45 protein-coding genes and 1 pseudogene are annotated in these 49,119 nt (G+C 71.9%); 31 read left to right on the plus strand and 15 right to left on the minus strand.

Annotated features, from left to right (window positions below):
* The 4 genes from BZZ08_RS27360 to BZZ08_RS27375 form a co-directional block, all read left to right on the plus strand.
* Positions 1-998, plus strand: a 998-nt coding sequence (locus BZZ08_RS27360; RefSeq protein WP_133169227.1) for an FUSC family protein, incomplete at its 5' end; no start/stop codon positions are given.
* Positions 998-2,359, plus strand: a complete 1,362-nt coding sequence (locus BZZ08_RS27365; protein WP_104634895.1) for an amidohydrolase — start codon at positions 998-1,000, stop codon at positions 2,357-2,359. The genes BZZ08_RS27360 and BZZ08_RS27365, both read left to right, overlap by 1 nt.
* Before the next feature lie 161 nt (positions 2,360-2,520).
* Positions 2,521-3,210: a DUF899 domain-containing protein gene (locus BZZ08_RS27370; RefSeq protein WP_104634896.1), complete on the plus strand. Its 690-nt coding sequence runs from the start codon at positions 2,521-2,523 to the stop codon at positions 3,208-3,210.
* 155 nt (positions 3,211-3,365) lie between these two features.
* On the plus strand, positions 3,366-3,551 hold the full coding sequence (locus BZZ08_RS27375) for a hypothetical protein (protein WP_052841564.1): 186 nt from the start codon (positions 3,366-3,368) through the stop codon (positions 3,549-3,551).
* Between the two features lie 40 nt (positions 3,552-3,591).
* Here the strand turns inward: BZZ08_RS27375 and BZZ08_RS27380 are convergent, their stop codons facing one another.
* Together BZZ08_RS27380 and BZZ08_RS27385 are read right to left on the minus strand one after the other, a co-directional pair.
* Positions 3,592-4,032 (minus strand): hypothetical protein, encoded by a 441-nt coding sequence (locus tag BZZ08_RS27380; protein ID WP_446750274.1) that lies wholly within the window; start codon positions 4,030-4,032, stop codon positions 3,592-3,594.
* The gene (locus BZZ08_RS27385; RefSeq protein WP_104634898.1) at positions 4,023-4,682 is read right to left on the minus strand and encodes an ATP-binding protein; all 660 of its coding nucleotides are present in this window, start codon (positions 4,680-4,682) and stop codon (positions 4,023-4,025) included. The genes BZZ08_RS27380 and BZZ08_RS27385 overlap by 10 nt, the downstream gene beginning before the upstream one ends.
* A gap of 267 nt (positions 4,683-4,949) precedes the next feature.
* Between BZZ08_RS27385 and BZZ08_RS27390 the strand changes: the two genes are divergently transcribed.
* From BZZ08_RS27390 to BZZ08_RS27400, 3 genes are all read left to right on the plus strand, one after another.
* Complete coding sequence (locus BZZ08_RS27390) at positions 4,950-5,810, plus strand: helix-turn-helix domain-containing protein (protein ID WP_104634899.1); 861 nt, start codon at positions 4,950-4,952, stop codon at positions 5,808-5,810.
* A complete protein-coding gene (locus BZZ08_RS27395) occupies positions 5,811-6,086 on the plus strand; it encodes a DUF397 domain-containing protein (protein WP_104634900.1) in 276 nt (91 codons plus the stop codon).
* A 92-nt stretch (positions 6,087-6,178) separates the two neighbouring features.
* Positions 6,179-6,985 (plus strand): SAM-dependent methyltransferase, encoded by an 807-nt coding sequence (locus BZZ08_RS27400; protein ID WP_104634901.1) that lies wholly within the window; start codon positions 6,179-6,181, stop codon positions 6,983-6,985.
* A gap of 26 nt (positions 6,986-7,011) precedes the next feature.
* Here the strand turns inward: BZZ08_RS27400 and BZZ08_RS27405 are convergent, their stop codons facing one another.
* Together BZZ08_RS27405 and BZZ08_RS27410 are read right to left on the minus strand one after the other, a co-directional pair.
* Positions 7,012-8,502 (minus strand): glutamate synthase subunit beta, encoded by a 1,491-nt coding sequence (locus BZZ08_RS27405; protein WP_104634902.1) that lies wholly within the window; start codon positions 8,500-8,502, stop codon positions 7,012-7,014.
* 181 nt (positions 8,503-8,683) lie between these two features.
* A complete protein-coding gene (locus BZZ08_RS27410; protein WP_104634903.1) occupies positions 8,684-9,163 on the minus strand; it encodes an anthrone oxygenase family protein in 480 nt (159 codons plus the stop codon).
* A 262-nt stretch (positions 9,164-9,425) separates the two neighbouring features.
* On the opposite strand from BZZ08_RS27410, the gene BZZ08_RS27415 reads away from it, so the two are divergent.
* Positions 9,426-10,073, plus strand: a complete 648-nt coding sequence (locus tag BZZ08_RS27415) for a uridine kinase (RefSeq protein ID WP_104634904.1) — start codon at positions 9,426-9,428, stop codon at positions 10,071-10,073.
* A 9-nt stretch (positions 10,074-10,082) separates the two neighbouring features.
* On the opposite strand, the gene BZZ08_RS27420 is transcribed toward BZZ08_RS27415, so the two are convergent.
* The gene (locus BZZ08_RS27420; RefSeq protein WP_104634905.1) at positions 10,083-11,210 is read right to left on the minus strand and encodes a magnesium and cobalt transport protein CorA; all 1,128 of its coding nucleotides are present in this window, start codon (positions 11,208-11,210) and stop codon (positions 10,083-10,085) included.
* Positions 11,211-11,455: 245 nt separating this feature from the next.
* On the opposite strand from BZZ08_RS27420, the gene BZZ08_RS27425 reads away from it, so the two are divergent.
* Positions 11,456-12,250, plus strand: a complete 795-nt coding sequence (locus BZZ08_RS27425) for a methyltransferase domain-containing protein (RefSeq protein WP_104634906.1) — start codon at positions 11,456-11,458, stop codon at positions 12,248-12,250.
* Between the two features lie 6 nt (positions 12,251-12,256).
* Here the strand turns inward: BZZ08_RS27425 and BZZ08_RS27430 are convergent, their stop codons facing one another.
* Positions 12,257-13,192: a carbohydrate kinase family protein gene (locus tag BZZ08_RS27430; RefSeq protein WP_104634907.1), complete on the minus strand. Its 936-nt coding sequence runs from the start codon at positions 13,190-13,192 to the stop codon at positions 12,257-12,259.
* Entirely contained in the window at positions 13,189-14,094 is a 906-nt protein-coding gene (locus BZZ08_RS27435; protein WP_104634908.1) for a pseudouridine-5'-phosphate glycosidase, read from the minus strand. Before BZZ08_RS27435 ends, BZZ08_RS27430 begins: the two co-directional genes overlap by 4 nt.
* 139 nt (positions 14,095-14,233) lie before the next feature.
* Between BZZ08_RS27435 and BZZ08_RS27440 the strand changes: the two genes are divergently transcribed.
* Positions 14,234-14,662, plus strand: a complete 429-nt coding sequence (locus BZZ08_RS27440) for a VOC family protein (RefSeq protein WP_104634909.1) — start codon at positions 14,234-14,236, stop codon at positions 14,660-14,662.
* A gap of 20 nt (positions 14,663-14,682) precedes the next feature.
* On the opposite strand, the gene BZZ08_RS27445 is transcribed toward BZZ08_RS27440, so the two are convergent.
* A complete protein-coding gene (locus BZZ08_RS27445; RefSeq protein ID WP_104634910.1) occupies positions 14,683-15,237 on the minus strand; it encodes a methylated-DNA--[protein]-cysteine S-methyltransferase in 555 nt (184 codons plus the stop codon).
* Between the two features lie 36 nt (positions 15,238-15,273).
* Positions 15,274-16,143: a glycerophosphodiester phosphodiesterase gene (locus BZZ08_RS27450; RefSeq protein ID WP_104634911.1), complete on the minus strand. Its 870-nt coding sequence runs from the start codon at positions 16,141-16,143 to the stop codon at positions 15,274-15,276.
* 290 nt (positions 16,144-16,433) lie between these two features.
* Here BZZ08_RS27450 and BZZ08_RS27455 point away from each other — a divergent pair, with 290 nt between their 5' ends.
* The 7 genes from BZZ08_RS27455 to aroQ all read left to right on the plus strand — a co-directional run bounded on the left by BZZ08_RS27455 (position 16,434) and on the right by aroQ (position 25,424).
* Positions 16,434-17,309: an MHYT domain-containing protein gene (locus BZZ08_RS27455; protein WP_104634912.1), complete on the plus strand. Its 876-nt coding sequence runs from the start codon at positions 16,434-16,436 to the stop codon at positions 17,307-17,309.
* A gap of 40 nt (positions 17,310-17,349) precedes the next feature.
* Positions 17,350-19,488, plus strand: coding sequence for an excinuclease ABC subunit UvrB (uvrB, locus tag BZZ08_RS27460; protein WP_104634913.1), 2,139 nt, complete (start codon positions 17,350-17,352; stop codon positions 19,486-19,488).
* Between the two features lie 142 nt (positions 19,489-19,630).
* A complete protein-coding gene (locus BZZ08_RS27465; protein WP_104634914.1) occupies positions 19,631-20,209 on the plus strand; it encodes a TerD family protein in 579 nt (192 codons plus the stop codon).
* 132 nt (positions 20,210-20,341) lie between these two features.
* Positions 20,342-22,357: a TerD family protein gene (locus BZZ08_RS27470; RefSeq protein WP_104634915.1), complete on the plus strand. Its 2,016-nt coding sequence runs from the start codon at positions 20,342-20,344 to the stop codon at positions 22,355-22,357.
* Positions 22,358-22,610: 253 nt separating this feature from the next.
* A complete protein-coding gene (locus BZZ08_RS27475) occupies positions 22,611-23,612 on the plus strand; it encodes a TerC/Alx family metal homeostasis membrane protein (RefSeq protein ID WP_104634916.1) in 1,002 nt (333 codons plus the stop codon).
* Between the two features lie 145 nt (positions 23,613-23,757).
* Positions 23,758-24,858: a calcium:proton antiporter gene (locus BZZ08_RS27480; RefSeq protein ID WP_104634917.1), complete on the plus strand. Its 1,101-nt coding sequence runs from the start codon at positions 23,758-23,760 to the stop codon at positions 24,856-24,858.
* Between the two features lie 92 nt (positions 24,859-24,950).
* Positions 24,951-25,424: a type II 3-dehydroquinate dehydratase gene (aroQ, locus tag BZZ08_RS27485; protein WP_104634918.1), complete on the plus strand. Its 474-nt coding sequence runs from the start codon at positions 24,951-24,953 to the stop codon at positions 25,422-25,424.
* A 267-nt stretch (positions 25,425-25,691) separates the two neighbouring features.
* On the opposite strand, the gene BZZ08_RS27490 is transcribed toward aroQ, so the two are convergent.
* Complete coding sequence (locus BZZ08_RS27490) at positions 25,692-26,348, minus strand: MBL fold metallo-hydrolase (RefSeq protein ID WP_104634919.1); 657 nt, start codon at positions 26,346-26,348, stop codon at positions 25,692-25,694.
* 50 nt (positions 26,349-26,398) lie between these two features.
* The gene (locus tag BZZ08_RS27495) at positions 26,399-27,085 is read right to left on the minus strand and encodes a maleylpyruvate isomerase family mycothiol-dependent enzyme (RefSeq protein WP_104634920.1); all 687 of its coding nucleotides are present in this window, start codon (positions 27,083-27,085) and stop codon (positions 26,399-26,401) included.
* Positions 27,086-27,308: 223 nt separating this feature from the next.
* Between BZZ08_RS27495 and uvrA the strand changes: the two genes are divergently transcribed.
* Positions 27,309-30,368: an excinuclease ABC subunit UvrA gene (gene uvrA / locus BZZ08_RS27500; protein ID WP_104634934.1), complete on the plus strand. Its 3,060-nt coding sequence runs from the start codon at positions 27,309-27,311 to the stop codon at positions 30,366-30,368.
* A 66-nt stretch (positions 30,369-30,434) separates the two neighbouring features.
* On the opposite strand, the gene BZZ08_RS27505 is transcribed toward uvrA, so the two are convergent.
* Complete coding sequence (locus BZZ08_RS27505; protein WP_104634935.1) at positions 30,435-30,995, minus strand: YceI family protein; 561 nt, start codon at positions 30,993-30,995, stop codon at positions 30,435-30,437.
* Positions 30,996-31,097: 102 nt separating this feature from the next.
* On the opposite strand from BZZ08_RS27505, the gene BZZ08_RS27510 reads away from it, so the two are divergent.
* Positions 31,098-31,961, plus strand: a complete 864-nt coding sequence (locus tag BZZ08_RS27510; RefSeq protein ID WP_104634921.1) for a helix-turn-helix domain-containing protein — start codon at positions 31,098-31,100, stop codon at positions 31,959-31,961.
* Positions 31,962-32,064: 103 nt separating this feature from the next.
* Here the strand turns inward: BZZ08_RS27510 and BZZ08_RS27515 are convergent, their stop codons facing one another.
* Together BZZ08_RS27515 and BZZ08_RS27520 are read right to left on the minus strand one after the other, a co-directional pair.
* On the minus strand, positions 32,065-32,973 hold the full coding sequence (locus tag BZZ08_RS27515; protein ID WP_104634922.1) for a carbohydrate kinase family protein: 909 nt from the start codon (positions 32,971-32,973) through the stop codon (positions 32,065-32,067).
* Positions 32,970-34,055, minus strand: a complete 1,086-nt coding sequence (locus BZZ08_RS27520) for a LacI family DNA-binding transcriptional regulator (RefSeq protein WP_104634923.1) — start codon at positions 34,053-34,055, stop codon at positions 32,970-32,972. Before BZZ08_RS27520 ends, BZZ08_RS27515 begins: the two co-directional genes overlap by 4 nt.
* Positions 34,056-34,316: 261 nt before the next feature.
* Here BZZ08_RS27520 and BZZ08_RS27525 point away from each other — a divergent pair, with 261 nt between their 5' ends.
* On the plus strand, positions 34,317-34,742 hold the full coding sequence (locus BZZ08_RS27525) for a Rieske (2Fe-2S) protein (RefSeq protein ID WP_104634924.1): 426 nt from the start codon (positions 34,317-34,319) through the stop codon (positions 34,740-34,742).
* A gap of 30 nt (positions 34,743-34,772) precedes the next feature.
* On the opposite strand, the gene BZZ08_RS27530 is transcribed toward BZZ08_RS27525, so the two are convergent.
* Positions 34,773-35,723 carry a hypothetical protein gene (locus BZZ08_RS27530; RefSeq protein WP_104634925.1) on the minus strand — a complete coding sequence of 317 codons (951 nt, stop codon included), beginning with the start codon at positions 35,721-35,723 and terminating at the stop codon, positions 34,773-34,775.
* Positions 35,724-36,074: 351 nt separating this feature from the next.
* Between BZZ08_RS27530 and uvrC the strand changes: the two genes are divergently transcribed.
* From uvrC to BZZ08_RS27585, 11 genes and pseudogenes are all read left to right on the plus strand, one after another.
* Positions 36,075-38,207 (plus strand): excinuclease ABC subunit UvrC, encoded by a 2,133-nt coding sequence (uvrC, locus tag BZZ08_RS27535; protein ID WP_104634926.1) that lies wholly within the window; start codon positions 36,075-36,077, stop codon positions 38,205-38,207.
* On the plus strand, positions 38,204-39,220 hold the full coding sequence (rapZ, locus tag BZZ08_RS27540; protein ID WP_104634927.1) for an RNase adapter RapZ: 1,017 nt from the start codon (positions 38,204-38,206) through the stop codon (positions 39,218-39,220). Before uvrC ends, rapZ begins: the two co-directional genes overlap by 4 nt.
* A 7-nt stretch (positions 39,221-39,227) precedes the next feature.
* Entirely contained in the window at positions 39,228-40,319 is a 1,092-nt protein-coding gene (locus BZZ08_RS27545; protein WP_104634928.1) for a gluconeogenesis factor YvcK family protein, read from the plus strand.
* On the plus strand, positions 40,310-41,299 hold the full coding sequence (whiA, locus tag BZZ08_RS27550) for a DNA-binding protein WhiA (protein WP_030185801.1): 990 nt from the start codon (positions 40,310-40,312) through the stop codon (positions 41,297-41,299). Before BZZ08_RS27545 ends, whiA begins: the two co-directional genes overlap by 10 nt.
* Positions 41,300-41,474: 175 nt before the next feature.
* The gene (locus tag BZZ08_RS27555) at positions 41,475-44,456 is read left to right on the plus strand and encodes a M14 family metallopeptidase (RefSeq protein WP_104634929.1); all 2,982 of its coding nucleotides are present in this window, start codon (positions 41,475-41,477) and stop codon (positions 44,454-44,456) included.
* Between the two features lie 227 nt (positions 44,457-44,683).
* Positions 44,684-45,694, plus strand: a complete 1,011-nt coding sequence (gene gap / locus BZZ08_RS27560) for a type I glyceraldehyde-3-phosphate dehydrogenase (RefSeq protein ID WP_104634930.1) — start codon at positions 44,684-44,686, stop codon at positions 45,692-45,694.
* Positions 45,695-45,828: 134 nt separating this feature from the next.
* Positions 45,829-47,040, plus strand: a complete 1,212-nt coding sequence (locus tag BZZ08_RS27565; RefSeq protein WP_104634931.1) for a phosphoglycerate kinase — start codon at positions 45,829-45,831, stop codon at positions 47,038-47,040.
* Positions 47,041-47,045: 5 nt separating this feature from the next.
* Positions 47,046-47,822 (plus strand): triose-phosphate isomerase, encoded by a 777-nt coding sequence (tpiA, locus tag BZZ08_RS27570; RefSeq protein ID WP_104634932.1) that lies wholly within the window; start codon positions 47,046-47,048, stop codon positions 47,820-47,822.
* A 135-nt stretch (positions 47,823-47,957) separates the two neighbouring features.
* Entirely contained in the window at positions 47,958-48,194 is a 237-nt protein-coding gene (secG, locus tag BZZ08_RS27575; RefSeq protein ID WP_104634933.1) for a preprotein translocase subunit SecG, read from the plus strand.
* Positions 48,195-48,407: 213 nt separating this feature from the next.
* The gene (locus BZZ08_RS27580; RefSeq protein ID WP_003976875.1) at positions 48,408-48,743 is read left to right on the plus strand and encodes an RNA polymerase-binding protein RbpA; all 336 of its coding nucleotides are present in this window, start codon (positions 48,408-48,410) and stop codon (positions 48,741-48,743) included.
* A 101-nt stretch (positions 48,744-48,844) separates the two neighbouring features.
* Positions 48,845-49,119 (plus strand): annotated as a pseudogene (locus tag BZZ08_RS27585) (glucose-6-phosphate isomerase); the annotation flags it as partial.

The raw sequence follows: 49,119 nt of genomic DNA on the forward strand, positions 1-49,119 counted from the left end.
GCAACACCCACGCCGGGTCGCTGCCCGCGCCCAGCCGGACCGACCCCGCCCTGCGCGCCCTGGACGACGCCCTGCTGCACGCGGCGGCGGCCTTCGACCGGGGCAGGGGCTCCGACCTGCACGTCCGGAGGCGATCGCCCGGCTCCGTGGCGCGCGCCGTGCTCGGCCCGGGCGGGCGGGAGTACGGGCTGCGGGCCGGGCTGTGCTTCGGCGCCAGTGCCGCCGTCGCCCAGGCGCTGCACCACGGTCACTGGTACGGCTCCCACCAGCACTGGTACTGGCTGCCCGCCACCGCCGTCTTCCTCGTCAAGCCCGACCTCGGCCCACTCGTGTCCCGGGTGCTGTGCCGGGCGGCCGGGACGGTGCTCGGGGCGCTGCTGTTCGCCGGGTTCGCGGCCGTACTGCCCCGGCCCGAGGGGCTCGTCGTCCTCGTCGCCGTCTGTGGTGCCCTGGTGCCGGTCGCCGCGCGGCACTTCGCCGCCCAGACCACCGTCGTCACCGTCCTGGTCCTGGCCCTGGTCATGGTGGGCGGCGAACCGCAGGCCTCGGCGGGCCGTATCGGGGAGACGCTGCTGGCCTGCGCGATCGTGCTGGTGGTCGGGCACCTGCCGATGCCGGGGCAGCGGGGCGCCGGCATCCGGGCGGGCATCGACGCCGCCGACGCCGCCGCACAGGCCTACCTCACGCACGTACTGGGCGAGTCCGACGACCGCGCCACCCGGTGGACGCTGCGCCGGGAGGCCTACCGCACCCTCGCCGAGGCCCGCGCCGCCAGTGCCCGCGCCGCCGCCGAACTGCCCGCCCTCGCCCGGCACTCCGAGGGCACCGACGAGGTCGCCGCGGTCCTCGAACGACTCGTCGACACCACCACCGCGTGCGCCGTGCACCTCGACGACACCGGGCGGCTCACCCCCCGCCACACCGAACGGCTCGCCGCGCTGCGGGACGAACTCGCCGAGCGGCGCGGACGCGTGGGACGGCACCGTACGTTGGCGTGATGACGCCTTCCTCCCCCGAGCCCGCCGATCTCGTCATCACCGGCTGCACCGTCCTGGTGCACGACGACCGCGAACGGATCGGCTTCGAGCAGGACGCGGCCGTCGTCGTGCGCGACGGGGCCGTCGACTGCGTGACCACCGCCGCCGCCGGGGCCGCGGTGCCCGCCGCCGAGCGCATCGACGCACGCGGTCAGGTCGCCCTCCCCGGGCTGATCAACTGCCACACGCACGCGCCCATGGTCGCCCTGCGCGGCCTCGCCGAGGACCTGCCCACCGAGGAGTGGTTCAACGACGTCGTCTGGCCCGTCGAGTCCAACCTCACCGCGCGGGACGTGATCCTCGGCGCCCGGCTGGCCTGCGCCGAGATGATCCGCGCGGGGGTCACGACGTTCGCGGACAGCTACTTCCACATGGACGCCGTGGCCACGGTGGTCGACCGGTGCGGGCTGCGGGCCCAGCTGGGGCAGGCGTACTTCTCCTCCCAGGGGCCCGAAGGCCGGGAGGCGTCGCTGGAGTTCGCGCTCCGGTGCCGTGACGGGGCCGGCGGCCGGATCACCACCGCCCTCGCCCCGCACGCCCCCTACACGGTGACCGACGCCGACCTGGCCGCGACCGCGGAACTCGCCCGCGACCACGGCCTGCCCGTGCACCTGCACGCCGCCGAGAACCGCGACCAGACCGACACCAGCCTCGCCCGGCACGGGGTCACCCCCATCGAGGTCCTCGAACGCACCGGCGTCCTCGACACCGACGTGCTCATCGCCCACGGCACCGGCATCACCGAGGGCGACCTGCCGCTCCTCGCGCGCGCGGGCGGCCGTACGGCGGTGGCGACCGCCCCCCGCGGCTACCTCAAGTTCGCCTGGCCCGGCACGACACCCGTGCGCGCGCTGCGCGACATCGGCGTCGCCGTGGGGCTCGCCACCGACGGGGCCGCGTCCAACAACTCCCTCGACGTGTGGGAGTCGATGGCGCTCACGTCCCTGGTCCAGAAGTCCACCGAGGGCGACCCGCGCTGGCTGACCTCCCGCCAGGCCCTCCACCACGCCACCGTGCAGAGCGCCCACGCGGTCGGCCTCGGGGACGCCGTGGGCCGCATCGCCCCCGGGCGGCGGGCGGACCTGATCCTCGTCGACCTCACCGGACCGCACACCCAGCCCGTGCACGACCTCGCCGCCACGCTGGTGCACAGCGCGCGCGCCGCCGACGTGCGCACCACGATCGTGGACGGGCGCGTCCTCATGCGGGACCGCGAACTGCTCACCGTGGACGTGCCCGCGACGGCGCGGGAGCTGGCGGAGCGGCTGCCCGCCCTGACCGACCGCGGACACGGTCGGCGCGTCCAGGAGTACGACACCTGAAAGGCCCGTTCAGAGCCTGTTCAGTGACCTGCTGAAAAGAATCTTGCCGGGCAGCGATGAGTTCCGTTCCGCCCTTCGGTCACCACCCGGACGGCCCGACCGCTTCGGACCGTCGGCCGTCGGACCGAAGCACGACGCACGTCGCACAGGAGGCTGGAGCCATGTCGCTGCCCGAGATCGTCACCCGCGCGGACTGGCGCGCGGCGCGCGAGGCCTTGCTGGCCAAGGAGAAGGCGGCCACCCGCGCGCGTGACGCCCTCAACGCCGAGCGGCGCGCACTGCCCATGGTGGAGGTCGACAAGGAGTACGTGTTCGAGGGCGGCGACGGCAAGGCCACCCTGCTCGACCTCTTCGAAGGCCGCGAGCAGCTCGTCGTCTACCACTTCATGTTCGCGCCCGAGTGGGAGGCCGGCTGCCGCAGCTGCTCGGCGTTCCTCGACCAGATCGGGCACCTCGCGCACCTCAGGGCCCGCGGCACGTCGTTCGCGGCCGTCTCCCGGGCGCCGTATCCCAGGATCCTGCCGTTCAAGGCGCGGATGGGCTGGACACTGCCCTGGTACTCGTCATACGTCAGCGACTTCAACACCGACTTCGAGGTGACCCTGGAGCACGAGGGCGAGCTGGTCGAGCGGCCGGGGCTCAGCTGCTTCCTGCGGGACCGCGAACGGGTCTTCCACACCTACTCGACGTACGAGCGCGGCCTGGACGGACTCGGCTCGACCACCAGCCTGCTCGACCTGACCGCGCTCGGCCGGCAGGAGGCGTGGGAGAAGCCCGAGGGGCGCGCGTCGGCTCTCGGCGCGCCCGCGGGCAGTGGGCGAGTGCGCTATCACGACGAGTACGAGGACTGACACGCTCGGTGGCGAAAACGGCCGGACGGCCGAGGCGTCGTTCACCCTTTGCGGTGAACGGGTGTCAACTGTGTCTCAGTATCATCACCGGGCGAGGTGTTCACCCCATGGTTGGCGTTTGACTCTACGAGTACAGCGCTACATGGAGGTGCGGAGTGAACGGGCGTACGGTGCTCGAACGCTTTCCCGCCGGTGGACCACGAGGATCCTGGCCTGCGGAGGAGTTCGCCCAGGCGCGGCGCCTGGAGGGTCTGCCCGCCGAGGTCGTGATGGACCTCGCCACGGACATGTTCCTGGTCGTCGTGCGCGGCGGCGACGCCGCGGGTGGCGCGGCGGCCTGACACGCCGCCGTCCCGCGCCGACGCGCCGACCGTCCGGCGCCTACGCGCTGACCGTCCGCGACCAGGTCGGCGTCGTGTTCGTCAGCCTGCACAGGGCCAGATACAGCGGGATGGGCGGCGTGTAGGGAACCGTGCCGTCCGAGCGGTGGAGGAGGGCCGGCAGGTCCGAGGTGCCGGGGACGACCGCACCGGTGGCGTAGCGCGCGGGCGCCGGCCATTCCAGGGCGTAGTCGGAGTCGGACGGAACGATCCACCACCAGTGCGTCTCATCGGCGTAGACGCACCCCACGCGCGGCAGCCGGGGCAGCACCTGCTGGCCCAGGAGGGCGGGCACCGCCACCGCGTCGCAGCCCAGCGGTGCCGTCATGCCGTCCGGCACGGGCAGTCTCCGAGGTGTCCCGGCGGTGTGTCGTCCGCGCTGGAGGCGGACCATCGTGTCCAGACCGAGGGGTCGGACGCCGGACGCGGCCCTCATAGCCATTCGGTCCCCGTTCCGCGGAGTGTCTCCCGGGCTTCCCGGCCTTCCCTGCGGCGGGACTCGACCTCGTCCTCGTCCCCCGTGCCGTCCGCGGGGGTGGGCTTCGGCCGGGCGCCCCAGCCCAGGTCGTTGTGGGGCTCCGAGGGGTCGCGCGGTTCTTCGGCCTTGCGTGGCAGCTCGGCCCAGACCAGCAGGCCGGGACCGTGCTCATGGGCGCCCCACGCGTCGCACAGGGCGTCGACGAGAAGCAGGCCCCTGCCGTGCTCGTCCTCGGGCTGCTGATCGGCCGAGGGGTGGGGCTGGCCCGGGGCGCAGCCCTCGTCGCGCACGGCTATGCGGACCAGGTCGGCGGCGTCGTGCAGCTCGCACACTATGTGTCTGCTCGCCGTGTGCACGATCGCGTTGGTCACCAGCTCGGAGACCACCAGGGCCGCGGTGTCACAGGTGTCCTCGCACACCGCCCAGCCGCTCAACCGGGCCCGTGTCAGGCGTCTGGCCTGCGAGGGAGAGCCCGGATGAGCGGCCAGCTCGAAACGGAACCGGCGCTCGGCGGCGGCGGCTCCCGAGGAGCCGGCTCCCATGGCGGCACCGAGGCCCAGGGAGCCCGCGGTGGCGTCTGTTCCTAAGGGCGCGGACGGAATCACGCTTGCCACTATCGCCCCGCCGTGAACACTTGGCAAGTGTCACTCTGAAAAATGCAGAGTGCTGTGTGACGTTCTGGACGGCCGTGGCACACTGCTCGCAACAGCACGTCGAGCGGCGCCACTTCAGGTCGTCGAAGATCCTTCCGGGTTTTCGAACAGACCTTCGAATGGCGCCGCCGGGCTGTCCGCACCAGGACACGCCGGGGCTCGCCGAGGCTGTCCGTACAAGGGAACAGGGACGCAAGGACTCTTTCGGGACTCTTCAGGAGGTGGGCGGTGAGCGAGCCGCGGTCCGCGCCGACGGTCGGCCAGGTCGTACTCGGCCGGCGCCTGCTGGACCTGCGGGAACGTGCCGGTCTCAAGCGCGAGGAAGCCGCCCGCATCCTGCGCGTCGCCCCCGCCACGGTCCGCCGCATGGAGATGGCCGAGGTCGCCCTCAAGATCCCGTACCTCCAGCTCCTGCTGAAGGCGTACGGCGTCGGCGACGAGGAGGCCGAGGCCTTCGTCCAGCTGGCCGAGGACGCCAACAAGCCGGGGTGGTGGCAGCGCTTCCACGACATCCTCCCCGGCTGGTTCTCGCTGTACGTCAGCCTGGAGGGCGCGGCCTCCCTGATCCGCGCCTACGAGCCCCACTTCGTCCCCGGAGTGCTGCAGACCGAGGACTACGCGCGGGGCGTGCTGCGCTCGGGCGCCATCGGGCAGACCCGCCCCGACGACATCGAGCGCCACGTCGACCTGCGCATGCAACGCCAGGAACTGCTCACCCGTAAGGACGCACCCCGGCTGTGGGTCGTGATGGACGAAACCGCGCTGCGCCGCCCCGTCGGGGGCCCGGAGGTGATGCGTGCCCAGATCGACCGGCTGCTCCAGGCCACGAAGCTGCCCAACGTGACGCTGCAGATCGCGCCGTTCTCCAGCGGGCCGCACCCCGGCACGTACGGGCCCTTCGTGCTGTTCCGATTCGCCATGCCGGAACTCCCGGACATGGTCTACAGCGAGTACCTGACCGGCGCCGTCTACCTCGACGCGCGTGCCGAGGTGGCGACCCACCTCGAGGTCATGGACCGCATGGCGGCGCAGGCCGCCACGGCACATCGCACGAAGGAGATCCTCCGGGATCTCCGCAAGGAGCTGTGAATGAACCGCATCAAACCCCAGCGCTCGCCACTGACCCGCGGTGCGCGGATCTACAACGGCATGCCCGCCCGTGAACTGGGCAGCGAGGGCTGGCACAAGCCGTGGAGCGGCGGCAACGGAGGCAACTGCCTGGAGGCCATGAAGCTCGCCGACGGCCGGATCGCGGTACGGCAGTCCACCGACCCGGACGGGCCGGCGCTCATCTACACCTCGGCCGAGATGACGGCGTTCATCGAGGGAGCGAAGGCGGGAGAGGCGGACTTCCTCCTGTCCTGAAACACGTCACCCCGTTGCATGTTCTTTTTAAGCTGTTTGGCATCTGAGTTGATCACCCATCGCGACGAGGACTCGACACCTGGGAGTGCGTCATGACCGGGCAGCACGGCCCCGCCGGGATCGACACGAGCAAGCCGCACCCCGCGCGGATGTACGACTGGTATCTCGGCGGAAAGGACAACTACCCGGTCGACGAGGCGATGGGCCGGCAGATGCTCGCCCTCGACCCGAGGGTGCCGGTGATGGCGCGGGTCAACCGCGCCTTCATGCACCGTGCCACCCGATGGCTGGCGAGCCGCGGCACACGGCAGTTCCTGGACGTCGGCACCGGTATACCGACCGAGCCCAACCTGCACCAGGTCGCCCAGGCGACCGCGCCCGACGCACGCGTCGTCTACTGCGACAACGACCCCATCGTGCTGGCCCACGCGGCGGCCCTGCTGCGCGGCACGCCCGAGGGGGAGACCGAGTACCTCCAGGCCGACGTCCGGGACCCGGACGCCGTCCTGGAGGGGGCCAGGAAGATCCTGGACTTCGACCGGCCCGTCGCGCTGTCCCTGGTGGCGCTGCTGCACTTCGTCCCGGACGAGGACGGTGCGCACGACCTGGTCCGCCGGCTGCTGGACGCGCTGCCCTCGGGCAGCCATCTGGTGATGACCCACGCGACGGCCGACTTCACCCCCGAGGAGTCACGGGCGGCCACCGAGAAGCTCCGTGCCGCCGGGGTCACCCTGGCCCTGCGCTCGCGCGAGGAGTTCACCCGCTTCTTCGCCGGCCTCGACCTGGTGGAGCCCGGAATCGAGGTGCCGCACCGGTGGCACCCCGAACTGGGCGAGCCGGTCGCCGGTCAGCACGACGGCATCATCCCCGGGTACGGGGCGGTGGCCCGCAAGCCGTGACGGGGCGGGCCCGCCGGTGACGCCGCTCAGGCCGTCATCGGCCGGTCGTACGGGCCGACCGGTGCCGGCAGCCGGGTAGCGCCGCCGGACAGGTGGCGGTCGACGGCCGCCGCCACCGCCCGCCCCTCCGCTATCGCCCAGACGACGAGGGACTGTCCGCGTGCCGCGTCCCCGGCGGCGAACACCCCCGGGACGTTGGTCGCGAAGCCCTGGTCCCGGGCGATCGTGCCACGGGGCTCCATCGCCAGCCCGAGACCGTCGACGAGCCCGTCCCGCCGGTCGGGCCCCGAGAAACCCAGGGCGAGGAGGACCAGGTCCGCGGGGAGTGACCGCTCGGTGCCGGGCAGCGGCCGGCGGCCGGCGTCCACACCGACCAGGTGCAGCGCACGCACGTGCCCCCGCTCGTCGCCGGTGAGGCGGAGCGTGGACGCCGCGAACAGCCGGGCGTCCGCGTCCGCCGCCGGCGCGGACCGCAGTTCGCCCGCTTCCTCGTGCGCCGCCGACAACCGGTACAGGCGCGGATACGTCGGCCAGGGCTCCGACTCCTCGTCGCGTTCCGCGCCCGGCTGCGCGTAGATGTCCAGCTGCGTCACGGACGCCGCCCGTTCCCGCACCGCCGTACCGAGACAGTCCGCGCCCGTGTCGCCGCCACCGACGATGACGACGTGCCGCCCGGCGGCGGACAGCGGGGAACGCTCGAGGTCGCCCTCGCACACCCGGTTGGCCAGCGGCAGGTACTCCATCGCCTGATGAACCCCCGCCAGCTCCCGGCCGGGCACGGTCAGCTCGCGCCACGCCGTCGCCCCGGTGGCGACCACCACCGCGTCGTAGCGGGCCCGCAGCCCGGCGGCGTCCACGTCCCGTCCGACCGCCGTCGACGTACGGAACCGCGTCCCCTCCGCCCGCATCTGGCCGATGCGCCGCTCCAGGTGCCGCTTCTCCATCTTGAACTCGGGGATCCCGTACCGCAGCAGCCCGCCGATCCGGTCGTCCCGCTCGTACACGGCGACCGTGTGCCCCGCCCGGGTCAGCTGCTGCGCCGCCGCGAGGCCCGTGGGCCCCGAGCCGATCACCGCCACCGTCCGCCCGGACAGCCGCTCGGGTGGCCGCGGCGGGGCGAAGCCCTCCTCCCAGGCCATGTCGGCGATCGCGCACTCGACGTTCTTGATCGTGACGGCGGGCTGGTTGATGGCGAGCACACAGCCCGACTCGCACGGTGCCGGACACAACCGGCCGGTGAACTCAGGGAAGTTGTTCGTGGCGTGCAGCCGCTCGCTCGCCGCCCGCCAGTCCGACCGGGAGACCAGGTCGTTCCACTCCGGGATCAGGTTGCCCAGGGGACAGGCCTCGTGGCAGAAGGGGACGCCGCAGTCCATGCACCGGTCGGCCTGCCGGCCGACGATCGGCAGCAGCGCCCCCGGGACGTACACCTCGTCCCAGTCCCCGACCCGCTCCCCGGCCGGCCTGCGGGGCCACTCCTCGCGGGGCGTCGTCAGGAAACCCTTGGGATCGGCCATGGCCGTCTTCCTTGCGTGCGCGGTGGCTGGCCGGGCGCCGTGGGGCGGCGCTCTCGCGCTCCACGATACGACCGGCCCGCCCGACGCGCAGAACGCCCGGACGGCCCCCGGCCCGCGGTGCCGCCCGCCACCGGGCGGCACGGGGTGCTCCCTCGGCCCGGGTCCCCCCGCCTCGCCCGACTCAGGCGAGGGCCAGCGTGTACGCCACCGCCGCGGCGGCCGCGGCAGCCGTACGCACGTGGTTCCAGGCCGTCCACTCGCGCACGTACCCGGTCCAGCGGCCGACCGCCTCCGCGGAACCCGGCTCCAGCCGGAGCAGCGCGTCGTTGCGCGGCACGTTGGCCGCCACGGTGACTCCGAACGACCCGACCAGGTACAGCCCGCTGCCCAGCAGCAGCTCCACCGCCGCGTCCTTCGGCCAGACCACCAACGTGACCACGGCGATCACCACGGCCAGCACCGCCGTCCCGAGGAACACGGACATGAAGGCCGGCCGTACCGCGGCCTTGTTGATCGCGTTCATCGCGGCGACCCCCTGTGCGGGCGGCAGCGCGGCCAGCCCCCGCATGACGAAGGTGGAGAACGCGCAGAAGACACCGGCCGTCACACCGGTCCCGAGCACGCCCAGCACCGTCAGCGCCAGATACGGTCCGTCGATCATGTCCTGTCAACTCCCACCCGTCTCAGCTCCCACCCGTCTCAGCTCCCACCCATGTCAGCTCCCACCCGTCGAGCAACCGCCCGTCCGGTGGACGCCGTCCCGGAGCCTCCGCCCGTCGATCACCCCAAGTCAACCTCCGTACCGGCACGGTGACCATGGCCGAGTGCCGCGGGTCCATGTGCGAGCGTCCACGCGGGCGAGGCGGCGACGGGCGGGGCGACCGCCGTGTCGACCGACGCGGGAACTGACGCATCATGGGCGGGTGCGACTGGAAGCGATCACCTGGGACCGGCTCGGCGACCGGCTCGCCGAGCGACTGCTCGACCTGAAGCCCACCGACGGCAGTACCTGGACCCGCGTCGCCCTCGACGGCGCCCCGGCCGCCCGCCCCGGCGACCTCGCCGAACGGGTCGGTGAGGCCCTGCGCGTCCGCGGCCGTCCCTCCCTCGTCGTCGGAACGGAGGGCTTCCTGCGACCCGCCTCGCTCCGTCTGGAGTACGGACACCAGGACATCGAGTCCTATTACAACGGCTGGTACGACACCGGCGCACTGTGGCGCGAGGTCTTCGATCCCCTCGGCCCCGGCGGCGACGGGCGGGTCCTGCCCGACCTGTGGGACCCGGTCACCGACCGGGCCACCCGCAGCCCCTACGTCCCACTCCCTCCCGGCGGTGCGCTGCTGCTCCACGGCCCCTTTCTGCTCCGTCACTGGTTCCCCCTCGATCTGAGCGTCCATCTCGTCCTCACCCCGGGCGCCCTGCGCCGCCGTACTCCCGAGAGCGAGCAGTGGACCCTGCCCGTCTTCGAGCGCTACGACGAGGAGACCGACCCGTCGGGCACCGCCGACGTCCTGGTGCGTGCCGACGACCCACGGCATCCCGCCTGGAGCGGGCTGACCCGGAGCGGCTGAGGCCCTCCCTCAGAGCCAGCCGTTGCGCCTGAAACCCCGGTGCAGCGCCAGGCAGGCGACGGCTATCACGCCTATGACCAGGCCGTAGCCGTACCGCCAGCCCAGCTCCGGCATGTGGTCGAAGTTCATGCCGTACACCCCGCAGACCATCGTGGGCACCGCGACGATGGCGGCCCACGCCGTGATCTTCCGCATGTCCTCGTTCTGCGCGACGGTCACACGGGCGAGGTGGGCCTGGAGGATCGAGTTGAGGAGTTCGTCGAACGCCGCGATCTGTTCGGTGGCCCGCAGCAGGTGGTCGGCGACGTCGCGGAAGTAGGCCCGTATCTCCGGCTCGACCACGCGGAACGGCCGCGTGGCCAGCTCCTCCAGCGGCCGGCCGAGCGGCACCACGGCCCGCCGCAGCTCCAGCAGTTCACGCTTGAGCTGGTAGATGCGCCCGGGGTCGACCCGTGCGCCGTTCTCCGCGAACACCTCCGTCTCGACGCGGTCGACGTCCTCCTGGACCGACTCGATGACGCTCAGGAAGTCGTCCACCACATGGTCCGCGATCGCGTGCAGCACCGCCGACGGTCCCTTGGCGAGCTGCGCCGGATCGGACTCCAGCCCCTCCCGCAACGGTCCCAGCGAGCCGTGCCGCCCGTGCCGCACGGTGATCACGAAGTCCTGCCCGGTGAACACCATGATCTCGCCGGTGCTCACCACCTCGCTCGTGGCCGTCAGTTCCTCGTGCTCCACGTAGCAGACCGTCTTGAACACGGCGAAGAGCGTCTCTCCGTACCGCTCCACCTTGGGCCGCTGGTGGGCCTCGATCGCGTCCTCGACCGCCAGCGGATGCAGCTCGAAGAGCTCCGCCACACCCGCGAACTCCTCGTCCGTCGGCTCGTGCAGGCCGAGCCAGAGGAAGCCCGCCCCGCGCCCGCGCATCCGCGCCACGGCCTCGACCGGATCGCCGCCTTCGGGGGAGCGGACACCGTCCCGGTAGGTCACGCAGTTCACCACGGAGGAGCCCAGCGGGGAACGGGCGTGGTGGCTCAGGTCCACCCGCGGCCGTCGGCGGGCCAGCCGTGCCACCTTCCGGAGGCCGCCGGTCCGTCCCAGCCCCGTGACCTTCCGCAGATTCCCCGCCATGGTCATCCGAATCTCCTCGCGTGGGTCCCCTCGCGCCGTGCTTCCCGCGCCTTGGCCCGCCAGTCTGCCAGGCCGGCGGGCACGGCGAACGAGCCTGTGGAAACGGCGCGTTCCGCTTTGTTCCCGCCTGTGGACAGGCCGCTCGGGGACCGCGCACGCCCCCGCACCGACGGTCCCGGCCGCCCGGAGGAGGCCCTCGTGCCGGAGCGTCGTCCCCTTCGCACAAGCGGGACAACTGGGATGATCGCAGCATGACGCGAACCGACGGATACCTCCTCGACAACGGCCAGTCCGAGGCGGCGGAGCGCTTCGACGCCTTCGCCACGCTCTTCGACCCCACGACGTTCCGGCACCTGGAGGCACTCGGCGTCGGCCCCGGCTGGCGCTGCTGGGAGGTCGGGGCCGGAGGCACCTCCGTGGTGTCGTGGCTGGCCAAGCGGGTCGGACCGACCGGCAAGGTCCTCGCGACGGACATCGACACCTCACGGGTCGTCCCGGCCGGCCGGCCGCCGGTCGAGGTGCGCGTGCACGACGTGGGCGCGGAGGAACCGCCCGGGGAGGGCTTCGACCTGGTGCACGCACGGCTCGTCCTCGTCCATGTCCCCGACCGGGACAGGGCGTTGCGGTCGATGATCAGGGCCTTGCGCCCCGGTGGCCGCCTCCTGGTCGAGGACGCCGACCCGGCGCTCCAGCCCCTGCTCTGCCCCGACGAGCACGGCCCCGAGCAGCAGCTGGCGAACAGGCTCCGGCACGGCTTCCGGCAACTGCTGTCCCAGCGTGGCGCCGACCTCTCCTACGGCCGCCGGCTGCCCCGGCTGCTGCGGGAGGCGGGGCTGCGCCGCGTGGAGGCCGACGCCTACTTCCCGGTCACCTCGCCCGCCTGTACCGCCCTGGAGTCCGCGACGGTACGACAGCTCCGCGACCAGCTGGTCTCCGCCGGGGCCGCCACCCACGACGACATCGACCGCCACCTCGCGAACGTCGCGTCCGGCGGCATGGACCTAGCGACCGCGCCGATGATCTCGGCCTGGGGGCGCAAGGCATAACCCCGGCTACCCGTCGGCCGCTCGCCGGTCGGCCGTTCGCGGCGGTCTCCCGCCCACCCGTTCGACCGCCCGTGCCCCTGCCCGGCACCCGGCGGCCGCCGCCTCCCCGGGCTCCGCGCCCGCGAGCAGTGCGGCGAGGAACGCGCCGGTGAAGGCGTCACCGGCCCCCGTACTGTCCAGGGGCGACGCCGTGACCGCGGGGACCCGTGCGCTCACGCTGCCGGACCGCGCCACCAGGGCCCCTTCCGCGCCCTGCTTGACGATCACCAGCGGAACGTGCCGGCTGAGCTTCGCGGCCGCGTCCGCCGGGTCGGGCAGGCCGGTGAGCAGACACGCCTCGTCACGGCTGGGCAGCAGCACCTCCACGCCCTCGACGAGACCGAGGAAGCGGTCGACGCCCAGCGCGGTGAGGAACCCGGTCGACGCCGGGTCCAGGCTGACCGGCACCCCACGCGCGCGGGCCGCCGACAGGGCGACCGACACCAGGGCGCGGCTCGGCTCCGAGAACAGGAGGTAGCCCGAGAGGTGCAGCCGGCCCGAGCCGTCGAGCAGCGCGTCCGACCAGTCGTCCGGCCCGAGCCGCAGCGACGCCCCGCTGTCGGTGAGGAACGTCCGCTCGGCCGAGTCGGCGGTGTCGACCAGGCAGATCACCGTCCCCGTGGGCGCCGCCGCGTCGACGACGAGGAGCGGCCGCACCCCGCACGCCGCCAGCTCCCGTTCGTGCCATGCGCAGGCGTCGGTGCCCACCCGGCCCAGCAGCCGTACCTCCTCGCACCCTTCGTGCGCGGCCCAGCAGGCCACGTTGGCCCCCGCCCCGCCGGGCAGCCGCCGGACCGAGGCGGCGGTGTCCGTGCCGGCGGCCAGCGGTCCCCGGTGCCGGGCGACGACGTCCGTGACCACGTCCCCGACGACCAGCAGCGCACCGCCCGGCGCCACGCTCACGCCCCGGTCCAGGCCGCGGCGATCCGGGCCGCCAGCCGCACGTTCCCCCGCACGGCCGCCAGGTTGGCGCTCAGTGAGGCGCCGTCGGTGAGCCGTACCAGGCGCTCCAGGAGGAACGGCGTGACCGCCTGGCCCGTGACCCCCTCCGCCTCGCAGGCGTGCAGCGCGTCGGCGAGCACGCGCGCGTGGAGCGCCGGATCGAGCTGCTCCTCCTCGGGCACGGGGTTGGCGACCACGAGCGCGGACCGCGGCCCGCCCAGCGCGTCCTGCGCCCGCATGACCGCCGCCACCTGCTCCGGGCCGTCCAGCGTCCAGTCCACCGGATGTCCCGAGTCGGAGAGGTAGAAGCCGGGGAAGCGGTCCGTCCCGTACCCGGCCACGGCGACCCCCAGCGTCTCCAGCCGTTGCAGGGTCGCCGGTACGTCCAGGATGGACTTCACGCCCGCGCAGACCACCGTGATCCGGGTGCGGGCCAGCAGCCCCAGGTCGGCCGACTCGTCCTGCGTCACCGTCCACTCCCGGTGGACGCCGCCCAGCCCTCCGGTCGCGAACACCCGTACGCCCGCGAGGTCGGCCAGCAGGGCGGTCGCCGACACGGTGGTCGCCCCGCTCGCGCCGGAGGCCACCGCGAGCGGCAGGTCCCGGTGCCCCAGCTTGCGGATGCCGTCCTCGTTGGCGACCCGCTCCAGTTGCTCCTTGTCCAGGCCGACGTGCGGCCGTCCGTCCAGCACCGCGATCGTCGCCGGTACGGCGCCCTCGCGCCGCACCGCGTCCTCCAGCTCCCGCGCCACCAGCAGATTGCGCGGGCGCGGCAAGCCGTGCGCGATGATCGTGGACTCCAGGGCCACCACGGGGCGATGGGCGTCCAACGCCTCCCGTACCTCTTCCGACACCACCAGCATCACGAGCCTGCCTCCCGCCGACGGTTCTCCCTCAGCTCCGGTCTCCCTCATCCCTGGCGGGCGGGGGACGCCGCCAAACCCCGCCGGTGCCGCGACGGACCCCTTGCGGCGCCGGGGACCGGCCACGAGCCTGGGAGTCATGACGGACAACACGACACGCCTCGACCACGTCGTCCTCTGGGTGCGCGATCCGGTCGCCGCGGCCGGCTTCTACGAGAAGAACCTGGGTCTCGAACCACTGCGGGTCACCGAGTACGCCGCGGGGACCGTGAGCTTCCCCTCCGTGCGTCTCAACGACGAGACCATCCTCGACCTGGCACCGCACGCCATGGCGGACCGCATGCGCGTGGTCCCCGGCGCCGACGCCAGTGCCGGGCATCCCGTCAACCACCTCTGCGTGTCCCTGCCCGCACCCGATTTCGACGCCCTGCGCGCCCGCCTGCAGGAGCAGTCCATCCCCGTCTCGGACCTCTCGCACGACTCCTACGGCGCCCGCGGCCTGGCCAGGCGGAGCTTCTACTTCGGCGACCCGGACGGCAACATCATCGAGGCCCGCCACTACGAGTAGCCCCGGCCGCTGTCCGCCCCTCAGAACAGCGGCTCGGGCAGCACGCCCTCCAGCGCGAGCAGCCGCCGCTTGGTGTCCACACCGCCGCCGAACCCGCCAATGCCGCCGTCGCTCTCCACGACCCGGTGGCACGGCACGACGACCGGCAGCGGATTGGCCCCCATGGCCATGCCCACCGCCTGCGCGGCGCCCGGCTGCCCCACCCGGCCGGCCAGGTCGCCGTAGCCGGCGACCTGGCCGTAGGGGACGCCGGACGCCAGCTCGCGCAGCACCTGGCGGTTGAAGCCCGAGATCAGCGACCAGTCCAACGGCACGTCGAAGTCCCGCCTGCGGCCCGCGAAGTACGCCTCCACCTGGTCGGTCGCCTCGGCCAGCAGCGGCGAACCGGGCGCCTCGACGGGCTCCGTGCCCAGCCGGGCCGCGAGCCTTTCGAGCGCCCGGTCGCGGGTGGCGTCGGTGGCGTGGAACACCACGTTGACCAGACCGTCGCGGGTGGCGGCCAGCAGCAGCGGACCGATGTCGGTCCCGACGACGGTCCACACGACCTGCTGCTCGTACTGCCCAGGGCTGTCCATGCGCCCACCGTACGGCCCGCCACTGACAACGCCGGGTCAGTCCACGGCGTCCCGCACCACGTCGGGCTTGTTGGTGATGATGCCGTCGACGTCGTACCCGGCGACCCGGCGCGCGGTGTCCGCGTCGTTCACCGTCCAGGTGAGCACCTCCAGCGGCCTGCCGTGCGGCCCGGTGAACGCGTGGACCGCGGACACGTAGCTCATGGAGAGCGAGCTGTACGAGGGGTTGATCTGGTCGGCGAACTCCGCGTACGCCGGCAGCTCCGAGACGGCCGGGGTGCCGAGGAACCCGGTCTTGACGGCGGGCTTGAGGTCGTGGACCGTCCGGATGCTGTCGGCGTCGAAGCTCTGCACGACCAGCCGCCCGGCCACGTGCCGCCGGTCGAGCCAGCCCTCGTTGGCGAGGACCTTGAGGGTCTGCCGCTCGATGCCCGGGTACAGCCCGGGGCTCTTCAGCTCCAGGAGCAGCTTCTGGTGGTTGTGCTCCACCCGGTCCACGTACTGCTCCAGCGTCGGCACGCGCGCGCCCGCGTACTCGGGCCCGAACCAGCTCCCCGCGTCCAGCCGCGCGATCTCGGCGGCCGTGAAGTCCTTCACCTTCCAGGGCGACCGGTCCGGGAAGACCTCTTCCACGTCGGTCGTACGGTTCAGGGTCTCGTCGTGCAGGACGACGAGTTCGCCGTCCCGGGTGCGCTGGACGTCGTTCTCCACCCAGCGGATGCCCAGCTCGGCCGCCCGGTCGACGGCGGCCAGCGTGTTCTCCGGCGCGTACCCGGAAGCGCCCCGGTGGGCGACGACCGTGGGGCCGTCGTCGCCCGCTCCGTCGCCCCGGGCGTGCGAGAGGGGAGCCGTGAGGGCGACTCCAAGAAGGGCGGTGGTCGTGACGGCTACTGCGCGCACGTGCATGCGTACTCCTCGCGTCGAACGATCACGGACAGCACCACTGTGACACCGGAGAGTCAACAAGAGAGGGGTGCGGAGTGGCCACCGGCTGAATGGAGTTGCTCAACTACGCTCACGGGGACGGCACAACTGGGGCGAGGCCGTGATTCTTTGCCGGAGAATCGTTCGTCCATTCCGGTGGAAGTCATACTCTCTGCCTCGACCCTGATCGTTCGCGCGATCCTGGGAGGGGGCGCACATCAGGAGAATCCGGGACACCACCGGGGCGTAAGAAGGCGGAAGGGCAGCCGCACATGCACACCACGGTCCACGGATTCGGCTACGGACTCGTCACACCGCTGGCCGCCTACCTCATGGCGTGCCTCGGCGGTGCCCTCGGCCTGCGCTGCACCGCCAGGGCGATGCTGGTCACCCGCTCCTGGCGCCCCGGATGGCTAGCCCTGGGCTCGGCGGCGATCGGCTCCGGCATCTGGACCATGCACTTCATCGCGATGATGGGCTTCACGATCGAACACACGCCGATCCGCTACGACTGGCTGATGACCTTCGCCAGCCTGGCGGTCGCCATCGTCATGGTGGGGGTCGGGATCTTCATCGTCGGCTACCGGGGCGCGAGCGGGACGGCCCTGTTCACCGGCGGCACCGTCACCGGCCTGGGCATCGCCTCGATGCACTACCTGGGAATGGCCGGGATGCACCTGGACGGACAGCTGACGTACAACACCTTCACCGTCGCCGTGTCCGTCGGCATAGCCATGGCCGCCGCCACCGCCGCCCTGTGGGCGGCCGGACAGGTCCGGGGCTTCCTGTGGAGCGTGGGCGCCGCCCTGATCATGGGGCTGGCCGTCACCGGCATGCACTACACGGGGATGGCCGCCGTCGAGGTCCACGTCAGCGGCACGGCCGAGCCCTCCACCGGCGGCTCGCCCGCCGAACTGCTCGCCCCCATGCTGATCGGTCCCCTCGCCTTCCTCCTCCTCGCCGGCGTCGTCGTCGTGCGCGACCCGCTGATGGTCATGGGGAAGCCCGCCGCGGCCCCCGTCCAGCGGAAGCCGGGCATCCCCGCCCACACCGAGGGCGCCCGCACGATCCGCCACCCGGCGCACCACCCCGCGCGCCGCACCCGCCCCCTCGTCCACCGGCGCCCCCGCACCCCGCAGAACCGCTGACCGGGACCCGTTGTCAGTGCGGGGTCGTACGGTGGAACCCATGCGGCCCGTTTCCCAGATCGAACGCACGGTGGCGCCCTTCGAGGTCGTCAGCCCGTACCAGCCCAACGGCGACCAGCCGGCGGCCATCGCCGAGCTGGCCCGGCGCGTCCAGGCAGGCGAGAAGGACGTCGTCCTGCTGGGTGCGACCGGCACCGGCAAGTCCGCCACCACCGCGTGGATGATCGAGAAGCTCCAGCGCCCCACCCTGGTGATGGCGCCGAACAAGACCCTCGCCGCCCAGCTGGCGAACGAGTTCCGCGAGCTGCTGCCCAACAACGCCGTCGAGTACTTCGTCTCGTACTACGACTACTACCAGCCCGAGGCCTACGTCCCCCAGTCGGACACCTACATCGAGAAGGACTCCTCGATCAACGAGGAGGTGGAGCGACTGCGCCACTCCGCCACCAACTCGCTGCTCACCCGCCGTGACGTCATCGTGGTCGCCTCCGTGTCCTGCATCTACGGCCTCGGCACGCCGCAGGAGTACGTCGACCGCATGGTCCCGCTGCGGGTCGGCGAGGAGCACGACCGGGACGAGCTGCTGCGCCGCTTCGTCGACATCCAGTACACGCGCAACGACATGGCCTTCGCCCGCGGCACCTTCCGGGTGCGCGGCGACACCATCGAGATCTTCCCGGTCTACGAGGAGCTGGCCGTCCGCATCGAGATGTTCGGCGACGAGATCGAGGCCCTGTCCACGCTCCACCCGGTCACCGGCGAGATCATCAGCGACGACCAGCAGCTGTACGTCTTCCCGGCCTCCCACTACGTCGCCGGCCCCGAGCGCCTGGAGCGGGCGGTCAACGACATCGAGAAGGAGCTGGCCGAGCGTCTGACCGAGCTGGAGAAGCAGGGCAAGCTCCTGGAGGCCCAGCGGCTGCGGATGCGCACCACCTACGACATCGAGATGCTCCGCCAGATCGGCTCCTGCTCCGGCGTGGAGAACTACTCGATGCACTTCGACGGCCGCTCGCCCGGCTCCCCTCCGAACACGCTGCTGGACTACTTCCCGGACGACTTCCTGCTCGTCATCGACGAGTCGCACGTCACCGTCCCGCAGATCGGCGCCATGTACGAGGGCGACGCGTCCCGCAAGCGGACCCTGGTCGACCACGGCTTCCGGCTGCCCTCCGCGCTCGACAACCGCCCGCTGAAGTGGGAGGAGTTCCAGGAGCGCATCGGTCAGACGGTGTACCTGTCGGCCACCCCGGGCACCTACGAGCTCTCCCGCTCGGACGGCGCCGTCGAGCAGATCATCCGCCCCACCGGCCTGGTCGACCCGGAGGTCGTCGTCAAGCCCACCGAGGGCCAGATCGACGACCTGGTGCACGAGATCCGCAAGCGGACCGAGAAGGACGAGCGCGTCCTGGTCACCACCCTCACCAAGAAGATGGCCGAGGACCTCACCGACTACTTCCTGGAGCTCGGCATCCAGGTCCGCTACCTCCACAGCGACGTCGACACGCTGCGCCGCGTCGAGCTGCTGCGCGAGCTGCGCGCCGGCGAGTACGACGTCCTGGTCGGCATCAACCTGCTGCGCGAGGGCCTCGACCTGCCCGAGGTGTCCCTGGTGGCGATCCTCGACGCCGACAAGGAGGGCTTCCTGCGCTCCGGCACCTCCCTGATCCAGACCATCGGCCGCGCGGCGCGCAACGTCTCCGGCCAGGTCCACATGTACGCGGACAAGATCACGCCGGCGATGGAGAAGGCCATCGACGAGACCAACCGCCGGCGCGAGAAGCAGGTCGCGTTCAACAAGGCCAACGGCATCGACCCGCAGCCGCTCCGCAAGAAGATCAACGACATCGTCGCGCAGATCGCCCGCGAGGACGTCGACACCGAACAGCTCCTCGGCTCGGGCTACCGCCAGGTGAAGGAGGGCAAGGGCGCCAAGGCTCCCGTGCCCGCGCTGGGCGGCCAGGCGAAGGGCGGAGCCAAGACGGCCAAGGGCAGGGCCAAGGAAACAGCCGTGACCGACCGTCCCGCGGCGGAGCTGGCCGAGCAGATCGAGGACCTCACCACCCGTATGCGGGCGGCTGCGGCCGACCTCCAGTTCGAGATCGCGGCCCGGCTGCGCGACGAGGTCTCCGAGATGAAGAAGGAACTGCGCCAGATGAAGGAGGCGGGCCTGGCCTGACGGCCCGTCCGGGGCACGCGCTGTGTTGCAAGACCGACACAAAGCACGGACCGGGGTGGGGCGCTGTCAGTGCCTCTGCGTAGGGTTCTGGTCAACCGCGCAGAGCGCGGCAACAGGGGACAGTTCGAGAGGGGATCAGCGCGTGACCGTCAATATGACCAAGGGTCAGGCCATCAGTCTGCAGAAGAGCGACGGCGCCAGCCTGACGTCGGTGCGCATGGGTCTCGGCTGGCAGGCGGCCCCCCGGCGCGGCCTGTTCGGTTCGCGCACCCGGGAGATCGACCTGGACGCCTCCGCGGTCCTCTTCGCGGACAAGCAGCCGGTCGACGTCGTCTTCTTCCGTCACCTGGTGAGCGACGACGGCTCCGTGCGCCACACCGGGGACAACCTCGTCGGCGGTGTCGGCCAGGGCGGCGACGACGAGGCGATCCTCGTCGACCTGCAGCGCGTTCCGGTCCACATCGACCAGATCGTCTTCACGGTGAACTCCTTCACCGGCCAGACCTTCCAGGAAGTGCAGAACGCCTTCTGCCGCCTGGTCGACGAGACCAACGGCCAGGAGCTCGCCCGCTACACGCTGGCCGGCGGCGGGGCCTTCACCGCCCAGATCATGGCCAAGGTGAACCGCGTGGGCCAGGGCTGGGCGATGACCGCCATCGGCACCCCGGCCAACGGCCGCACCTTCCAGGACCTGATGCCGGCGATCCTGCCGGTCCTGTAGCGGCCGCAGCAGCTGACCTGCGGGAATCCGGCCCGCAGCCGTCCGACACCAACGGCCGGTCCCGCTCGCGGGACCGGCCGGGCCCGCATGACGTCTCGCGGGTGCCACACGAATGACACAGGGGGAAAGGCGATGACGGCCGAGCTGACGCGGGGACAGAACCACCCGCTGCCCCGGGCTCGTCTCGAGATCCGGATCTCGGCCGGCACGCCGGTCGTGGCCGGGGCCACACTCGGCGACGAGAACGGCACCATCCACGGCGTCGAACGGGTGGTCCACCCGGGCGCGCCCACCCTGCCGGGCCTCGAGGTCTCCCGGCAGGCCGCCGCCGACCACCGCCTCGCGGTGGACCTGGACGCCGTGCCCGACGCGGTGCACCGCGTCAGCGTGCTGCTCGCCCTGCCCGTCGGCGGGAGCGGCCCGGCCCGGTTCGGGGCCGTCGCGGCCCCCTTCGTCGCCGTCACCGACCTCGACGGCGACGAGGTCGCCAGCTACACCATCACCGGCCTGGAGGCCGAGACCGCCGTCGTCGCCCTGGAGCTCTACCGGCGCCAGGGCGCCTGGAAGGTCCGCGCCGTCGGCCAGGGCTACGCGGGCGGGCTCGCCGAGCTTCTCGCCGACCAGAAGCTGTCCCAGGCCCACCAGCTCGCGGCGAGCATCCACGAGGCGGTGGCGAGCGGGCTGGCCCGTTCGATACCCGCCCCTCCGGCCGCCGCCCCGGCGCACCGCCCGGACCACGGCACCGCGCCGCGGACAGGCCCCGGCGCTCCCGTTCCGCCGGCGTCTCCGTACGACCCCCGGGGCGCTTCCGCTCCCGGCCCGCAGACACCCGGGGCGCCGGGACGGACCGGGGGACCACAGCCGTACCCGGGCGGGCCGGGGGAGCCCGCCACCACCGGCCAGCCGTCCGCGCCCAGCGCAGGCGGCCCGGTCGACTACAGCCACCCGCGCCGGCAGAACGCGGCGCCGCCCCCGCCACCGCCGGCCGCGCCCCCGGCCGAACCCGGTCAGCCGGCCCGGCCCGTCGCGGGTGACGCCACCGGCTGGTCCATGGAGGAGCGGCTCTACAACCAGGTGTGGGGCATGTTCGAGGACCTGGCCCGCACCACGGCCGCCTACCGCAGCGCCGTCGACTTCGCCGAATCCCGCATGGAGAAGGAGCTCGACCAGGTCCTGTCCGATCCCCGCAGCCGGATCGGCGGGCAGGGCGATGCCGCCCGGGAGGAGGCGCGCTCCCGGCACGGCCGGCTGGTGTCCCAGGCCCGGGAGGTGCTGGACCGGGACGTCGCCCAGCTCGTCGCCGAGGCCGAGGTCGTCGAGCCCGCCCTGCCGGCGGCCTTCGCACGCTGGGACAACCCCGTCTGGCACGCCTACCGAGTCCCCATGGAGATCCCGATGGCTTTGCGGCTGGGCGATCTCCATCTGCCGGAGGCCGACCGCATACGCATCCCGATGCTGATCCGGCTGCCGCTCGAGCGCGGTCTGTGGATCGACAGCGGGCGCTCCGCCTCGCTCGACGGTTCGTTCGCCGACTCCCACGAGATGCGGCGTCTGGGCCTGGAGACGGCCGTCGCCCACGCGGCCCGGCTGCTCGCCGTCTACCCGGCGGGCGAGTTCACCGTGCACGTCATCGACCCGGCCGGATCCGGGGCGCAGGCCCTGGCGCCGCTGGTGCGGAGCGGGGTGCTCGCCGCGCCGCCCGCCCAGGGCGCCGCGGGGGCGGCGGACGTGCTGGCCCGTCTCACCCAGCGCGTCGACCTGGTCCAGATGGCGTTGCGCGGAGGTGCTCCGGACGCGCTCCCGCCCGGCCTCGACACCTCGCAGCAACTGCTGGTCGTCAACGACTTCCCCCACGGCTTCGACGACCGGGCCGTCAACCAGCTGCGCTACCTCGCCGACGAGGGACCGGCCGTCGGCGTCCACCTGATGATGGTCGCCGACCGCGAGGAGTCCGCCGGGTTCGGACCGCTGCTCGACCCGTTGTGGCGCTCGTTGCTGCGGCTGACGCCGGTGGCCGACGACCACCTCGCCGACCCGTGGGTCGGGCACGCCTGGACGTACGAGCCCCCGCTCGTGCCGCCCGGCAGCCAGGTGCTCCAGCAGGTGCTCGCCCAGGTCGCCGCCGCCCGCCGCTCATGGGACCGGTGACCACGTCCGAACTGGGCTTTTGAGCTTTATTTGCAAAACTCTTTACCTTCTCTTGGGTATTGGGGTACTGTCGTCCGTACGGAGGGGAGTACTCCCTGTCTGTGCGGCGTACCCGTCAATACGGATCAGGCCAGATCCCGGGGCGTCGGCCCGTGGTTCCGGGCGCATCACGCGTCCCGGACTCCTCGGGTGGAAGAGACCTCCGGCAGCGACGACGCTGACATCTGCCGTGTGACGTACTGCCGGAGGCGTAGTGGAAGTTTCGGTGACCCTGTGGGTCCTGACCATCGTGGGCCTTGCCGCCCTTATCGCGGTCGATTTCTTCATCGGCCGCAAACCGCACGACGTATCGATCAAGGAAGCCGGCATCTGGACCGGCGTCTGGATCGCCTTGGCGGGCCTCTTCGGGCTCGGCCTGCTCCTCTTCGGGGGCGGTGAACCCGCCGGCGAGTTCTTCGCGGGCTTCATCACCGAGAAGTCGCTGAGCGTGGACAACCTCTTCGTCTTCGTCCTGATCATGGCGAAGTTCGCGGTGCCCTCGCAGTACCAGCAGCGGGTTCTGCTCATCGGTGTCCTCATAGCCCTGGTCCTGAGGGCCATCTTCATCGCCGCGGGCGCCGCGATCCTCGCCAGCTTCGCCTGGGTCTTCTACATCTTCGGTGCGTTCCTCATCTACACCGCCTGGAAGCTCATCCAGGAGGCCCGGGCCGACGAGGAGGACGAGGAGTTCGAGGAGAACAAGCTCCTCAAGGCCGCCGAGCGACGCTTCGGGGTCGCCGACCGATACCACGGCACCAAGCTGTGGATCGAGGAGAACGGCAAGCGGATCATGACCCCGATGCTGGTCGTGATGCTCGCCATCGGCACCACCGATGTGCTCTTCGCGCTCGACTCCATCCCGGCGATCTTCGGTCTGACGCAGGACCCGTACATCGTGTTCACGGCCAACGCGTTCGCCCTGATGGGCCTGCGACAGCTGTACTTCCTCATCGGCGGGCTGCTGAAGAAGCTGGTCCACCTGTCCTACGGCCTGTCCGTGATCCTGGGCTTCATCGGCGTCAAGCTGGTGCTGCACGCCCTGCACGAGTCCGGCGTCCACGTTCCGGAGATCAGCATCCCGGTCTCCCTCGGCGTGATCTGCTCCGTCCTGATCGTCACCACGATCACCAGCCTCCGCGCCTCGAAGAAGCAGGCCGAGGCGGACGCGGCGGCCGCCGGGAGCGGCGAGGCATCGAAGGACAGCGTCGAGGCCTGACCCACCCGGACCCGGGAGCGGCGAACGGCTGGAGCCGTTCGCCGCTCCCCGCATGTCCGGCGGGGGCGTTGGGCCCGCGGGCGCGGTCGGTGAGGGCCCGGAGACCCGGAATGCGGCACCCGTCGCCCTCTGCGACGATCACCGCATGGTCACCGGTCCCAGGGCGTTCCTCGCACGGTGGACGACCGTCACGCCCGTGATCGCGGTCGTACTGCTGGCCTTCACCTGGGGCCGCCCGCTGCCCGGCGCGATCGTCGGGCTGCTCACGATCGTCCTGGCGGCGTCCGTCCTGGCCGCCGTGCACCATGCCGAGGTCGTCGCCCACCGGGTCGGCGAGCCCTTCGGCTCCCTGGTCCTCGCCATCGCGGTCACGGTCATCGAGGTGGCGCTCATCGTGACCCTGATGGCGGACGGCGGCGACAAGAGCGCGACCCTGGCCCGGGACACGGTCTTCGCGGCCGTCATGATCACCTGCAACGGGGTCGTCGGCCTCAGCCTCCTGGTCGCCTCCCTGCGCCACGGGATCGCGGTGTTCAACCCGGAGGGCACCGGCGCCGCCCTCGCGACGGTGGCGACGCTGGCCACCCTCAGCCTGGTCCTGCCGACCTTCACCACCAGCGCGCCCGGCCCGGAGTTCTCCACCGTGCAGCTGACCTTCGCGGCGCTGTCCTCGCTGGTCCTCTACGGGCTGTTCATCGCGACCCTGACCGTGCGGCACCGCGACTACTTCCTGCCGATCACCCGGCAGGGCGAAGTGATCACGGCCGAGGAACACGCCCACGCACCGTCCTCGCGCACGGCCCTGATCAGCCTCGGGATGCTGGGCCTGGCCCTGATCGGGGTCGTCGGCCTCGCCAAGGGGGTGTCGCCGACCATCGAGGACGGGGTGGCGGCCGCCGGACTCCACCACGCCGTCGTCGGCGTCATCATCGCCTTGCTGGTCCTGCTCCCCGAGACCATCGCCGCGGTGCGTTCCGCGCGCCGCGACCGGGTGCAGACCAGCCTGAACCTGGCGCTCGGTTCGGCCATGGCCAGCATCGGCCTGACCATCCCCGCCGTCGCCCTCGCCTCCGTGTGGCTCAGCGGACCGCTGGTCCTCGGCCTCAGCTCCATCCACATGGTGCTGCTCGCCCTGACCGTGGTGGTGGCCTCCCTGACGGTCGTGCCGGGCCGGGCCACGCCCTTGCAGGGAGGCGTCCACCTGGTGCTGTTCGCCGCGTACCTGGAACTGGCCGTCAACCCGTAGGCCGGGGCCGGGCCGTCGGCGCAGCGTGATACACCGGGGACCGAGCGGCGGCCGCGCACGGGCCGCCGCACCCCTCACGGACCGGAGGAACCGTGCCCCGCACCCTGGCCAACGCCCCGATCATGATCCTTAACGGGCCCAACCTGAACCTGCTCGGCCAGCGCCAGCCCGAGATCTACGGCTCCGACACCCTCGCCGACGTCGAGGCGCTGTGCGTGAAGGCGGCGGCCGCGCACGGCGGCACGGTGGACTTCCGGCAGTCCAACCATGAGGGCGAACTGGTCGACTGGATCCACGAGGCCCGCTTGAACCACTGCGGGATCGTGATCAACCCCGCCGCCTACTCGCACACGTCCGTCGCCATCCTGGACGCGCTCAACACGTGCGACGGGCTGCCGGTGGTGGAGGTCCACATCTCCAACATCCACCAGCGTGAGCCGTTCCGGCACCACTCCTACGTCTCGCAGCGCGCCGACGGAGTCGTCGCGGGGTGCGGCGTGCAGGGGTACGTCTTCGGCGTGGAGCGGATCGCGGCCCTGGCCCGAGCGGGCTCGGCCCAGGCCTGAGGCGCCGGGCCTGAGGCGCCGGGCCCGAGGCGCCGGGCCCGAGGCGCCGGGACTGATGCGCCGGGGCCGCCGGCCGGGGGGCGGGGATCGGGAGGCCGGCGGCCCGTGCCGCCCAGGAGCCGTCGTTCCTGTGCGGGGCTGCCACCAGTCGACCGCGCCGCACCGGTGCGCGGGGAGCGCGCGCGGACCGCGGATGTGTGCGAACGCTTCACACGGGGTGCGTACGCAGGTGCGAGGGCGCGGGTCCGCGGCCGACGCGCCCTGCCGTCACCAGCCGCGCGCCCGCCATTCCGGCAGGTGCGGCCGCTCCGCGCCGAGCGACGTGTCGTTGCCGTGCCCGGGGTAGACCCATGTCTCGTCCGGGAGCGCGGCGAAGACCTTGGTCTCCACGTCGTGGATGAGGCTGGCGAACGCCTTCGGGTCCTTGTGGGTGTTGCCCACACCGCCCGGGAAGAGACAGTCCCCGGTGAACACATGCGGATGTCCGTGCGGGTCGTCGTAGACCAGGACGATGGAGCCCGGTGTGTGCCCGACGAGATGGCGTGCGGTGAGCTCCACCTGACCCACCCGGATCGTGTCGCCGTCGTCGACCAGGACATCGGTCGGCACCGGGATGCCCTCGGCGTCGTGCCGGCCGGCGTGGGTGCGGGCGCCGGTGGCCGCGACGACCTCGGCGAGGGCCTGCCAGTGGTCGGCGTGCCGGTGGGTGGTGACGACGGACGCGATGCCGTCGTCACCGATCGTGCCGAGCAGGGTGTGCGCGTCGTTGGCGGCGTCGATCAGCAGTTGCTCGTCGGTGGCCCGGCAACGCAGCAGATAGGCGTTGTTGTCCATCGGGCCGACCGCGACCTTGGTGATCATCAGGTCCTTGAGCTCGTGCACGTCGGCGGGTCCGCCGACCGTCACCTCTCCGCAGTACGTCATGGCCACCAGCCTATCGCCGGGGGACCGTCCGCAGGCCGCCCCCCGCCCGCCTACAGGGGAGGCAGCGCCGGCAGCGGACCGCCCTCCACCCCGAGCGTCGAGCCCTCACGGCGACCGGCGAGCCAGCCGAGCAGATCGGCCGGGGGGCCGGTGACGGTCACTTCGGCGGCGCCCGCCTCCCGTCCGGTGCGCCACGCGCGCGTGCCGTCCGTGAGCCGGGTCGGCGGCACCTCGGGGTGACCGGCGAACCGGGCGGCGAGGAAGTCGGTCTCCCGCTCGGTGAACTCCGCCGGAAGGTCCTCCAGCTCGTAGCCGATGCCCAGGTCCACGTGGTGCAGCTCCACCTCGGCCCACCGCCGGAACGGCACCCTGGAGGCCGAGTCCGTGATCCCGTTGCGCAGCTCCACGGTGCGCGACCAGTCCGCGGGGGCGGCCGAGACGTCCTGGAACCGGGCCGCGCTCTCGCGCACGTCCGCGAGGTGCGCGTCGAGGGGGCGCGGGGCGTCCCGTTCGATGTCGGCGTCCCGGGCCTCGCCCGAGACGTACATGGGGCGTCCTTCGAGGACGTTCACGAGGGCGTCGGCGTTGCGGGCGAGATGGGCGAGGACGTGGCCGCGACTCCAGCCGGGAAGCCGTGACGACTCCGTCACGGACGCGTTGTCCAGTTTCCCGACCGCGGTGAGCAGCCGCTCGGTCGCGTCACGTACAGACGCCAGGTCATGCGCGTGATCAATCATGCTGCCGACCCTAGACCGCGCCACACCTTCGGGTGAAGGTGGTGGACGACCCCCGCAATTCGAATGCACGTGCTATAAGGTCGACAGTGGCGTCGGGCATGCTGGGAAGTCGGGGTTTGTTGACAACTGGTGAATCCGACCGGCGTTGTCAGTGGCTCCCCCTAGTCTGAGAAGGACGGGGGCCTCGCCCCTGTCACTTCTCTCAAGAAAGGTGCGGACCGGCGTGGCCGACCGTCTCATCGTCCGTGGCGCGCGCGAGCACAACCTGAAGAACGTCTCGCTCGACCTGCCTCGTGACTCGCTCATCGTCTTCACGGGCCTGTCCGGGTCGGGCAAGTCCTCCCTGGCCTTCGACACGATCTTCGCCGAGGGCCAGCGGCGCTACGTGGAGTCGCTCTCCTCCTACGCCCGGCAGTTCCTCGGCCAGATGGACAAGCCGGACGTGGACTTCATCGAGGGCCTCTCCCCGGCGGTCTCCATCGACCAGAAGTCGACCTCGCGCAATCCGCGCTCGACGGTCGGCACCATCACCGAGGTCTACGACTACCTGCGCCTGCTCTTCGCCCGCATCGGCAAGCCGCACTGCCCCGAGTGCGGGCGCCCGATCTCGCGCCAGTCGCCGCAGGCCATCGTGGACAAGGTCCTGGAGCTGCCGGAGGGCAGCCGCTTCCAGGTGCTGTCGCCGCTGGTGCGCGAGCGCAAGGGCGAGTTCGTCGACCTCTTCGCCGACCTCCAGACCAAGGGCTACTCCCGCGCGCGGGTGGACGGCGAGACCGTCCAGCTGTCCAACCCGCCCACGCTGAAGAAGCAGGAGAAGCACACCATCGAGGTGGTCGTCGACCGCCTCACGGTGAAGGACTCCGCCAAGCGGCGCCTCACCGACTCCGTGGAGACCGCGCTCGGCCTGTCCGGCGGCATGGTCGTGCTCGACTTCGTCGACCTCCCCGAGGGCGACCCCGAGCGCGAGCGCATGTACTCGGAGCACCTGTACTGCCCGTACGACGACCTGTCCTTCGAGGAGCTGGAGCCCCGCTCCTTCTCCTTCAACTCGCCCTTCGGCGCCTGCCCCGACTGCTCCGGCATCGGCACGCGCATGGAGGTCGACCCGGAGCTGATCGTCCCCGACGAGGACAAGTCCCTCGACGAGGGCGCCATCCACCCCTGGTCGCACGGACACACCAAGGACTACTTCGGCCGCCTGATCGGCGCCCTCGCGGACGCGCTCGGCTTCCGTACGGACATCCCCTTCGCGGGTCTGCCGCTGCGTGCCCGCAAAGCTCTGCTGTACGGCCACAAGACCCAGGTCGAGGTCCGCTACCGCAACCGGTACGGACGCGAGCGCCGGTACACCACGGCCTTCGAGGGTGCGATCCCCTTCGTCAAGCGCCGGCACAGCGAGGCGGAGAGCGACGCCAGCCGCGAGCGCTTCGAGGGCTACATGCGCGAGGTGCCCTGCCCCACCTGTGAGGGCACGCGGCTCAAGCCGCTCGTCCTGGCGGTCACCGTCATGGGCAAGTCGATCGCCGAGGTCTCGGCGATGTCGATCAGCGACTGCGCGGACTTCCTGGGCCGGCTGACGCTCAACGCCCGGGACAAGAAGATCGCCGAGCGCGTGCTGAAGGAGGTCAACGAACGGCTGCGGTTCCTGGTCGACGTCGGCCTGGACTACCTCTCGCTGAACCGCGCGGCGGGCACCCTCTCCGGCGGCGAGGCCCAGCGCATCCGGCTGGCCACCCAGATCGGCTCCGGACTCGTCGGCGTGCTGTACGTCCTCGACGAGCCGTCCATCGGCCTGCACCAGCGCGACAACCACCGGCTGATCGAGACCCTCGTCCGGCTGCGGGACATGGGCAACACGCTCATCGTCGTCGAGCACGACGAGGACACCATCAAGGTCGCCGACTGGATCGTCGACATCGGCCCCGGCGCCGGTGAGCACGGCGGCAAGGTGGTGCACAGCGGGTCGGTCAAGGAGCTGCTCGACAACGCCGAGTCGCAGACCGGCCTGTACCTGTCCGGGCGGAAGGCCATCCCGCTGCCCGACATCAGGCGCCCGCACGACCCCTCCCGGCGGCTGACCGTGCACGGCGCCCGGGAGAACAACCTCCAGGACATCGACGTGTCCTTCCCGCTGGGCGTCTTCACGGCCGTCACCGGCGTCTCGGGTTCCGGCAAGTCGACGCTGGTCAACGACATCCTGTACACCCACCTGGCCCGTGAACTGAACGGCGCGCGGAACGTCCCGGGCAGGCACACGCGCGTGGAGGGCGACGACCTCGTCGACAAGGTCGTCCACGTCGACCAGTCGCCCATCGGCCGCACCCCGCGGTCGAACCCGGCGACGTACACCGGCGTCTTCGACCACATCCGCAAGCTGTTCGCGGAGACGACGGAGGCGAAGGTGCGGGGCTACCTGCCCGGCCGCTTCTCCTTCAACGTCAAGGGCGGCCGCTGCGAGAACTGCGCGGGCGACGGCACGATCAAGATCGAGATGAACTTCCTCCCGGACGTCTACGTCCCGTGCGAGGTCTGCCACGGCGCCCGGTACAACCGGGAGACCCTGGAGGTCCACTACAAGGGCAAGTCCATCGCAGACGTCCTGAACATGCCGATCGAGGAGGCGACCGACTTCTTCGAGGCGGTCCCCGCCATCTCCCGGCACATGAAGACCCTGAAGGACGTCGGCCTCGGCTACGTCCGGCTCGGCCAGTCCGCCACCACCCTGTCCGGCGGTGAGGCCCAGCGCGTCAAGCTCGCCAGCGAGCTGCAGCGCCGCTCCACCGGGCGCACGGTCTACGTCCTGGACGAGCCGACCACCGGTCTGCACTTCGAGGACATCAGCAAGCTGCTGACGGTCCTCGGCGGCCTGGTCGACAAGGGCAACACGGTCATCGTCATCGAGCACAACCTGGACGTGATCAAGACCGCCGACTGGGTGGTCGACATGGGCCCCGAGGGTGGCGCCGGCGGTGGCCTGGTGGTCGCCGAGGGCACGCCCGAGCAGGTCGCGGGCGTCCCCGCCAGCCACACCGGCAAGTTCCTGCGCGACGTCCTCGGCGCCGACCGGGTCAGCGACGCGCCCGCGGTGACCAGGCCGCGCAAGGCGGCGAAGACGGTCGCGACCAAGGCCACCGCCAAGAAGACCGCCACCAAGACGGTCCCGGGCACGGCCGCCAAGAAGGCGACGGCCAAGAAGGCGGCCGCCACCAAGACGGCCAAGACGACGGCCAAGAAGGCCGCCAAGCCCGCCGCGAAGAAGACCACGCGGACGAGCAAGGCCTGAGTCCGGACGGCGCCGGGCCCCACGGGATCTTCCGTGGGGCCCGGCGCCGTTCGCAGGGCCCGGCGCTCAGTCGCCGGCCGGCTCCACGAACTGCATGTCGAGCTGGATCTTCACGACCTCTCCGAGCAGCCCCGGCGCAAAGTCCAGCCCGTAGTCGCTGCGCCGGATCTCACCCGTCGCCTCGAACCCGGCGTGCCGGCCGGCGCCCTCCATCGGGACGTCCACCAGCCCGCCGAACTCCACGGCGAGCGTCACGGGACGGGTCACGTCGCCGATCGTCAGCTCGCCGTCCATGGTCCAGTCCTCGCCCGCGCCCGAAACCCGGGTCGAGCGGAAGGTCATCGTCGGCCGCTTCTCCACGTCGAGCAGGTCGGAGGCGCGTACGTGCGCGTCCCGGTCGGCGTTCCCGGTGTCGATGGAGGCCAGGTCGATCGTCGCGGACACCCGGGTCTCCTCGGCGGTCCGACCGACGTGGAGCTCGGTGTCGAACCCGGTGAAGCGGCCGCGGACCTTCGCGATGCCGAGATGGCGGATGGTGAAGTTCACCGAGGAGTGGAACGGGTCGAGGGCCCACGCACCGGAAGCGATGGGCAGGGGAGCGGCGGGGGTGCGGGTGTCGTTCGTCATGCCGTCCACCGTGCGGGCCGAGCGCTCACGAAGGGAGACCGGCCCGAGCGTGGTAGTGGCAGGGCCACCCTTTCGCGCGTGCGCGTTGGTACGTTCCCTGACGTGAGCGACAACGAGTTGGGCACGTTCCTGCGGAGGATGCGCGAGTCCGTCACCCCGGCCGAGGTGGGACTCCCGGCCGGCACCCGCCGCCGTACCCCGGGCCTGCGCCGCGCCGAACTGGCCACGCTCGCCGGCGTCAGCGTCGAGTACCTCACCCGGCTGGAACAGGGGCGCGACCGCAATCCGTCCGTCCAGGTGCTCGGCGCCCTCGCCGACGCGCTGAAGCTGTCCCTGCGGGAGCGGATGCTGCTGCGCCGCCTGACCAAGGAGGCCGACGGCGGCGACCCGCTGCTCTGTGCCGCGGCCCCGCCGCGCAGCAGCGGTGTGCGGCCCACCGTGCGGGCCGTACTGGACCGGCTGGAGCCCGCCCCCGCCGTGGTGCTCGACTGGATCGGCGACATCCTCGCCCACACCGGCGGCTACGCCCGGCTGACCGGCCCGATCGGACTGCTGGACGGCGAGCGGCCCAACCTGCTGCGCCACCTGTTCACCGACGCGCGTGCGCGCGTCGCCTACCCCGACTGGGACCGGATGGCCGACGACCTGGTCGCCCAGCTCCGGCACGAGGCCCCGCTGCGGGACCCGGAGGTGAAGGACCTCGCCGACGAGCTGACGCTGACGGCCGGGGCGGCCTTCGCCGACCGGTTCTCCGACCTCGGAGCGGCGGCCCGGCGGGTCGGCACCCAGCTCATGGAGCACCCCGAGGCCGGACCGCTGCGGCTGCTCCACGAGACGCTGTCGCTGCCCGAGGAAGGCCGGCGGATCGTCGTGTACCTGCCCGCGGACGACGCCACGGCCGCCGCCCTGGACCGTCTGAACGGCCGCCGCCCCGGCGCTCTGCGGGCCGTACGCCGGGCGGTCTGACCACCTCGGACCGAAGCCGGAGCCGGAGCCGGAGCCGAAGCCGAAGCCGGAGCCGAAGCCGCGGCCTGTGCCGACATCGGCTCCGCCCCGGTCCCGGCTCCCGTCAGACGGCGACCTCGTGGGCGTACGGCGGTTCCGCGCCCGCACGGGAACAGGTGACCGCCGCCGCGTGGGCGGCGAAGCCCAGCAGCCCCGCCCAGCCGTCAGGGCCCAGGGAGGCCACGGCCGCGTCACCGAGGGCGTCCCGTGCCGCGAGGCCGTGCAGGAGCGCCGCGTTCACCGTGTCGCCCGCGCCGATCGTGTCCACCACCTCGACGGGCTCGCCCGGCACCGTGTACTCGCCCCCGCCCCGGGTGAACGCCGTCAGGCCGTCGCCGCCCCGGGTGACCACGACCGCCGCCGGTCCCGCCGCGAGCCACTCACGGGGTGTGCCGCCGAGCCACTCGGCGTCCTCGGCGGACAGCTTCAGCAGCGACACCGACGGCAGCCAGCTCTTGAACCGGGCCCGGTAGGCGTCCGGGTCCGGGATCAGCCCGGCCCGGATGTTCGGGTCCAGGGCCGTGAACACGCCCCGCGCGGCCGTCTCGCGCAGCAGTTCCTCGTACGCGCTCGCGCCCGGCTCCAGCACCAGGGAACAGGTCCCGAAGGAGACGGCCCGGGTGCCGGGCGGCAGACCGGCGGGCAGCGCGAACAGCCGGTCGGCCGTCCCGTCCACGTAGAAGGAGTACGCGGCCGAGCCGTGCGCGTCGAGCGAGGCGACGGCAAGAGTGGTCGGCTCGGCCCCGCGCTGCACCGGCGAGACGTCCACGCCGGTCTCGCGCAGCCGGTCGAGCAGCGCCTCGCCGAAGGCGTCGTACGACACCCGGGAGCAGAACGCGGTGGGCGAGCCGAGGCGGCCCAGTGCGACGGCCGTGTTGTACGGGCCGCCGCCGAGCGCGGGCCGCAGGGCGGCGAGGGCGCCCGTGCCCTGCGGTACCAGGTCGATCAGTGCCTCACCGGCGACGACGATCACGGGAGGGTCCTTTCGTGGGCTTTGGCGTGGGCTTGTCCGGACTGCGCGGAGAGCGGTGCGGGCTGCTCGGCGCAGCCGCAGGAGTCGCGGTGGACGAAGGCGCAGGGCAGCCGCAGGGTCCGCGCGGGCCGGTCCGGTGCGGCGAGCCGTTCGAGGAGCAGCAGGACGGCCCGCACCCCGATGTCCCTGCTGGGCTGGGCGACGGCGGTGAGCCGGGGCGAGAAGAGGTCCGCCCAGGCGAAGTCGTCGAAGCAGCACAGCGCGAGGTCGCCGGGCACGGACAGACCCCGGTCCCGCAGGGCGCGCAGGGCGCCGATGGTCATCGCGTTGTTGGCGGTGACCAGCGCGGTGGGCGGCACCGCCAGGGAGAGCAGGTCCGCCGTGGCCCGTTCGCCGCCGGCCGCCTCGGAGTCGCCGTGCACCAGCAGCCGCTCGTCGAAGGGCAGCCCGGCGGCGGCGAGGCCGTGCCGGTATCCGGTGATCCGTTCCCGGGTGCTGTTGAGCCCCGGCCGGCCCGCGACCAGGCCGATCCGGCGGTGTCCCAGCCCGGCGAGATGGCCCACCAGCCGGGTCGTCGGCTCGGCGCTCTCGGCGCAGACCTGGTCGAAGCGCGGGGCGTCCTCGCCCTCCGGCACGTCGACGATCCGGTCGAGGAACACGGCCGGCACCCGGTGGCGCGTGAGGTAGGCGACGAGATCCCGGGGCTCGGCGGAGGGCGCGACGATCATGCCGTCCACCCGCCGCTCGTGCAGCAGCTGGACCACCTTGCGTTCGTGCCCGGGGTCGTCGTGCGGATCGGCGATGAGCAGGCTGTATCCGTGCTCCAGGGCACTGGCCTCGACGCCCTGGAGGATCTCCGTGAAGTACGGGTTGCTGATCGCCGACACCGCGAGTCCGATGGAGCGGGTGCGAGAGGTCACCAGGGAACGGGCCAGGGTGTTCGCGGTGTAGCCCAGCTCCTCCACGGCGTCCAGCACCGCCCGGCGGGTGTGCGGCAGCACCGGGCGGGTCTCGTTGAGCACGTGCGAGACGGTCGCCACGGACACCCCGGCGCTCCGTGCGACATCGGCCATGGTCGCCACCGGCGTCCCCCTTCGCGTGCGGTCGGGCCGTGGCCGGACCGTACCCCATGTCCCGGGGTCGCGTAAACGCTTGCGCAAGCGTTTACGCGGCCTCACTGGAGACCTCACCGAAGACCCCGCCGCAGACCTTCGCGCCCGGGCCACCCGCCCCGCGGGATGTCCCGCGTCGCCGGATATCGTCGCCCTGCACCCGCACGCCACACCCGCACGCCCCGCCCCGCCCCGCCCCAGCCCCTGCCCGTCCCGACCAGTGGAGATCCCATGTCCGGCCGTCCCGCCCCGAGCCGCCGTACCGTCCTGCGTTCGGCGGCCGCCACGCCCTTCGTCGGCCTCGGCCTGGCCGCCTGCTCCCCGGGCGACGACGGTGCCGCGCCGACCAAGCCGACCGCGCCCGTGGACCTCGGCCCGGACGGGGAGGTCGCCAAGGGCGCGACCAAGCTCTTCCCGGACGGCAACGTGGTGGTCAGCCGGGCCGCGGACGGTTCCCTGAAGGCGTTCAGCACGGTGTGCACGCACGCGGGGTGCCCCATCAAGAAGCTGGAGGGGACCAAGCTCGTCTGCGGTTGCCACGGCAGCGAGTTCGACGCCCGCACCGGTGAGGTGCTGCACGCCCCGGCGACCGTGCCGCTCGTCGAACTGCCCGTCGAGGTGAAGCAGGGCCGGATCGTCGCGAGCCCGGGGACCTGACCGGCAGGGGGCGGCGTGCTCCCGGGCGTCCTACTCCCAGTCCCAGCCGATCCCCAGCATCCCCGACCTGACCCGCGGCTCCACGAGGTGCACCGAGTGGTGCCGTCCGCTGAGCACCAGCTCCTGCCGGCCGCCGCGCGGGGCCGCCGGGGAGTGCTGCGTGAACCGGTGGCAGCGCACCGGCAGGGCCGCGACGTCGAACCGCACCTGGAGCGCGTACTGCCCGCCCGCCGTGCCGAGCCCGCGGACGTACTCGCGGGACACACCGGCCGTGCCGTCCTCGACGCCGTAGCGGAAGAGGTGGGTGTCGCCCGCCCGCAGCCGGGTGTCGAAGAGCAGCTCCGTCACGAGGACACCCGTCTCGTCGTGGGTGCGGACGCGTCCCGTGCGGCAGTTCTCCAGCGCGTGGACGGCCATCCGCGCGGGGACGCATCCCGGATCGCCGTAATGGACGGCGACGAAGCGGTCGACGCCGTCGCGGTGGGCGCGGACGATGAGGTGCGACTCGCGTTCCGCCAGCTCACGGCCGGACCCGATCCGGATTCGTTCGTGGTGCCCGAGGGTGTGCACCCCGCCGTCCGGCACCAGGTGCCCCAGCTCGGCCAGCAGCCGGTCCAGGACGCCCGAGGCCGCCAGGTGGGCACGGTAGGAGCGGCCCGCGGGCCGTCGGTCCGCGGTCTCCGCGTCGGCCTCGGAGAGCAGGCGTATCAGCGACTCCTCGGGCAACTGGAGTATCTCCTCCAGAGCCCGCACGGCGCGCAGGGACTCCGGGCGCTGCGGACGCCGGGCGCCCTGCTGCCAGTAGCTCAGACTCGTGACGCCCACCTTCACCCCGTGGCGCGACAGGTGGTGCTGCACGCGCTGCAACGGCAGTCCGCGGGCGGCGATCGCCGCCCGCAGGGCGACGTGGAAGGGGCCACCGCGCAGGGCCGAGTCGAGTTGCGCGGTGGCGACGTCCGCGTGCTGTGTGGCGTGCGGCATGCAGGGGCCCTTCTGTGAAGTTCACGACGGCTGGTCAGACCGTCGACACGGATCGGCCGGGGCCGCCCGCCCCCGTCGCGGCGCAGAGGTCTTCACATCCGTACGCCGCGCTTCAGGGCCCCGAGTCCCCCCGCATTGAAGCGTGTTGGCCTAGTCCCGACAACACCTGGCGCCCGACCGTCGTGCGCTCCTGGCCGAGAACGCACGGGCCCGCCGTCCCGGGGGCCACGGGGCGTGACCGACCGGCCCCGCACCGTCCTCACCGCCCTTCGCCGCGGGCTGTCCACAGGGGCCCGGCCCGTCGTCCACAGCCCCGCCGAAGTGTCGGTCCGCGCCAGTAGGGTGTGAGTCATGGCCGACCCCTCCAGCTACCGCCCCAGGCCGGGAGAGATCCCGGACTCCCCGGGGGTGTACAGGTTCCGTGACGAGCACCGCCGGGTGATCTACGTCGGAAAGGCGAAGAGCCTGCGCCAGCGCCTGGCGAACTACTTCCAGGACCTGGCGAACCTGCACCCGCGCACCCGCACCATGGTCACGACGGCCGCGTCCGTGGAATGGACGGTGGTGTCCACGGAGGTCGAGGCGCTGCAGCTGGAGTACTCCTGGATCAAGGAGTACGACCCCCGGTTCAACGTCAAGTACCGCGACGACAAGAGCTACCCGTACCTCGCGGTGACGATGAACGAGGAGTTCCCGCGCGTCCAGGTGATGCGCGGCCAGAAGAAGAAGGGCGTGCGCTACTTCGGGCCGTACGGGCACGCCTGGGCGATCCGCGACACGGTCGACCTGCTGCTGCGCGTCTTCCCGGTGCGCACCTGCTCCGCGGGCGTCTTCAAGAACGCCGCCCGCACCGGCCGCCCCTGTCTGCTCGGCTACATCGGCAAGTGCTCGGCGCCCTGCGTCGGCCGCATCACCCCCGACGACCACTGGGACCTGGCCGACGAGTTCTGCGACTTCATGGCCGGCCGCACCGGTACCTACCTGCGCCGCCTGGAGCGGCAGATGGCCGAGGCGGCCGAGGACATGGAGTACGAGCGGGCGGCGCGCCTGCGGGACGACATCGGGGCCCTCAAGAAGGCCATGGAGAAGAGCGCGGTGGTGCTCGCCGACGCCACCGACGCCGACCTGATCGCCGTCGCCGAGGACGAGCTGGAGGCGGCCGTCCAGATCTTCCACGTGCGCGGCGGACGCGTGCGCGGTCAGCGCGGCTGGGTCACCGACAAGGTCGAGGAGGTCACCACCGGCGCCCTCGTCGAGCACGCCCTCCAGCAGCTGTACGGTGAGGAGAGCGGCGACGCCGTCCCCAAGGAGGTCCTGGTCCCCGCGCTGCCCGACCCGGTGGAGCCCGTCCAGCAGTGGCTGACCGAGCGGCGCGGGTCGGGAGTGTCGCTGCGCATCCCGCAGCGCGGCGACAAGAAGGCGCTGATGGAGACCGTCCAGCGCAACGCCCAGCAGGCCCTCGTCCTGCACAAGACCAAGCGCGCCTCCGACCTCACGACGCGCTCGCGCGCGCTGGAGGAGATCGCCGAGGCCCTCGACCTCGACAGCGCCCCGCTGCGGATCGAGTGCTACGACATCTCCCACCTCCAGGGCGACGACGTCGTGGCCTCCATGGTCGTCTTCGAGGACGGGCTGGCCCGGAAGAGCGAATACCGGCGGTTCCAGATCAAGGGCTTCGAGGGACAGGACGACGTCCGTTCCATGCACGAGGTCATCACCCGCCGCTTCCGCCGCTACCTCGCCGAGAAGGAGAAGACCGGCGAGTGGGCGGACGGCGAGGGACTGACCGACGGCGACCGGCAGGCGGACGGCGCGGACGGCGTGGGCGGTGCGGGCGCCGCGGATGACGCCGCGGCACTCACGGACGGCCCCGCGCTCAAGGACGACGACGGCCGGCCCAAGCGGTTCGCCTACCCGCCGCAGCTCGTCGTCGTCGACGGCGGGCAGCCGCAGGTCGCGGCCGCCCAGCGGGCGCTGGACGAACTGGGCATCGACGACATCGCCGTGTGCGGTCTCGCCAAGCGGCTGGAGGAGGTCTGGCTGCCCCGCGAGGACGACCCGGTCGTCCTGCCCCGCACCAGCGAGGGCCTCTACCTGCTGCAACGGGTCCGCGACGAGGCCCACCGCTTCGCGATCACCTACCAGCGTGCCAAGCGCGCCAAGCGATTCCGCTCCAGTCCGCTGGACGACGTGCCCGGTCTGGGGGAGACCCGCAAACAGGCGCTGATCAAGCACTTCGGTTCGGTGAAGAAGCTGCGGTCGGCGACGATCGACCAGATCTGCGAGGTGCCCGGCATAGGCCGCAAGACGGCCGAGACCGTCGCCGTGGCCCTCGCCCGGGCCACCCCGGCCGCGCCCGCCGTGAACACGGCGACCGGAGAGATCATGGATGAGGACGACGGGGCACCCGAGACGACGGCGGATGCCCCGGGGGAGCCCGTGTCCGCGGGCACCCCGGACGAACGACGGGGGCAGGAGAGATGACCGAGCACGAGGCACGGCCCGCAGCGGGACGAGAACAGACACAGCCCGCGACGGGACGAGAACCGACCGGGCACACAGCCGAACGGGAACAGACCCGCGACGACGGAGCACAGGTGAGTACGGGCAAGGAAACAGCCGGGGCGCACGAGGCGGCCATCCCCGAACTGGTGATCATCTCCGGCATGTCCGGGGCCGGCCGCTCGACGGCCGCCAAGTGCCTGGAGGACCTCGGCTGGTTCGTCGTCGACAACCTGCCGCCCGCGCTGATCCCCACCATGGTGGAGCTCGGCGCCCGCTCCCAGGGCAACGTGGCCCGCATCGCGGTGGTCGTCGACGTCCGCGGCCGGCGCTTCTTCGACAATCTGCGCGAGTCCCTCGCGGACCTCGACGCCCGCGGCGTCACCCGCCGGATCGTCTTCCTGGAGTCCTCGGACGACGCCCTGGTGCGCCGCTTCGAGTCGGTGCGCCGCCCGCACCCCCTCCAGGGCGACGGCCGGATCGTCGACGGCATCGCCGCCGAGCGCGCGCTCCTGCGCGAGCTGCGCGGCGACGCCGACCTGGTGATCGACACCTCCAGCCTGAACGTCCACGAGCTGCGCGCCAAGATGGACGCCCAGTTCGCCGGCGAGGAGGAGCCCGAGCTGCGGGCCACGGTGATGTCCTTCGGCTTCAAGTACGGCCTCCCGGTCGACGCCGACCTCGTCGTCGACATGCGCTTCCTGCCCAACCCGCACTGGGTCCCGGAGCTGCGCCCCTTCACCGGCCTCAACGAGGAGGTGTCGAGCTACGTCCTCAACCAGCCCGGGGCCAAGGAGTTCCTCGACCGCTATGCCGAGCTGCTCCAGCTGATCGCCGCGGGCTACCGTCGGGAGGGCAAGCGCTATGTGACCGTCGCCGTCGGCTGCACCGGCGGCAAGCACCGGTCCGTGGCCATGTCGGAGAAGCTCGCCGCCCGGCTCGCCGCCGAGGGCGTGGAGACGGTGGTCGTCCACCGGGACATGGGACGGGAATGACAGGGGAATGACAGGACGTACTCCGCGGCTGAGCAGGCTGCGCCGGGTGGTGCCCGAGGGACGCGGCGGCAGACCCGCGGACGCCCGGGCCGCCCGGCCCGAACAGGCGCGCGGCGGCAAGCCGCGCCGCCGGGGCGCCCAGCCCAAGGTCGTCGCGCTGGGCGGCGGCATGGGTCTGTCCGCCTCGCTCGCCGCGCTGCGCCGGATCACCGGCGACCTCACCGCCGTCGTCACCGTCGCCGACGACGGCGGCTCCAGCGGACGCCTGCGCGACGAGCTGGGCGTCCTGCCGCCCGGCGACCTGCGCAAGGCGCTGGCCGCGCTGTGCGGCGACGACGACTGGGGCCAGACCTGGGCCCGCGTCATCCAGCACCGCTTCCAGTCCCAGGGCGACCTGCACGAACACGCGGTCGGCAATCTGCTGATCGTCGCCCTGTGGGAGCAGCTCGGCGACCACGTCCAGGCGCTGGACCTGGTAGGCAAGCTGCTAGGCGCGCACGGGCGGGTGCTGCCCATGTCCGCCGTCCCGCTGGAGCTCCAGGCCCTGGTCAGGGGCCACGACCCGGAGCGGCCCGACGCGGTGGACACCGTACGGGGGCAGGCGACCGTGGCGCTCACCCCCGGCGAGGTGCAGTCCGTGCACCTGGTGCCCAGCGACCCGCCGGCCGTCCACGAGGCGGTCGACGCCGTCCTGGACGCCGACTGGGTGGTGCTCGGCCCCGGCTCCTGGTTCTCCTCGGTCATTCCGCACCTGCTCGTGCCGGATCTGCTGGACGCGCTGGTCGAGACGAAGGCGCGCCGGGTGCTCTCGCTGAACCTCGCCCCGCAGCCCGGAGAAACTGAGGGCTTCTCCCCGCAGCGTCATTTGGAGGTTTTGGGACGACACGCCCCTAAACTCGCCCTGGACGTGGTGCTGGCCGACGAGGCCGCCGTGCCCGACCGTGACTCGCTCACCGACGCCGCGAAACGGTTCGGCGCCGCGGTCGAACTGGCTCCGGTCGCCCGGACCGACGGGACCCCGAGGCACGACCCGGAGCTGCTGGCCGCCGCGTACGACCGTATTTTTCGGATGCATGGAAGGATCGGCCCATGGCGATGACGGCAGCGGTGAAGAGCGAGATCTCCCAGCTCCCCGTCACCCGGACCTGCTGCAGAAAGGCGGAGGTCTCCGCCGTCCTGCGGTTCGCCGGCGGCCTCCACCTGGTGAGCGGACGCATCGTGATCGAGGCGGAGCTGGACACCGGGAACGCGGCGCGACGGCTCAAGCGGGACATCCTGGAGATCTTCGGGCACAGCTCGGAGCTGATCGTGATGGCTCCGGGCGGGCTGCGCCGCGGTTCGCGTTTCGTCGTCCGGGTGGTCGCGGGCGGTGACCAGCTGGCCCGGCAGACCGGCCTCGTGGACGGCCGGGGACGCCCGATCCGGGGCCTGCCGCCGCAGGTGGTCTCGGGCGCCACCTGCGACGCCGAGGCCGCCTGGCGCGGGGCCTTCCTGGCACACGGCTCGCTGACCGAGCCCGGCCGCTCCTCCTCCCTGGAGGTGACCTGCCCGGGCCCCGAGGCGGCGCTCGCCCTGGTCGGCGCCGCCCGCAGGCTGTCGATCCCCGCCAAGGCCCGCGAGGTGCGCGGCGTGGACCGGGTCGTGGTCCGCGACGGCGACGCGATCGGCGCCCTGCTCACCCGGCTCGGCGCCCACGACTCGGTGCTGGCCTGGGAGGAGCGCAGGCTGCGGCGGGAGGTCCGCGCCACCGCCAACCGGCTCGCCAACTTCGACGACGCCAACCTGCGCCGCTCCGCCCGCGCGGCCGTCGCCGCGGGCGCCCGGGTGCAGCGCGCCCTGGAGATCCTCGCCGACGACGTGCCCGAGCACCTCGCCGCCGCGGGGCGCCTGCGCATGGAGCACAAGCAGGCTTCCTTGGAGGAGCTGGGCGCCCTCGCCGACCCGCCGCTGACCAAGGACGCCGTCGCCGGACGCATCCGCCGCCTGCTGGCCATGGCCGACAAGCGGGCCTCGGACCTCGGCATCGCCGGTACGGACGCCAACCTCGGCGAGGAGCTGGCCGACAACCTGGTCGGCTGACCTGACCGGCAGGACCGCCAACGAGCCGGTGCCGACACCCACTTGGGTGACCGGCACCGGCTTTCGCGTGTCCTTGCCGCACCCTTGACTCGATCATGAGCTGTCATGAGCCTGGCATCTGTTCGCCACTGTGGCGGACCCAGGCCTGTCGCACAGGCCCCATCCAGGGGGTTTCATGAGACGAAGAGCGAGATCGATCCTCGCCGTCGGCGCGCTCCTGCTCGGCGGAGCGAGTTTCGCGCCCATCGCCCAGGCACAACCCGCGGACCCGGGGACCCCGGACGCGAACGAAGTGAAGGTCTACCGTGCCGACGTCACCCGGGAGCAGGTACCCCTGCTGCTGGCCGCCGGCCAGGACGGCCACGAACTCGGCGAGCGGGTACCCGCCCGGGGTACGGCCGCCGTCGAGCTGTACCTCACCGGGAAACAGGCCGGCACGCTGGAGAAGCAGGGCGTCGACCTCACCGAGCACGCCCTGTCCACCCAGGCCGAGAAGCGGGTCGAGAGCGCCGCCGACGGCGTCTTCCGCCCCTACAGCGGCAGCGGCGGACTGCGCGAGGAGATCCTGCGGACCGCTCAGGAGAACCCCGGCCTGACCAAGGTCGTCTCCATCGGGAAGACCGTGAAGGGCCAGGACATCCTGGCGCTCAAGCTCACCAAGCACGCGAAGAAGTCCAAGGACGGCTCCAAGCCGTCCGTCCTCTACATGTCCAACCAGCACGCGCGCGAGTGGATCACCCCGGAGATGACCCGGCGGCTGATGCACCACTACCTGGACAACTACGAGAAGGACCGGCGGATCAGGCAGATCGTCGACTCCACCGAGCTGTGGTTCGTCCTGTCGGCCAACCCCGACGGCTACGACTACACCTTCGAGAGCACCGACAACCGCCTCTGGCGCAAGAACCTGCGCGACGTCAACGGCGACGGCACCATCGGCACCGGCGACGGCGTCGACCTCAACCGCAACTTCGCCTACAAGTGGGGCTACGACGACGAGGGCTCGTCCCCCAACCCCACCAGCGAGACCTACCGCGGCGCGAGCCCCGGCTCCGAGCCCGAGACCAAGGCACTCGACGCCTTCCAGAAGCGGATCGGCTTCACGTACGGCATCAACTACCACTCCGCCGCCGAACTCCTCCTCTACGGCGTCGGCTGGCAGGTGGCCACCAACACCCCGGACGACGTCCTCTACAAGGCGCTGGCCGGGACCCCCGACAACTCCGCGATCCCCGGCTACCACCCGCAGGTCTCCTCGGAGCTGTACACCACCAACGGCGAGGCCGACGGGCACGCGGCCAACGTCAACGGCATGGCGATGTTCACCCCGGAGATGTCGACCTGTCAGACGGCCTCCGACGTGGACCCCGACGACCAGTGGAACGCGCGCGACTGCCAGTCGGGCTTCAACTTCCCCGACGACGAGAAGCTGATCCAGCAGGAGTTCGCCAAGAACGTCCCGTTCGCGCTCTCCGTCGCCGAGACCGCCGCCCACCCCGACCGGCCGTCCTCCTCGGTCGGCCTGGACGCCGCCGACTTCACCCCGGCCCCCTTCACCACCTCCTACGCGCGCGGCGCCGACCAGGAGGTCTCCGTCGTCGTCCGCAAGTCCGTGCGCGACAAGGAGCTGAGGTACCGCGTCAACGGCGGACGCACGCACGACGCGGCGCTGCGGCCCTGGCGGGGCGGCGAGACGTACGGCGGTGAGGACAACCTCTACTTCGACGAGTACCGCGCCGAGGTCAGGGGCGCCGGTCCCGGCGACCGCGTCGAGGTCTGGTTCAGCGGCGAGACGCCGCGGGGAAGCCACGACCGGCACGGGAAGCACGGCAAGCGCACCGAGAGCGAGCACTTCACGTACACGGTCGCCGAGCGGCCCCGCGCCGACGTCCTCGTCGTCGCCGAGGAGGGCGCGAAGGCCACCCAGACGCAGACGTACGTCGACGCGCTCAAGGCCGACGGCCGGCGCGCCGCCGTCTGGGACGTCGCCACGCAGGGCGCTCCCGACGCGCTCGGCGTCCTCGGCCACTTCGGCACCGTCGTCCACTACACGGGCGCCGCGGTGCCCGGCAACGCCACCCAGCTCCAGCTGCGCGCCTTCCTCAACGAGGGCGGCAAGCTGATCGAGGCCGGCGAGCAGGCCGGCGGTGAGGTCGACCTCGGCGGCGGCACCCTCTCCGACGACTTCAGCCAGTACTACCTGGGCGCCTACACCCGCACCTCGACCTCCGGCGCCACCGGCTTCACCGGCTCCGGCAGGCTCGACAAGGCGGGCGGCACCCTCGGCGACGTCCCCGGCAACCCGCTGGACGCCGCCGGGACCTACAGCGTGACCTCCGACGAGCTGGACCCCGACACCTACCCGCAGTTCGCGAGCGAGGGCGCCGGGAAGTTCGCCGGGACGGTCAACCCGTACGGGCCCTACGCGGGGGAGTGGATGGCCGCCGCCGTCCACACCGACGACTCGTACAAGCGCCTGACCCGCACCGTCGACCTCACCGGTGTCACCGCCGCCGACCGTCCCACGCTCCGCACCCAGCTGCTGTGGGACACCGAACGCGGCTACGACCACGCCCTGGTCGAGGCGCACACCACCGGCGCCGACGACTGGACCACGCTCCCCGAGGCGAACGGCGCCACCGGCACGGCCGTGCCCGCGGAGTGCGCGGCCGGGTTCTACATGGGCGAGCACCCGTGGCTCGGGCACTACCTGACCCAGTCCGACGAGGGCTGCGCCGCCACCGGCACCACCGGTCAGTGGAACAGCCTCACCGGCTCCTCCGGCGGCTGGAAGCAGGTCGAGTTCGACCTGAGCGCCTACGCCGGGAAGTCCGTCGAGCTGTCGCTCGCCTATGTCACCGACCCCGGCAGCGGCGGCCGCGGCGTCCTCGCCGACGAGGCCTCCCTGGTCGTCGGGGGCACGGCGACGCAGACCGAGGGCTTCGAGACCTCGCTGGGCGCCTGGCGGGTCTCCGGACCGCCCGAGGGCAGTCCCGCCGTCCTGAAGGACTGGACCCGCACCGGGACGCTGTTCCAGACCTACGGCGCGGTCACCACGGACGACACCGTGCTGCTGGGCTTCGGCCTGGAGCACCTCGCCGGACCCGCCGCCCGCGCGGCACTGGTCCGGCAGGCGCTGCATGCCCTGGACGAGTGAATTCCGGTGTACGGGGGACTGACCCGGTGTAGCCACATCGGGTGATCGGTCCCCGTCGCCCGGGGCGGTCCGTACCCCTACTGGCGGGTACGGACCGCCCTGCCGGGTATGGGCCGTCTCGATGTCACCCCCGACGCCGTAGGGAGGTAGGGTCGGAGGTGGTCGGGGACATCCCAAATACAGCTCGCCGGCACATCGGGCCGGCGTACCAACGAGGAGATCGGTTCGTGACGATCCGCGTAGGCATCAACGGCTTTGGCCGCATCGGTCGCAACTACTTCCGCGCGCTGCTGGAGCAGGGTGCGGACATCGAGATCGTGGCTGTCAACGACCTGGGTGACACCGCGACCACCGCCCACCTGCTGAAGTACGACACCATCCTCGGCCGCCTCAAGGCGGAGGTCTCGCACACCGAGGACACCATCACCGTCGACGGCAGGACCATCAAGGTCCTCTCCGAGCGCAACCCGGCCGACATCCCGTGGGGCGAGCTGGGCGTCGACATCGTGATCGAGTCGACCGGCATCTTCACGAAGAAGGCGGACGCGGAGAAGCACATCGCCGGTGGCGCGAAGAAGGTCCTCATCTCGGCTCCGGCCAAGGACGAGGACATCACCATCGTGATGGGCGTCAACCAGGAAAAGTACGACCCGGCGAACCACCACGTCATCTCCAACGCCTCCTGCACCACCAACTGTGTGGCGCCGATGGCCAAGGTCCTCGACGAGAACTTCGGCATCGTCAAGGGCCTGATGACGACGGTCCACGCGTACACGAACGACCAGCGCATCCTGGACTTCCCGCACAAGGACCTGCGCCGCGCCCGTGCCGCCGCGGAGAACATCATCCCGACCACCACGGGTGCCGCCAAGGCCACCGCGCTGGTCCTGCCGCAGCTCAAGGGCAAGCTCGACGGCATCGCGATGCGCGTCCCGGTCCCGACCGGCTCGGCCACTGACCTGGTCGTGGAGCTTCAGCGCGAGGTCACCAAGGACGAGGTCAACGCCGCGTTCAAGAAGGCCGCCGACGACGGCGACCTCAAGGGCTACCTGTTCTACACCGAGGACGCGATCGTCTCCTCGGACATCGTCGGCGACCCGGCCTCCTGCACCTTCGACTCGTCCCTGACCATGGTCCAGGACGGCAAGTCGGTGAAGATCCTCGGCTGGTACGACAACGAGTGGGGCTACTCGAACCGCCTCGTCGACCTCACGGTCTTCGTCGGCAACCAGCTCTGATCGACTTCAGCAAGGCACCTCGATGCGGTAGCAGGGCTCGGACAGCGCAAGGTCGCGCTGCCCGGGCCCTGCGTCGCGTCCGCCGCCACCAGTCCTCGTAGGATCACGAGCGATCCGAGAACCCAGGAGCCCTCTTGAAGACGATCGACGAACTGCTCTCCGAAGGCGTCGCGGGCAAGCGCGTCTTCGTCCGCGCCGACCTGAACGTCCCGCTGGACGGCACCGCCATCACCGACGACGGCCGCATCCGCGCCGTGGTGCCCACCGTCAAGGCCCTGGCCGACGCCGGCGCCCGCGTGATCGTGGCCTCGCACCTGGGCCGCCCCAAGGGCGCCCCGGACCCCGCCTTCTCCCTCGCCCCGGCCGCCGCCCGTCTCGGTGAACTGCTCGGCACCGACGTCGCCTTCGCCGAGGACACGGTCGGCAGCTCCGCCGAGGCCGTCGTCTCCGGCCTCGCCGACGGCCAGGTGGCCGTCATCGAGAACCTGCGCTTCAACGCGGGCGAGACCAGCAAGGACGACGCCGAGCGCGCCGCCTTCGCCGACAAGCTGGCCGGCCTCGCGGACGTCTACGTCGGCGACGGCTTCGGCGCGGTGCACCGCAAGCACGCGTCCGTCTTCGACCTGCCGAAGCGGCTCCCGCACTACGCCGGGTACCTCATCGCCACCGAGGTCGGCGTACTCAAGAAGCTCACCGACGACGTGCGGCGCCCCTACGTCGTCGCCCTCGGCGGCGCCAAGGTCTCCGACAAGCTCGCCGTCATCGACCAGCTGCTCGGCAAGGCCGACCGGCTGCTCATCGGCGGCGGCATGGCGTACACCTTCCTCAAGGCCAAGGGGCACGAGGTCGGCATCTCCCTGCTCCAGGAGGACCAGGTCCCGGCGGTCCAGGAGTACATCGAGCGCGCCGAGAAGAACGGCGTCGAGCTGGTCCTGCCCGTCGACGTGCTGGTCGCGGGCGAGTTCCCCGACCTCAAGACGAAGGCCCCGGCCAACCCCACCACCGTCGCCGCGGACGCCATCCCGGCCGACCAGGAGGGTCTGGACATCGGTCCCGAGACCCGCAAGCTGTACGCATCGAAGCTCGCCGACGCCGCCACCGTCTTCTGGAACGGCCCCATGGGCGTCTTCGAGCACCCCGACTACGCCGAGGGCACCAAAGCGGTCGCCCAGGCCCTCGTCGACGCCCCGGGCTTCACCGTGGTCGGCGGCGGCGACTCCGCCGCGGCCGTGCGCACGCTCGGCTTCGACGAGAACGCATTCGGCCACATCTCGACCGGCGGCGGCGCCTCCCTCGAATACCTCGAGGGCAAGACGCTCCCCGGCCTCGCCGCACTGGAGGACTGACCCCGATGACCACCCGCACGCCGCTGATGGCGGGCAACTGGAAGATGAACCTCAACCACCTCGAGGCCATCGCCCACGTCCAGAAGCTCGCCTTCGCCCTCGCGGACAAGGACTACGACGCTGTCGAGGTCGCCGTCCTCGCCCCCTTCACCGACCTGCGCTCCGTGCAGACCCTGGTCGACGGCGACAAGCTCAAGATCAAGTACGGCGCCCAGGACATCTCCGCGTACGACGGCGGCGCCTACACCGGCGAGATCTCGGGCCCCATGCTGGCCAAGCTGAAGTGCACGTACGTGGCCGTCGGCCACTCCGAGCGCCGGCAGTACCACGCCGAGACCGACGAGATCGTGAACGCCAAGGTCAAGGCCGCCTACAAGCACGGCCTGACCCCGATCCTGTGCGTCGGCGAGGAGCTGGACGTCCGCGAGGCGGGCAACCACGTCGAGCACACCCTCGCCCAGGTCGAGGGCGGTCTCAAGGACCTCCCGGCCGAGCAGGCCGAGACCGTCGTGATCGCCTACGAGCCCGTGTGGGCCATCGGCACGGGCAAGGTCTGCGGCGCCGACGACGCCCAGGAGGTCTGCGCGGCGATCCGCGGCAAGCTCGCCGAGCTGTACTCCCAGGAGCTGGCCGACAAGGTCCGCATCCAGTACGGCGGCTCGGTCAAGTCCGGCAACGTCGCCGAGATCATGGCGAAGCCCGACATCGACGGTGCCCTGGTCGGCGGTGCCTCGCTGGACTCGGACGAGTTCGTCAAGATCGTCCGCTTCCGCGACCAGTAGCCGGCGACTGGTCGAGAGGCAGATCGACCGGTGAGTATGCGCTAGCGGCGATACGTCGTACCCTTGCGGGGGCATGGTGGCCTGCTGTCACCCTGCCCCCGTCGTTCATCCGAATCCGAGGAAGTTGGTCCAGCCGTGGTTTTGGGGTTCTCGATCGCCCTGATCGTCTTCAGCCTGCTGCTGATGCTGCTGGTGCTGATGCACAAGGGGAAGGGCGGCGGCCTCTCCGACATGTTCGGTGGCGGCATGCAGTCGTCCGTCGGCGGCTCCTCGGTCGCCGAGCGCAACCTCGACCGGATCACCGTGGTGGTCGGTCTGTGCTGGTTCGCCTGCATCATGGTGCTCGGCCTGATGATGAAAGCCAACAACTGACCGGTCGCACCGACCCGTCACACACTTGTGCACGTAAAGCCCCATGTCCGGTACGCGCCTCACCGCGCCGCCTATCATGGGGCTTGCGTCTGCGCACTGGAGCTTGTAACTCCAATCACTAGACGCGCGTTGGGCCTTACGTAGACTGAGGCGCTCGCAGTGAAGCGAAACGCCGACTCGCTTCGCGGCACCATCACGCAGGGAGTTACGACCGTGGCAAGTGGCAACGCGATCCGGGGAAGCCGGGTCGGGGCGGGGCCGATGGGCGAGGCCGAGCGCGGCGAGTCCGCGCCGCGTCTGCGCATCTCCTTCTGGTGCTCCAACGGACACGAGACACAGCCGAGCTTCGCGAGCGACGCCCAGGTCCCGGAGACCTGGGACTGCCCGCGCTGCGGCTTCCCCGCCGGACAGGACCGGGACAACCCGCCGGACCCGCCGCGCACCGAGCCCTACAAGACCCACCTCGCGTACGTGCGCGAGCGCCGCAGCGACGCGGACGGCGAGGCGATCCTCGCCGAGGCACTCGCGAAACTGCGCGGCGAGATCTAGTTCCGTCTCCGTCGGACGCCTTCATTCCTGATCATCTAGGTTGGAACAGCTGTACAGCCGGGACAGCTGGGACACCCCAAGGAAGAAGGCTGACGTCCGACATGAACGCAGACGGCCGTACCAGGCTCCACCAGACGCCCGAATGGGCCGCGCTGGCCAAGCACCGCGAGCAGCTCGGCCAGGTGCGGCTGCGCGAGCTGTTCGCCGCGGACCCGGGGCGCGGCACCGGCTGGACGCTCCGCGTGGGAGACCTGTACGTCGACCACTCCAAGCACCTCGTCACCGACGAGACCCTGCGGCTGCTCCAGGAACTGGCCGCCGCCACCGATGTGTTCGGGCTGCGCGACGCGATGTTCCGCGGTGAGCGCATCAACAT

Source organism: Streptomyces sp. MH60, assembly GCF_002939385.1.
In the GTDB taxonomy this organism is placed as follows: Bacteria; Actinomycetota; Actinomycetes; order Streptomycetales; family Streptomycetaceae; genus Streptomyces.

Coding starts and splice junctions, on each gene's coding strand:
- BZZ08_RS27450 (WP_104634911.1), bottom strand. CDS start 16,143: ATGCACGTGCGCGCAGTAGCCGTCACGACCACCGCCCTTCTTGGAGTC.
- BZZ08_RS27545 (WP_104634928.1), top strand. CDS start 39,228: ATGACAGGACGTACTCCGCGGCTGAGCAGGCTGCGCCGGGTGGTGCCC.
- BZZ08_RS27445 (WP_104634910.1), bottom strand. CDS start 15,237: ATGGACAGCCCTGGGCAGTACGAGCAGCAGGTCGTGTGGACCGTCGTC.
- BZZ08_RS27400 (WP_104634901.1), top strand. CDS start 6,179: ATGACCGGGCAGCACGGCCCCGCCGGGATCGACACGAGCAAGCCGCAC.
- uvrC (WP_104634926.1), top strand. CDS start 36,075: ATGGCCGACCCCTCCAGCTACCGCCCCAGGCCGGGAGAGATCCCGGAC.
- BZZ08_RS27380 (WP_446750274.1), bottom strand. CDS start 4,032: ATGGCTATGAGGGCCGCGTCCGGCGTCCGACCCCTCGGTCTGGACACG.
- BZZ08_RS27490 (WP_104634919.1), bottom strand. CDS start 26,348: ATGACGTACTGCGGAGAGGTGACGGTCGGCGGACCCGCCGACGTGCAC.
- BZZ08_RS27370 (WP_104634896.1), top strand. CDS start 2,521: ATGTCGCTGCCCGAGATCGTCACCCGCGCGGACTGGCGCGCGGCGCGC.
- tpiA (WP_104634932.1), top strand. CDS start 47,046: ATGACCACCCGCACGCCGCTGATGGCGGGCAACTGGAAGATGAACCTC.
- BZZ08_RS27495 (WP_104634920.1), bottom strand. CDS start 27,085: ATGATTGATCACGCGCATGACCTGGCGTCTGTACGTGACGCGACCGAG.
- BZZ08_RS27405 (WP_104634902.1), bottom strand. CDS start 8,502: ATGGCCGATCCCAAGGGTTTCCTGACGACGCCCCGCGAGGAGTGGCCC.
- whiA (WP_030185801.1), top strand. CDS start 40,310: ATGGCGATGACGGCAGCGGTGAAGAGCGAGATCTCCCAGCTCCCCGTC.
- BZZ08_RS27470 (WP_104634915.1), top strand. CDS start 20,342: ATGACGGCCGAGCTGACGCGGGGACAGAACCACCCGCTGCCCCGGGCT.
- BZZ08_RS27435 (WP_104634908.1), bottom strand. CDS start 14,094: ATGCTGGTGGTGTCGGAAGAGGTACGGGAGGCGTTGGACGCCCATCGC.
- BZZ08_RS27530 (WP_104634925.1), bottom strand. CDS start 35,723: ATGCCGCACGCCACACAGCACGCGGACGTCGCCACCGCGCAACTCGAC.
- BZZ08_RS27410 (WP_104634903.1), bottom strand. CDS start 9,163: ATGATCGACGGACCGTATCTGGCGCTGACGGTGCTGGGCGTGCTCGGG.
- BZZ08_RS27505 (WP_104634935.1), bottom strand. CDS start 30,995: ATGACGAACGACACCCGCACCCCCGCCGCTCCCCTGCCCATCGCTTCC.
- BZZ08_RS27420 (WP_104634905.1), bottom strand. CDS start 11,210: ATGACCATGGCGGGGAATCTGCGGAAGGTCACGGGGCTGGGACGGACC.
- BZZ08_RS27455 (WP_104634912.1), top strand. CDS start 16,434: ATGCACACCACGGTCCACGGATTCGGCTACGGACTCGTCACACCGCTG.
- BZZ08_RS27395 (WP_104634900.1), top strand. CDS start 5,811: ATGAACCGCATCAAACCCCAGCGCTCGCCACTGACCCGCGGTGCGCGG.
- BZZ08_RS27365 (WP_104634895.1), top strand. CDS start 998: ATGACGCCTTCCTCCCCCGAGCCCGCCGATCTCGTCATCACCGGCTGC.
- BZZ08_RS27525 (WP_104634924.1), top strand. CDS start 34,317: ATGTCCGGCCGTCCCGCCCCGAGCCGCCGTACCGTCCTGCGTTCGGCG.
- uvrB (WP_104634913.1), top strand. CDS start 17,350: ATGCGGCCCGTTTCCCAGATCGAACGCACGGTGGCGCCCTTCGAGGTC.
- BZZ08_RS27440 (WP_104634909.1), top strand. CDS start 14,234: ATGACGGACAACACGACACGCCTCGACCACGTCGTCCTCTGGGTGCGC.
- BZZ08_RS27480 (WP_104634917.1), top strand. CDS start 23,758: ATGGTCACCGGTCCCAGGGCGTTCCTCGCACGGTGGACGACCGTCACG.
- BZZ08_RS27555 (WP_104634929.1), top strand. CDS start 41,475: ATGAGACGAAGAGCGAGATCGATCCTCGCCGTCGGCGCGCTCCTGCTC.
- rapZ (WP_104634927.1), top strand. CDS start 38,204: ATGACCGAGCACGAGGCACGGCCCGCAGCGGGACGAGAACAGACACAG.
- BZZ08_RS27425 (WP_104634906.1), top strand. CDS start 11,456: ATGACGCGAACCGACGGATACCTCCTCGACAACGGCCAGTCCGAGGCG.